Raw genomic sequence first — 56712 nt, 5'->3', positions numbered from 1 at the left:
CCTCCGGCTGGCGGTCGAGCAGGCTCAGCAGGTCGAAACGCGGCTGGGTGGTGCTGAACTCGTCGCGCAAACGGCTGCGCAGCCGGGCGCCGATCAGAACGGCGCACGCCGAAAGACGCAACCAGAGGCGCATCTCCGGGGAGGCGGCAAGGTCAGCCGCAGCCTCCACATCGACCGACACGTCCCCCTGCGCCTCGGCCGATGTCTCGGCCGCTGCGGTGGCGGGTCCCTTCACGGTCTGTCTCCACTCCCGGTGGGAGGCATCCGCCGCAGCGCCGCCTCTTCTTCGTTCGAAGGCTTACTGTAGTTGGACGCTCGGCCTTTGAGCCATGCAAGGAAAGAATGCTTGGTGCACAAGCAATGATCATCTGCGCAGAGATCGGGCGTTTTTGCCCGACGCGGTCGACCGCTCAGTCGGCGCTCAGATACAGGTCGATTTCGCCCTGCTCCATGACGTGGGCGGTCCCGTGGATGATGCCGTTGGCGACCTGGATGATTCGGTGGATCATAGCGACCGAAGTCTGGCAGTCCACCCGCAGCTTCTCGCCCGCCCCATCCTTGATGTCGACGGACACGCGCTCCAGCGTGTGGCGGACCACCTGATGCGCCTGGGCGATGGTGTCCTCGAACGGCCGCTTGAACTTGGCCGGGACGTGGCCGTACGCCTCGATGGCCAGATCCTTGTCCGAGAAGCCGCTGTCGCGGAAATGTTCCTGGTAGCTCTTGGGTTGCCAGATCAGGCATTCCTCCAGCATGTCCGGCATGTCCGGAATCATCTCGATCAGCATCACGATTTCGTTGAAGTGATTGAGATAATCGGTCGCCAGCAGGGTCTTGTCGGAAATGTTGGTGCCGACCACGCGCTGCCGCCAGGCATGGAAGTCCGCCAGTTCGTCCGGCGCCATGCCATCGGTCACCGGCGGATCGGAAGCGGGCCGATCAGAGTCTGCCGGGTCGAAATCTGGTTCGGTCATACGCGACTCTGGCATGCGCGGCCCTGGCATACGCGGCCCTGGCATACGCGGTTCGACAGGCACGGGTCTGGCGTGACGGTGCCGGGCGGCTTTGACGCCGTTCCACCACCGGTGCGCGACGCCGGGGACAGTCAGTAATATCGCACTCATCCCGGCGCAAGCCCACCGGCGCGGTTTTTTTCGACGCCGTGCAAAAAAAACGCCGCCGGCGCGTCCCCGCTGGGACAGGCGCTGCGGCGGCAGTTCATGGCGGTTCAGGGAGGAATCACACCATTGGCTCACCCAACAACCGCCCCCGGCCGATTGTTCCGCCGCCCTCGCAACTGCAGCGCATCGAACGGCTGAGCGCCATCCCGAGGGGCGTCGCGCCCAAGCGAAGGGGCTAGGACGCATCCCGTACGGCGAGTGGACTTAATCCGATCAAGCTATCCCGAATAACCCTTTCGTCGTCACTCCCGATACGGCGCGAACTGCGCCATATGAACTTAACTTTGTAAGCGTTCGGACGGGAACATTCGGGAAAGTCCGGGAAACGCGGCAGGCAAGCCAGCGCCACTCGGCGGTCCGCACTGGCTGGAGGTACGGGGAAAACGTCATGGATCAGAACACCCGCCACCTGATGGAACATCTGCCTTATCTGCGACGCTACGCGCGGGCCTTGACCGGCACGTCGACGCAGGGGGATGCCCTGGTGACGCGCACGCTGGAATGGTGCCTGGACGGGCCGGGAGGGTCGGCGGCATCGGACCTGTCGCGCGGCTCGCTCTACCGGTACCTGAACCAGTTGCAGGACAGCTCGGGCGCCCGGGCCGGCTCGCCCGGTGGCCATCCGGTCGAAGCGGCGCTGCACAGCCTGGACGAGATGGACCGGCGGCTCTACCTGCTGGTCAACCTGGAGGACCTGCCGGTCGCCGATGCCGCCACCGTTCTGGGCATCGCCCCGGAAGACGCTGTGGAACGGTTGAACTTCGCGCGCGAGCGGGTGCGGTCGAAGCTGACGGCGACGATCCTGATCGTCGAGGACGACGCCATCATCGCCTTCGATCTGGCGGAGACGGTGCGCGGCATGGGCCACACCGTCTGCGGCAACGCCGCCACCATGGACGAGGCGCTGACTTTGGCGTCCCGCCACTCCCCGACGCTGGCGCTGATGGACATCCGTCTGGCCGAGGGCGACAACGGGATCGAGGTGGCGCGGGAACTCCGCCGCAAGCGCTTCCTGCCGGTGATCTTCGTCACCGCCTTCCCCAACGAACTGGCCAAGCAGGGGCTGGAGCATCTCGGCCCGGTGATCCCCAAGCCTTTCACCCGCGAGCAGATCGAACAGGCGATCACCCGCGCGGTCTTCACCCCCCACCCCGAGGAAGCCTCGCTCGCCATGAAGCACTGAGCTTCCACGGAGGGATGGGCAGGGCCAGCCGGCCCTGCTCGACGACCGTCTTACTTGAAGACGACCGTGCGCCCGCCGTTCAGCAGGACGCGGTGTTCGACGTGGTAGCGGACCGCCCGAGCCAGCACGATGTTCTCGATGTCGCGCCCGATGGCCACCAGGTCGTCGGGCGTCATCGTGTGGTCGACGCGCTCCGCCTCCTGCTCGATGATCGGCCCCTCGTCCAGGTTCGAGGTGACGTAGTGGGCGGTGGCGCCGATCAGCTTCACGCCGCGGGCGTGCGCCTGGTGGTACGGCTTGGCGCCCTTGAAGCTGGGCAGGAAGGAATGGTGGATGTTGATGACCCGCCCGGCCATCCGCTCGCACAGGGCCGGCGACAGCACCTGCATGTAGCGGGCGAGCACGACCAGATCGACCTTCTCCTGCTCCGCGATCTCCAGCAGCCTGGCCTCCTGCTGGGCCTTGGTGTCGCTGGTCAGCGGCAGGTAATGGAAGGGAATGTTGTGCCACGCCGCGAGCTGGTAGAAGTCGCGGTGGTTGGAGACGATGGCCGGAATCTCGATCGGCAGATAGCCGGTGCGGTAGCGGTAGAGCAGGTCGTTCAGGCAATGCCCGAACTTCGAGACCATGATCAGCACCCGCTGGCGCCGCCCGGCGTCGTGCAGCTTCCAGGTCATGCCGAAGCGTTCGGCCACCTGCTCGGCGAAGGCCGCCTGAAGCTCCGCCTGCGACGGCCCCGACGGCTCGGCGGAGAAATGGATGCGCAGGAAGAACAGATTGGTCCCGCGGTCGCCGAACTGCGCGCTGTCGATGATGTTGCACGACCGCTCGGCCAGGAAGCCCGACACGGCGTAGACGATGCCCACGGCGTCGGGGCACGAGACGGTGAGGATGTATTCAGAAGCGGTGCCGGACATGCGCGCCTACCGTTGCGACCTGGAATCGAGGGCGGATTCCCTAGCACGATCGTCGGCGGGATGCATCGTGCAATGTGGGAATACCGGAACGCCCTTCCGGCAGCATTTGGTAAGGATTCCCATGCGATGATGCACCGTTTCGGCATCGGGCCGACCGCGGAGGCGAGCTAGCGGAGGCGAACCATGGGCATGGGCGGCAAGATCATCGGCGAATACGCCAAGGGCAAGGTTGACAAGCTGCTGACGCCGGAAGCGGCGGAAAGCACCTCGCGGCACCGGATCATGCACTTCCTGGAAAACATGGAAGCGGCGGTTCTGGAGGCGAACTGCGAGGTGATGGGGCGCGAGCTGCCCAACCTCGACCAAACCTCCTTCCTGCGCATGGCCGTGCGGGTGGCGGAGCTGCGGGCGGACTACCTGCGCGCCGGGCTGAAGGTGGCGGATCACCGGCACCCCAACGCCGCCGCCATCGAGGAGCTGGCCCGCGTCCGCCGCGCCTACGAGGAGATGCAGGCGGTCTTCGAGGCGGCGGAACGGGTGATCGAGCGGGGGTACGTGAAGCTGGGATAAGCGCGCCTCACCCAGCGTCACGGTCTGGTCGAATCCGCGGCGTCAGGCGTCCATGCCGGGGTGACGGTAGACCATCGGTCCCGGCCCGCCCTCCTCGCCGTTCTTCTCCGGAAGCTGCGGCTGCGGCAGGGCGTAGAATTTCGGCTTGTTGGGATCCAGCGTCTTCTCGAAGGGCAAGGTCATCGCCATGCCGGACCGGTTCCTCTCCGCCTCGCGCATCGCCTGCTGGAGCTGTTCGGCCAGCTTCTGGTCCCAGGCCAGCTTGTAATAGCGCGGCTCGGCCCCGCCCTCCAGCTGGAGCCACAGGTAGATCCCCTGCCCCTCCTTGATCTGCGCGCCCAGGATGGTGGCCTGGGCGGTGGCGCTCTGCGCCCATTCCATGCGGACCGGCTTCGGCTTGCTCAGCAGGTCGGCCATGCCGGCGTAGGCGACGGGCATGAAGCCGATGGAAACGGCGACCGCCGACACCTTCACCCACAGCCGGCGCGGCGCCCAGATGGCGATGGTGGCGAGCGTGGCGGCCAGGGCGACCGCGGCAACCTGGAAGTCGAGCAGTTGGGTCATGATTTCCTCCCGCTGCGCAGGGGCTTGTAGAGGCTGTGCACGCTGTCGCCGACCAGTTCGCCGGACTCCGTCAGCTTGAAGCGGAAGACGGTCAGTTCCTGCCCTTCCCGGTCGAGCTGGACGGTGGTGGCGAGGAGCTGGCGGGCGTTGTCGCCGTCCGGCCGCTTGGCGCTGACCACCACGGTGACCGGGACCGGGAAGACCACCGCCTTGTTGCGGTAGAGGTGCAGGTTCACCGCGTATTCGCCGGGCGGAATGCCGCGGCTGTAGCTGGCCTCGTAGTTCAGCTTCGTCGGGTCGGCGTTGCGGCCGAGATCGTCGCGCAGCAGGTTGAAGATCACGCCGGACTTGTTGGAGTAGCCGACCGGCACGTCGCCCGGCGCCTCCACCCACAGGTCCACGTCGGCGTCCAGCTCGTCGGGCCAGCGGGCCTCGACCATGACGTTGCCGGGTGCCGCGACGCCCGCCGTGTCGGCCTGCTTGGCCTCGGGCCGGATGTGGGGAAGCAGCAGGATGACCACCGCCACGAAGCCGCAGAGCGCCAGCGTGATGACGTCGCGGAAGACGGTGCCGGCGTCGTCCTCCTCGAACTGGTCAAGGGCCTGCATGGCGTTCCCCCACGGCGACGATCTCGGTGATCAGGTTCACCGTGGCGCCCGACAGCAGGCCGATGTTGATGTTCAGCCAGATGTTCAGGACGCCGCCGACCAGCGTGGTGTAGAGCGCGACGGCCATCCCCTCGATCAGCTTCGACACCATCGGGCCGATGGCGGCGATGTCGCCGGCCTTCTCCGGGTCGACGCCCGACAGGGCCATGATGAAGCCGATGACGGTACCGATCAGCCCGAGGATCACCAGGGTCGAGGAGATCTGCCGCACCGTGCCGATGCGCGCCGACAGCTTGAATTTCAGGGACGACGCGGCGATCGACCGCGCACCGGAATCCCGCCCGCGGACCTCCGCCAGATAGCGCGCGGCGCGCGACGGGACGGAGGGATCGAATTCCTTGGCGCGGTTCAGTTCGCGGCTGGTGCGCAGGATGCGCTGCGCCGACAGCCCCAGCCCGGCCAGGAAGACCAGGAAGATCAGCAGGCAGAGATGCGTGCTGTCGGTGGCGACGATGGGGTCGATCAGCCCTTCCGCCCAGGCGGCGGCGAGAAGGGCGAAACCGGCGGCGTTGACCACCGCGAAGCGCAGAAGCAGCAGGTAGCGTTGCGACACCAGCGACAGGCCGGCGGTCAGTTGGCCGCCGCGGCGGCGGCGCACGGTGGGCACGTGGGAATGAACGGGGACGTTCTGGGCGTCATCGGCCATGGCGTCCGAAACAGCGTCCGACATCGGGCAGCCCTCCATCCAGGGAGCAGGGAGCGTTCGGACTGGCACTCCGCAACCGGCGTGCCAGCGGTTCGTCATCGGTCTCGCCCAATCCCGCAGCCCGCCGCCCCGGTCCGTTCATGTGCTTGGCCGGATGGGATAAATCGCCCCTGTGACAAACAGGCTACCTCGGAAGTCTGCACGGCGCCATCGCAGCCCCCATTGCTTTGGATCAACGGTTTCCACGATTTCGCGTCACACCATGATTAAATTCTGGTCAAAGCCCAGGACGGCACCCGATCGCTGCTCATGAAATAAGCATGTTTATGCTGCAACGCAGCATGACAGTGGTGCGTCGCCACAGGCACCGAAAAACCGTCGCGAATACAGAAAACCCCTTCCCCGCCATTGCGGGAAAGGGGCTTGCGGACTGATTCGTTCGTATTCGTTGAATCAAACGTCGCGATAATGTTCCAGTTCGCGCCGCAGGTCGGTGACCTCGCGCTGCAGCGCAACCACCCGGCCGACGTCGGGAGCCGTGCGGCGCTCTTCCTTTTCGAGTTCGTCTTCGACCTCGCGCTGCTCCTGCCGGATGATGTTGAACAAGGCTTTCCTCAACATCGCCACCTCCCGAGCTTATTTCTAAAATTTTAGCGCTTTCAGCCATCATCATCAAGGAATTCTTGGAAAGAGTCGAATCTTCATAGGGTGGCGGCGCCCTCCATGACGGCTTGGCCGCGACAATTGGCGGAGCTAACCCGGCCGGCCTTGACAACCCTTTTGCGCGTCCCCATTGGTTAACGCTCACACCTTGGGCTCAACCTCAGGCCTGTTCGGGCCGGACGCCGCCTTTCCGATCGCGCTCAGGACTTTTGGTTTCGGCGGCCCCAACTCCTTGCGGAATCAGGGGCGAATGGAACGCAGACGTCTTCTCCAGCTGGCGCTGACCGTCCCCCTCGCCGGGGCCGGCGCCTTGCTGTTCCCGCACGCCGCGGGCGCCCAGGCCAAGCCCCGCCCGGCGGCGCGGCCGCGCATGGTGGTGCTCGACCCCGGCCACGGCGGCATCGACCCGGGCGCCATCGGTGCCCGGGGCACCCAGGAAAAGGAAATCACCCTGCACATCGCGCAGGAGGTCGGGCGCCTCCTGTCACGGCAGCACAAGCTGGGCGTGACGCTGACCCGCGACGGCGACCGCTTCCTGGCGCTGGGCGAGCGGGTGGACGCCGCGCGCGCGGCGCGGGCCGACCTGTTCGTGTCCATCCACGCCGACAGCGCGCCCAACCGCGAGGCCCGCGGCCTGTCGGCCTACACCCTGTCCGAAAAAAGCTCCGACTCCTTCGCCGCGGCGCTGGCGCGCAAGGAGAACGCCGTGGACCGGCTGGGCGGCGTCGACGTCAAGGACGCCAAGAAGGCCGTCAAGGAGATCCTGCTCGACCTGACGGCGCGCCACACCAAGCACGCGGCGCTGGTGGCCCGGCACGCCATCGTGAAGGGGGCCGGCAAGGACATGCCGCTGCTCGACAACCCGATGCGCTCGGCCAACTTCGCGGTGCTCAAGGCGCCGGACGTCCCGTCCGTCCTGCTGGAAACCGGCTTCCTGTCGAATCCGAAGGACGAGGCGATCCTGCGCGACCCCAAGGCGCGGCAGAGGATCGCCCGCGTTCTCGCGCGCGAAATCGCCGGGCTGGTGACGCGCGCTCCCTTCGCCTAGCCCGGATCCCTTCGCGCTCGCAGCGAGTGAAACATTCGTGCATCACCCCGGGACAAAACCACGATGAAGCCGAACACCGCCAAGATTACCCATTGCCAACGCACCTGCGGCATGACTTTTTCCGCCCGCCCGCTCTTTCGGCGGGCCGGGGATCGGAGGCAGAGCGTGTCGGGGTTTGGCCGCCTTTGGGCGCTGGTCGGGATGGCCGCTGTGGCGGGCCTTGCGTCTGGCTGCGCGCCCGTCGTGCTGGGCGCCGCCGGGGGCACCGCCGTCGTCGCGGCCAGCGAGCACCGGGGCCTGTCCGGCTTCGCCTCGGACACCGAGATCAAGGCGCGCATCAATCACCTGTGGTTCCAGCACTCGCTGGAGATGCACAGCCGGATCGGCCTGACGGTCGACCAGGGCCGCGTGCTGCTGACCGGCCGCGCCACCGACGCCCAGATGCGCCTCGACGCCGTGCGCCTGTGCTGGCAGGTGGAGGGCGTCAAGGAAGTCATCAACGAGATCCAGGTGGACACCGACTCGGGCATCATGGACAGCGCCCGCGACACCTGGATCACCACGCAGCTGCGCACCAAGCTGACGTTCGATTCACAAATTCATAGCCAGAATTTCAGCATCGATACCGTCAACGGCGTCGTCTATCTCATGGGTCTGGCCACCCACCAGGGCGAGCTCGACCGCGTGATCGAGCACGCCCGCACGCTGCCGAACGTCCAGCGTGTCGTCAACTACGCCCGCGTCCTCTAGCGCACCAGGGTCTCCGCACCGCCATGGCCATCCTGCCCGCCCCCGCCCGCCGTCTTGCCGCCTCCGCCGCCATGAGCCTGTTCATGGCGCTGGCGGCGTTCACCGTGGCGGCGGGGGGCGCCGGCACCCCGGCGATGGCGCAGCAGCAGCAGCCGCAACCCGACCAGGGGCCGGCCAACCGCCTGTTCGTCCAGGCGATGCAGATGATCCGGCAGGCGGACAACACCTACGACATCGCCGAGGAAAGCCGCTTCCTGAAGGAGGCGGACCGGCTGCTGAACGAGATTGTCGTCAAGTATCCGGACAGCGCGCTGGCCGTCCAGCTCGTCACCAACCAATTCGTCGGCGACTTCGACTTCTTCGAATTCCGCTCGCGCATCCGTTCGCTGGTCTGCAACGAGCCGATGACCTCGCTGTGCTTCCTGCACCGGGTGGCCGAGATGCTGCCCCCGGTGGAGACGCCGATCACCGCCGCCCGCTGGGACTGGCTGTCGCTGGCCGTCGCCTACAACACCATCGGCGACACCGCGCGGGCCAAGGAGATCATCGCCCCCTTCGTCAGCGCGGTGCGCCGCGGGGCGGCGTCCGACGGGGCCGGCCAGGACCTGTTCGTCGCCCGCGCGCTCGCCCTGATGGGGCAGAACCAGCTCGCGCTCGACATCACCCGGCAGATCCCGGAATGCTCGACGCGCATCTACAACCTCGCCGACATCGCCAAGGCGGCGGCGTGGCGCGGCGACATGGCGCTGGCCGGCCAGCTCGCCGAGGAGGCCAAGGCCTACGCCACCGCCCGCAACTGCAGCTGGGAGCTGGGTCTGGTCGCCCAGACTCTGCTGCGCGCCGGCAAGGAGGGCGCGGCCCGCACCCTGTTCCTGAACACGGTGGAGACGCAGTTCTCCAAGTTCCGCGAGACCAAGACCGACTGCTGCCCGCCGGAGCTGGCCGTCGCCGCGTCCGAGCTGGGCGACACCAATCTGGCGCTGGGCCTGCTGCGCACCGTGCAGGACGAGAATCCCTGGACGATCCCGGCGGTGCTGGGCCGCATCGCCCGCCGTTCCGACGCCTCGGTCGCGCTGTCCTACGCCGAGCAGGTGCAGGACCTCGACATCCGCGGCGAGGCCCTGGCCGAGCTGATCGAGGCGGCGCTGAAGCGCGGCGACCCGACCAGCGCCAACGAGCTGATGAAGCGGCTGACCCGTCTGGTGGACGACTCCGCCGGGCGCCGCCCCGGCCTGCTCGCCCAGAAGGCCAAGGCGGAGAAGGTGATGTACGGCGACGACCGCTGGCGCAAGAGCTTCCAGGGCTCGCTCAACGCCGCGGACCGGGCGAGCAACTTCGTCCGCCGCGACATCGGCGCCCCGCTGCTCGCCGCGCTGGTGCGGATCGAGACCGGCCTGCCGATGCTCGACTGAGGCCGGCTTGCGGGCCCCGTCAGGGCCGCGCGGCCAGCACCACCAGCCCCGCCACCGGCGCGCCACTCTCATGGCGCAGAGTGTCCGGAGCGAGGCGCAGGACGGTCAGCCCCGCGGCGCTCAGAGCGTCCCGCACATGACCCTCCGTATGGGCGTAGCGGCCGTGCGGGCTGACCCGCCAGGGCGCCCCGCCCTCCTCCAGCCGCTCCACCGTGAAGGCCAGCCGCCCACCGGGACGCAGCGCCGCGGCGGCCCGCGCCAGCACCCCGTCCAGCGCGCCGAAGTAGCACAGCACGTCGGCGGCCACGATCAGATCGAAGGCCGCCGGGCGCTCCGCCAGGAAAGCGCCGAGTTCCGCCTCCTCCAATGCGTCGTACAGGCCGCGGGCGGCGGCGCGCTCCAGCATGCCCGGCGACAGGTCCACCCCGACCAGACGGCGGGCCGGGCCGCGCAGGAAGGGGCCGCACAGGCCGGTGCCACAACCGGCGTCCAGCACGTCCAGCGTCCCGTCCGCCGCGATCCCGGCGTCGGCCAGCGCCTCGGCGAGCAGCGTCGGGGCGCGGTAGCCCAGTTCGCCCAGCAGCTTGTCGTCGAACTCCCCGGCGAACAGGTCGAACACCTGCCGGACATAGGCGTCGGACGCCCGTTCGCCGGCGTCCAGGCCGGCGATGGCGGCGCCGATGTGGCGGGCCATCGGATGGTCGGGATGATCGCGCAGCCACAGCCGGGCGAACCACGCCGCCTCCTCGTGCCGTCCCTCCTCGTGAAGCAGGTAGAGGGCGCCGGACAGGTTGTCGTGCGCCTCGTCCCAGTCGGGCCGCAAGGCCAGCGCGCGGCGGTAGGCCATGGCGGACTCGGTCAGCCGGTCGCCCTCGCGCAGCAGGTTGGCCAGGTTGTTGAAGGCTTCCGCGTAGGCCGGCTCCTCGACCAGCGCCCGGCGGAAATGCCGCTCGGCCGGCGCCGCGTCGCCCGCCGCCTTCAGGGCCGAGGCCAGATTGTAATGGACCAGCGGATGGTCGAGACCGCAGGCCAGCGCCTCGCGGTAGGCGGCAACCGCCTCCTCGGCGCGGCCAAGCGCGCGCAGCACGTTGCCCAGGTTGTTGTGCGCCTCCGCGAAGCGCGGGTTCAGCGCCAGCGTCCGGCGATAGGCGGCCTCCGCCTCCGCGGCCAGCCCGTCCGAGGCCAGGGCGTTGGCGTCCGCGTAGAGGCGCATGGCCTGAGCGGCCAGACCGCCCAGCCTCCCCGCGCCCCGGGCGAGCAGGCCCGGACGCGGCGACGGGGAACGGGGCGGATCGCTCGGCTCGGACACGGAACGGCTCCTGTTTGGGGTGAGGGCTAACAGCATCTTTACCGGGAACCGGTGAACATGGCACTCCCTTCCGGCAACAGACCGGCGGCAGCAGGCCGGCGGAAGGCCCCCGCCCCGGGGCCGGATCGGGCAGACGGAAAAGGCGACCCCCATGAACCAGCCCCCCGACCAGGCTTCGCCGACGACGCCCGAAGAGGTCGCCGCCCGGCTCGGCGACGCCGTCGCCCACCATCGGGCGGGGCGGCTGGCCGACGCGGAGCGCGACTACCGCGCCGTCCTGGTGGCCGACCCGCATCACCCCGACGCGCTGCATCTGCTGGGCGTGCTGGCGCTCCAGGCCGGTCATCCCGGCCCCGCCGTCGCGCTGATCGAGGAAGCCATCCGGCAGGCCGGCGGCGTCGCCGACTACCACGACAATCTGGGAAGCGCGCTCGCCGCGCTGAACCGTCACGCCGAGGCGGCGGACGCGCACCGCATGGCCGCCGCCCTGAATCCCCTGTCGGCCCAGCCGCGCCACAATCTGGGCAACGCCTTCCAGGCGCAGGCACTGCCGGGATTGGCGGCGCTGGCCTTCACCGCGGCGGTGGAGATTGAGCCCGGCTACGCCAAAGCCTGGTTCAATCTCGGCAACGCGCTGCGCGCCCAGAACCGCCTGGATGACGCCCTGCACGCCTTCGCCCGCGCCGCGGTGCTGGCCCCCGCGATGGTCGAGGCCCACACCAATCTCAGCGACGCGCTGAGCGCCGCCGGGCGGCTGGACGAGGCGCTGGCCCAGGCCCGCGCCGCGCTGCGGCTGCGGCCCGATGACCCGAAGGCCCATCACACTCTCGGCACAGCCCTGCAGCGCAAGGGCGCCTACGAGGGCGCGGAGATCGCCTACCGCGAGGCGCTGAAGCGCGCGCCGGACAACCCGGTGACGTTGAACGATTTGGGCGGCGTTCTCCTGAAGCTGGGACTCCCCGCCCAGGCCGAGCGGTGCTTCCGCAAGGTGCTCAGCCGGAACCCGCACGCCGTCGAAGCCATCCACAACCTCGGCAACGCGCTTCGGGCGCAGGGGCAGTTCACCAAGGCGGAAGCCTGCTACGAGGAGGCGCTGGCCCACGATCCGAACCTTGCCAGCGCCAGCGACAACCTCGCCGTCATCGCCCTTCTGCACGGACGGCTGGAGCGCGGCTGGGAGGGCTATGAACGGCGCTTCGCCGCCGGCCGGGTTCTGCCCGACCGGCGGATCGATGCGCCGCGCTGGCGGGGCGAGGGGCTGCGCCGGCGCCGTCTGATGATCTGGCGGGAACAGGGAATCGGGGACGAGATCCTGTTCGCCTCCTGCTACGGCGATGTGATCGCCTGGGGCGGTGGGCCGGTGACCATCGAGACCGACCCACGGCTGGTCAGCCTGTTCGCCCGTTCCTTCCCGCGCGCGACGGTGCGGGCGGAAACGCTGGACGCCGAAGGGCGGGAGACGGTGGTTCCCCCGGATGCCGACCTCCAGATACCGGCGGGCAGCCTGCCGGGCCTGTTGCGGGGAGCGCTGGACTCCTTCGACCAGTTCGCTCCCTGGCTGAAACCCGATCCGGCCCGCACCGCCCTGTGGCGGGAGCGGCTGGACGCGCTGGGGCCGGGCCTGAAGGTCGGCATCGCATGGCGCAGCCATCTGGCGACTCCCGAGCACAAGGCCGCCTACACCACGCTCGACCAGTGGGGGCCGCTGTTCGCCGTTCCGGGGGTGGTGTTCGTCAATCTGCAGTATGGGGATTGCGCGGCGGAGATCGCGGCGGCGGAGGCGCGCTTCGGCGTGACCATCCACCGTTGGGACGATCTGGACCTGAGGGACGATTTCGAAGGCGCGGCGGCGCTGACCGCCAATCTGGACCTCGTCATCACCCCGGCGACGGCGGCAGGCGAACTGGCCGGCGCTCTGGGCGTTCCGGTGTGGCGCTTCGGGCACCGCGACTGGACGCAGCTCGGCACCGGTGTCCGCCCCTGGTTCCCGACGATGCGCCTGTTCCAACCGCGCCCCGGCGAATCCTTCGACGACGTGCTGGCGGGCATGGCGCGCCGCCTCGCCGCGATGCGGCCCGCTCCCGAGCTTGCGGCCGCTCCGCCTCCACCGCCGGCGCCTTCCGCCGATCCGGATGCCCTGCTGAACGACGCCATCGCCCTGCACCGCTCCGGGCGGCTGGACGACGCCATGGCGGCCTACCGCGCCATCCTCGATCTGGTGCCACGGCACAGCGACGCGCTTCACCTTCTCGGCCTGACCGAGCATCAGGTCGGCCATCACGCGCAGGCGGAGGCACACATCGCAGCCGCGCTCCGGATCGATCCGGATTTCCCCGCGGCCTGGAACCATCTGGGCCTCGTCCGGCAAGCCCTGGACCGCCCGGGCCAAGCCCTCGCCTGTTTCGGCCGCGCCATCGCGCTGCGCCCGGACTTCCCCGAGGCGATGACCCACATGGGGCTGAGCATGAACGGGCCGGACCGGCTGGCCGAGGCCAAGCGCTGGCACCGCCGGTCCATCCGTCTCGCTCCGGCCAACCCGGCGGCCCACACCAACCTGGGTTTCGCCTGCGAGGTCGAGGGACGCTTCGAAGACGCCGCGCGCCATTACCGGCGCGCGCTGACCCTGCGGCCGGACTCCGCCGACACCCTGAACAACCTGGGCACCCTCGCCAAGATGGCGGATCGGCCCGCCCTCTGCCGGCACTTCCTCGATCGCGCCCTGCGGGTGGCCCCCGGGCTGGCGCTCGCCGCCTGGAACGTCGGGCTGCTGGCCCTGGCGGACGGCGACCTCGTCACCGGCTGGGCCGGCTACGGGCGGCGTTTCTCCGCCCGCCAGCTTCAGCGGGCGCGCCGCATCGCGCTGCCCGTCTGGAATGGGGAGCCTCTGCGCGGGCGCCGCCTGCTGGTCTGGCCTGAACAGGGATTGGGCGACGAAATCCTCTTCGCCTCCGTTTTTGGTGACCTGAAGGACAGCGGCGGCACCGTGGTTCTGGAATGCGACCCGCGCCTGGTGTCCATCTACGCCCGCGCCTTCCCTTGGGCCGTTGTCCGGGCGGAGTCCGTCACCGCCGATGGACGGGAGCGGTTCGACCCGCCGGACTGCGATCTGCAGATCGCCGCCGGCTCCCTTCCCGCTCTGCGGCGAGACCGGATTGAGCGTTTCCCAGCCCGCCCGTTCTTCCTGTCCCCCGATGCGGAGCGGGCCGTTTTCTGGCGGCAGCGGGTGGACGCGCTCGGCCCCGGCCTGAAGGTGGGCATCAGTTGGCGCAGCCAGATCGTCACGGCGCACCGCGAAGGCGCCTACACCCGGATCACCGACTGGCTGCCGATTTTGGAGGTGCCGGGCGTTCGCGTCGTCAACCTGCAATACGGGGACTGCTCCGCCGAACTGGCTTCCATTGAGCCGGATGGCGTGCGGCGTGTCCATCGCTGGGACGATCTGGACCTGAAGAACGATTTGGAGGGGGTGGCGGCCCTGATGGCGGCGCTCGACCTCGTCATCCTGCCCGCCACCGCCGCCGGTGAGTTGGCGGGCGCCCTGGGGGTTCCGGTCTGGCGGTTGGGGGGCCGCGATTGGACCTGGATGGGCACCGGGGTACGGCCCTGGTTCCCCACCCAAAGGCTGATCGCCCCACACACCGACGAGACCTCCGCCGACGTGGTCCGCCGGATCGCCCGGATGCTGGCCCGGATGGCGCCAAAACCTATCTCCGACGGGGTATGACCACGAAAGAAAGGACAAACTTTCGGTATAATCCCGCAACGAACCGCACAAGGTGGGCCTATGCGGCGAATTGTCCTACTCCACATCGTAAGGGGCGGTCACCCCCCGTCTTTGGAGTACTAGGACAAAAGTTTGGGGTTGTTTGGCGGCACGGATGGGTGAACACTATGGTTTCCGGCCTGCCGGACTTGGCAGGAGCCGGTTCGATCTGACGGAGAGCAGCCCATGCACACTGATGCTCGCCTATCTTCCCTGCAGGAAAAGCACCTGCGTCTCGACCGCGCCATCCTCGACGAGGAAAAGCGTTCGTGGCCTGACGAAAGTGCCATCAAGCGGATGAAGCTTGAGAAGCTCCACCTCAAGGAAGAAATTGATCGCTTGGCCAGAACCAGTCACAGGGTGAATTAACACCCTTCCGGATCGATCCGATTCGCAAAGTCGGGGGCGGCGGACGGTTCGCTCCCGGCTTTCTTTATGAGCCCGGCTCTTTTACGGCGGGATTCGCGACGACCGGCGCGGCGGCGGGACGAAGCCCGGCCAGACGGCGCGCGATCATCGGCAAGGCGCCCGAGGCCGGCTCCCCCGGCGGCGCCGGGATCAGCGCCATGGTCGGGAACCAGGGCCGGACACCGGTGCCGAGCGCCGTCCAATCCCCCCGCGGGCCGAACCGCCAGACCGGGACGCCCAGCGCCCCCGCCAGCTCCCCCACCGAACTCGCCGGCGTGATGACGAGGTCGAGCGCGGTCATCAGCGCCGCCACGCCGTCCAGGTCGTCCTTGAGGTCGAGATCGCCCCAGCGGTGGATGGTCACGCCAAACCGGCGCTCCGCCTCGGCGATCTCGCTGGCGCAGTCGCCGTATTGCAGGGTGACGAAGACCACGCCGGGCAGCGCGAAGACCGGCCCCCAGGCGTCGAGCGGGGCGTAGGCCCCGCGGCGCTCCGCGGTCATCAGCCCGCTGCGCCACGCGATCCCCACCTTCAGCCCGGGGCCGAGAGCGTCCACCCGCTGCCGCCAGCGGGCGGCCCGCTCCGGGTCGGCGGTCAGAAAGGACGGGCGCGAGGGAAAGCGGTCGAAGCGAGGCCGCAACCAGCGCGGCAACGATCCCATGGCGACGTGACGGTCGATTCCGGCGCAGGGCGCTTCCGGGTCCGCCGGGGCCGGACGCCACTCCGCACGGGGAAAGGACCGCGCGAACAGCGGCACCAGCCGCCGGTCGCACTCCACCACCACGGCGGCGGCCCGCGCGATCAGCTCGTCCAGGCAACCGGCGAACAGGATCTCGTCGCCGATCCCCTGCTCCGCCCAGACCAGCAGGCGCAGGCCGGCGGGGTCTTCCCCCGACCAGACCGGCACGGGGAGGGCACGGGCGGCGCCCGACAGCTCACGGGCACGGAAGCGGGCGTCATAGCCGGCCCAGCCCACCTCCAGCCGGCCGCGGGCGAGATCCAACAGACCGAGGTTGAAGGCCGCCGCCGGGTGCCCCGGCTCCACCGCCAGGGCGCGGAGGCACCAGCGCTCCGCCGCCGCGGTCTCGCCCCGGTCGCGCAGCAGCCGTCCCAGATTGGCCAGCGCATCCACCGTCATCGGCTCCAGGGCCAACGCGCGGGCCAGCGCCCGCCGCGCCTCGTCCAGCCGTCCCGCCCGGCGCAGCACCACCCCCAGATTCAGCCAGCCGTCCGCGCGGTCCGGGGCCAGGCGCAGGGCGTGGCGGTGGCGCTCCTCGGCCGCCCCCAACGCGCCGAGCCGGGTCAGCACGGTGCCCCAGTTGTCGTGCGCCTCCGCCAGCGCCGGGTCGGCCAGGGTCGCCCGGCGGTGGGCCTCGGCGGCGGCGGGCCGATCGTGCGCCGCCTCCAACGCGTTGCCGAGATTGGTCAGGGCCGCGGCGGCGGCGGGTTGCAGGGCGAGCGCCAGACGGAAGCGGCGCACCGCCTCCGGCGCACGGCCGAGCGCCAGCAGCACGCTTCCCAAACTCGACTGGGCGGCGCCGTAAGCGGGCAGAACGTCCAGCGCACGGGCGATGCGCGCCGCCCCCGCGGCGGAATCGCCGGACTGGTGCGCCAGCAAACCCGACAGGTGGAGCGCGACCGGGTGGTCCGCCCGCACCGCCAGCACACGCTCGTACAGGGGGGCCGCCTCGGCCAGCCGCCCGTCCCGGTGATGGGCGGCGGCGGTTTCCAGCAGCGCGTCCGGATCGTCCGGAGCACCTTGCTGCGAGGCGCCGGGCGGCGGTCCGTCGTCCGCGGGCATGAGCCGGCGCAGCGTGGTCGCCATCCGGCTCATGACGGCGTCCAGCCCCTCGCCGGGGCGCGGCTGGAACAGGCGCATCGTCGGGAACCAGGGGCGGACACCGGTGCCGAGCTGCGTCCAGTCGCGGTGCCCGAAGCGCCACACCGGCACGCCCAGGGCGCCGGCCAACTCGCCGGAGGAGACGGCGGGCGTGAGGACGAGGTCCAGATTGGCGGTCAGCGCCGCCGCGCTTTCGAAATCGTCCCTCAGGTCCAGATCGTCCCAGCGGTGGATGGTCACGCCGAAGCGCGCCTCCGCCGCCGCGATCTCCGCCGCGCAGTCGCCATACTGCAGATTGACGAACACCACCCCCGGAACGGCGAACAGCGGCGCGAAGGCGTCCAGCGTGACGTAGGCGAACCGGCGCTCCCCATCCATGACCTGGCTGCGCCACGCGATGCCGACCTTCAAGCCCGTCCCCAGAGCGGCCAGCCGGTCCCGCCAGCGGGCCAGCCGTCCGGGATCGGGGACCAGCCAGGGCTGGGCGGGGAACCGCTTCCGGTCGGCCCGCAGCAGCCGCGGCAACGACGCCGCGGCGATCTGAACATCCACATCCCGCGGCTCGACGGTCGGCGGACGGACCGTCGCGCCGGGGAAGGAGCGCGCGAAGAGCGACACCAGGCGGCGGTCGCATTCGACCACGACATGACCGGCGCGGCGCAGCAGATCGGGATAGCAGGATGCGAAGAGGATCTCGTCGCCCACCCCCTGTTCCCGCCAGACCAGCAGACGGGCGGACGCGATGTTCTCGCCGCGCCAGGGTCTTGCCGCGAAGCGCCGTTTCTGGTTGCGGAACTGGGGGGTCCCGAACCGCCACTCGTGGTCTGCCCATCCCGAGCGGAGTTCCCCCTGCTCAAGGAGAAGGAGCGAGAGGTTGTAATGGGCGGTCGCCAGCGCCGGATCGAACCGGATGGCTTCGCGGTAGGCGGCGATGGCCTCGGCCGGGCGCTGCCGCCGCGCCCAATGCATGGCGAGGTTCGCCTGCGCCTCCGCCATCTCCGGCGCGCGGTCGACGGCCCGGCGGTGGCAGGCGAGCGCCTCCTCGACGCGGCCGAGCCGGTCGAGCGCGCTGCCCCGGTGGCTCCAGGCGGCGGCGGCGTCCGGTGCGGTCGCGGTGGCGCGGCGCAGCAGCCGTTCCGCCTCCGCGGGCTGATCGGTGCGCAGATGGAAGGCGCCGAGATTCACCAGCGCCTCCACCTCCGACGGCGCCAGCGCGAGCGCCCGCCGGTGGCTCCGCTCCGCTCCCTCGCGGTCCTCCCGCTCGGCGAGCAGGTGTCCCAGATGAGCGTGCGCCAGGCCGAGCTGGGGACGGACGCGAAGGGCGCGCCGTGCGCAGGCCTCCGCCTCGCCCCCCTCGCCCCTCCCACGCAGCAGGGCGGTGCGGTTGAGCCAATGCTCCGCCGCGTCCGGACGAAGCAGAACGGCGTTGCATTGGGCCGCGAGAGCGGAATCGTGCCGTCCCAGCGCTTGGCAGGCGTCGGCCAAGGCGGCGTGCGCGGCGGCGTTGCCGGGATCGGCCTTCACCGCAAGGGCCAGCACCGCCGCCGCGCCGTCGGCATCGCCCTGGCGAAACCGCAGAATCCCCAGAAGGTGAAGAGCGGTGGGATGGTCCCGCACGGTGTCCAGCGCCGCCCGGCACCGGTCTTCCGCCTCCGTCAACGCCCCGGAGCGGTAGCGGGCGATGGCCTCGCTGATCAGCGGCGCGACATCCGCCGGCGCTACGGGAGCCGCAGGGGCCACGGATGGACGGCTCGCCCCGGCCTCGACCGGTGGTGCCAGATCGCGCAGGGTCCGGGCAATGCGCGTCATCACGGTTTCCAGCGTCTCGCCGGGGCGGGGCTGGAACAGCCGCATCGTCGAATACCAGGGGCGGATTCCGGTGCCCAGTTGGGTCCAGTCGCGGGCGCCGATGCGCCAAGCGGGCACACCCAGGGCTCCAGCCAGTTCGCCGGTGGATACGGCGGGCGCGATCACCAGATCGAGCGAGGCGGTCAGTGCCGCCGCGCCCTCGAAGTCATCCTTGAGATTCAGATCGTCCCAGCGGTGGATGGGCACGCCGAAACGCGCCTCCGCCGCGGCGATCTCCGCCGCGCAGTCGCCGTATTGAAGATTGACGAAGACCACGCCGGGAGTCGCGAACAGGGGCGCGAACGCCTCCAGAGTGATGTAGGCGGACTTTCGCTCGGTCGTCATCAGTTGGCTGCGCCAAGCGATACCGATCTTCAGGGCAGGCCCCAGGGCGGCCAGCCGCTCCCGCCACACCGCGAGGCGTTCCGGGTCGGGGATCAGCCAGGGACCGCCCGGAAAGCCCGCCACGTCCCGACGCAGAAAGCGCGGCAGAGCGCCCGCGGCGATGTGGGCGTCGCAATCCGCCGGGACCAGCGTCTCCGTTCCGTCGGCGGCGGTGGTTTCCCCCCGGACGGTGGCCCAGGGAAAGGAACGGCGGAACAGGCTGACCAGCCGACGGTCGCACTCCAGGATGACTTGGCCGATCCGGCCCGCCGCCACGCGATCCGCCAGGGCGGGATAGCAGGAGGCGAACATGATCTCGTCCCCCACCCCCTGCTCGCGCCAGACCAGAAGGCGAGCGACGGCCGCACCGTCATCCCGCCAGAGCGGCGCCGCGATCGCGCGCTCCGGATGCTCCTTGGCTTTGAACCGGTCCTGGTAGGCCTCCCAGCCTTCCCGCAAATTGCCCGTCGCGAGGCAGACCAGAGCGAAATTCAGCCGTGCCGCGGGCAGCGCCGGGGCGATGCGCAGGGCGCGGCGCAGGGCTTGCTCCGCTTCCGCCACGCGCATCGATTGCCATTGCAGCATGCCGAGGTTGGCATAGGCCTCCGCGTGCGCGGCGTCGATGGACAGGGCGCGCCGATGCGCGGCCTCCGCCTCCTGATTCCGTCCCAGCACATTCAGGGCAAGCCCCATCGTGGTCAGCGCGACGGCGCTCCGCGGCGCCAGACGCACCGCGCGCTGGTGCAGGCGCAGCGCGCCCTGCCAGTCGTCCCAATCCTTGATGACGTTGCCGAGGTTCGTGTAGCTGTCCGGATAGTCCGGCTGAACGACCAGCGCCCGGCGGTACAGCATCGCGGCCTCTCCCCCCCGGCGCGCGGCGCGGCGGGAATTGCCGAGGTTGTTCAGCGCCTTTCCGTAGTCCGGCTGAATGGTCAGCGCACGCTGGAAGACTCGTGCGGCCTCCTCGGGCCGGTCGATACCGTCGAGGCCGGTGCCGAGGTTGTTGAAGGCCACCGCATCGGTGGGGCGCAACGCGATGCATGTCCGCAGCGCCGCCACCGCGGCGGCATGATCGCCCAGGTCGAGCAGCGCCACGCCCAGATTGTTCCACGCCCCCATGAGCAGAGGGTCACCGGACAGCGCGCCCCGGTAGCGGGCGATCGCCTCCGCCAAGCGCCCGTCCCCCTGAAGCGCGCTGCCCAAATGGAAGAGCAGCCGAGCGTCCCGGCCGTTGTCGGCATCCACCGCCGGGGCCAGAACCGCCGCCGCTTCGGCGAAGTCGCCGCGTTCGTTCAGAAGGGTCCCCAGGTCCCGCGCCACCTCGGGGTCGGTCGGATCGTCGGACAGGGCGCGGCGCAGGCACAATTCGGCGTCGGCATGGTTTAGGACGCGCAGCACGAGCGCCAGGCTGCGCCACGCGCCGGCGTGATCCGGCTGCGCCTGGACGACCCGGTAGAAGGCCAGGGCGGCCTCGTCGAGACGGCCGAGGCGCCGATAAAGAATCGCCAGATCGAAGCGGGTCGCCGTGCGTCCGGGATCGGCGCGCAACGCCTCCTCGTAGGCCGCGATGGCGTCGCCGATCCGTTCTTGCCCCTGCAGAAGAAGACCGAGATTGCCGAGGGCCTCGGCATAGCCGTCCTGAAGCGCGATGGCGCGGCGGTAGGCGCGGGCCGCGGCGTCCGGCTGGTCGCGGTCGGCAAGAACATTGCCCAGACTGTTGTAGGCCGGAGCGAAGGACGGATCGGTCTCCAGGGTCGCCCGGAAGCACGCCGCCGCCCGCTCGGGGTGGCCGGCCTGATAGGCGGCGATGCCCAACAAATGACGGGCATCGGCATGGACCGGATCGTCGGACAGGATGCGGCGGTAGAGTTGCGACGCCCCATCCAGGTTTCCCGCCCGGTGCCGGTCGATGGCGTCGGCCAGAAACGCGTCCGCGGATCGGCCGTCCCAACCCTCAACCATTGTGCCGTTCAGCCATTGTGTCGATCAATTATGGTGTCGATCACGGCGCCGGATCGGCCGCCGGGCTTTCCGGCGCCCCTTCGGAGGCGTTGGACGAGGCATCTCCACCCTTGAACATCTTTCGGCAGATTTTCAGCGCGCGATAATAATTGCGGGCCTCCACCAGCCGCTCGATCTCATCGATGTCGTCGCGGCAATCAGGGCGGGCATCGCGCGTCTCGCCCAGTATCGCGGCGAAGCGCTGCAGGTTGAGCACCGCATCCTCTGGGAAAATGTAGATAAGCTGGATGACGAAGTAGAGCTTCTTCTCGATGCAATCAATCTGCTCCTCCTTCAACACCTCGCGTCCGCGAAGGAAATTGGCGGTGTTGTAAAGGAAGAACGAGCCGGGACGGTCACCGGCCCCGATGACCGCACCGTTGATGATGACCTTCTCATTGGGGCGGAGAACGAACTTCAGAGGCATGAAACGGACCCGGTCCTTGTCTCGGCGGCGCGCGGAAGCGGAAAGCGCATGCCGGAAAACGCCGCACCAAATGAAACGGGCGGCGGCTTGCGCCGCCGCCCGCCGGGCGTAATCCTACCCGAACTCCCAGGCTTAGAACAGACGCAGGATCGACTGCTGCGACTGGTTGGCCAGCGAGAGGGCGATGGTGCCGAGCTGCTGACGGGTCTGCAGCATCAGCAGGTTCGCGCCTTCCTCGTTCTGGTCGGCCAGCGTCAGCTTGCTCGCGCCTTCGGTCAGCACGTCGCTGAACTCCTTGGTGAAGTTCTCACGGGTCGTGATGACGTTCAGGTTGGTCGACAGCGTCTGCGAAGACGACCGCAGGGTCTGCTTCGCGTAGTCGATGCTGGCGACCGCCTTGTCGATGTCGGCGCGGTCGGTCCAGTCGTTCTGCGCGTAGTCCAGACGCAGGCCCTGGCCGCTGGTGGTCAGGTTCTGGGCCTTCACCGTGATCGCGTTGGTGTTGCGCTCGTTGAGCTGCACCGTCAGATCGTTCGAGGTGTTGGCGTCGGTCACCTGCACCGAGACCAGGTTGGCCGCCGAGTTGGCTTCCGCCGCCTGCTTGATGCTCTTCTGATCGACGTTGAAGCGCACCGTGCCGGTGTCGAACGCGTAGGCGTTCTCGCCTTCCGCCAGCTTGCCCTCGCCGCGGTTGGCCATGCCGTCGCGGGTCACCGTGGCGCCGCTCAGGTTGCTGACCTGGATCTGGATGTCGACCTTCTTCTCGATGGTCGAGATGCCATTGCCGTTGTTGGCGGCCTGCTCCAGCAGATTGCGGTCCACCGTGAAGGACACGATGGTGCCCGACGCGAAGCTCTCGGAGATGCGCTTGGTGAGGGCGTTGTCGGCGGTGGCCTTGACGGTCATCTCACGGGCGGAGTTGCTCGTCGTCGCGCCTTCCAGCGTGATCGTGCCGGTCGTGCTGACCGTGACGGTCTGGACGTCCTTGCCGCTGAGGCGGCCGTTGGCGCCCAGCGCGCTGTTGATCGACGCCTTCAGCTGGTTGGCGATGTTGACGCGGGCGGTCTGGCCCGTCGCCACGTCGCCGGCGGTGGCGGTGTAGGTGAAGGTCTGGTCTTCGACGGTGATCGTGAAGCTGTCGCCGGCCTCGATCGTGCCGCCCATCGACACCTGGGTGAGCTGCGCGGTGCCCGACTTGGCCGCCTGCGTCGTGTTGGCGGCGATGGTCTGGCTGTTGTCGAAGTAGGTGATCGTGCGCGACTCGTTGCCGTCGGTCACGATGAAGGAGCGCTCACGGCCCTTCGCGCCGCGGACCTCGATCTGCACGTCGGAGAAGCTGCCCGCCGACGTCGACATCGTGCCGGACAGCTTCAGGCCGACCAGGCCGTGGGCCATCTCGGCGCTGTTGATCTCGCCGGCCGCGCCCTCGATGGAGCCGTCGCCCTTGACGCGCACCGTGTAGGTGTCGGTCGACACCACGTTGGTGACGCGGGCGTTCTCGATGCCCTGGATGGTGTTGACGGCGCGGCGCGAATCGCTGGTGGAGTCCAGGCGCAGGCCGTTGCCGGCCAGCAGGTTCTTGCCGCCGTACGCGGAGTCGCCGGCCAGCTTGTCGATCTGTTCCTTCAGCGAGTTGAACTGCGAAGCCAGCGACTTGCGGGTGGCGACGGAGCCGGCGTCGGTGCCCAGAGCGGAGTAGGCGGCGGTGGTCAGGCCGCGCGCCTGCTCGATCATGTCGTCGATCGAGGTCAGGCCCTTGTCGGCGGCCTTGATGGTGCTGATGGCCTGGCCCATCGTGTCCTTCAGCGCGGTCAGGTCGCCGGCGCGCTGGGTCAGGTTCTTCGCGGCGAAGAACGACGTCGGGCCATCGAGCGCCGAGTTGATCTTGTTGCCGGTGGCGAGGATGTTCTGCTTCTTCGCGATCGAGTCTTGGACGCCCTGCAGCTGCAGCAGGTTCGTGCGCATCGACGACGAGAGGGAGATGTCGTTGGTAGCCATGGAGTCACTCCTTTTGGAGATTGTCGATCCGCACGACGGTGCGCGCACGGAGAGGGACTAATTCCCTCGGGCTACCGGTAGGCAAAAAATAGGCCAGATCGAATTTGCCGGGCCGGCGCGGAAAATCCTGCCTCTGGGCAAATCAGGGGTCGGCACTTTTTGCCGGGCTCTCGGCAAAAATTGCCTCCCGCCCGGCACGCTTTGCCGGTTGCGCATCCGGCCCGGCAGAATCTGCCGGGCTTGCAGGGAGCGTGATCACCTCGCAGACGGCGAGCGGTCCGGCGGTCAGCGCGGCACTTCCCCACGACCAGCCGACACCGAACCCCGAGAGCAGAAGGCGCAGCGATCCGCCGCTCAGCGCCTCGTTCAGCTCCGAGGCCAGCGCCAGGGGAATGGACGCCGAACTGGTGTTGCCGAACCCGGCGAGCCCGACCACCGTCTGATCGGGCGTTGCGCCGAGCTTCTGCGCAAGGTGGCGGATCATCTGGGCGTTGGCCTGATGCAGGACCAGACGGTCCACCGTCTCCATCGTCCAGCCGGCCCGTTCCAGCGCGGCGCGGATGTTGCCCGGCACCTCCCGCAGGGTGAAGGCGAAGACCTGGGTGCCGTCCATGAACAGGTGAGCGGGCGCGCCGGGCCGCCGCAGCCCGCCGCCGGGAACGGCGAGATAGGGCGCGCCGGCGCCGTCGCTGCCCAGCGCGAAGACCATGGGCGCCGCCCCCTCCTCCGCCACCAGCGCCGTCGCCGTCGCGGCGTCGCCGAACAGCGGCGCCACGGCGCGGTCGTCGGGGTCGAGCACGCGCGACGTCGTGTCGCCCGCGATCAGGAGCGCGCGCCGCCCACCCGCCGCCTTCAGCATCGCCGACGCCGTCCACAGGCCGTGGACATAGCCCGAGCAGCCGAGCGTCAGGTCGAGCACCGCCGCCCCCTTGCCCAGCCCCAGCCGATGGTGGAGGAGATAGCCCGAGGCTGGCAGGATGTGGTCGTGGGTCTGGGTCACCATGACCAGGAGATCGACGCTGTCCGCCGCCCAGCCCAGCCGGTCGAGCAGGCGCCGCGCCGCCGCCTCGCCCAGGTCGGAGGTGCATTGATGAGGGGGCACGAGGTGGCGGGCCTCGATGCCGGTCGCCTTGGCGATCCGGCGGGCGGCGTCCTCGCCGAACCGCAAGGCCAGATCCTCCACCGTCTCGCGCCGCTCCGGGACGCAGGCGACGATCCCGCTCAGGCCGACGCCCTCGATCACGCTGGCCACCATGGGGCGTCTCCCTCCGTCAGCCGGTGATGCCGCCGTCGACGACGATGGTCTGGCCGGTCACGAAGCCCGCCCCGTCGCCCAGCAGGAAACGGACCACCGGCACCACATCGGCCACCTCGCCGAGCCGGCCCAGCGGCGTGCGCCGGACGATCTGGTCGCGCTGCCCCTCGGCCAGCGTGCCGGACATCTCGGTGGCGAGATAGCCGGGCGCGACCGAATTGACGGTGACCTGGAGCCGCCCGACCTCGCGCGCCAACGCGCGGGTCAGCCCGTCCAGCCCCGCCTTCGACGCCGAATAGGCGGACAGGCCGGTGTAGCCACGCTGCCCGATGATCGAGGAGATGTTGACGATCCGCCCCGGCCCCCGCTTCACCAGCTTGGCGCGCAGGAAGGCGCGGGCGACCTGGATGGCGCCGGTCAGGTTGACCTGGACGACCTCCTCGACGTCGATCTCGGGAAAAGTCGCCAGCACGCCCTCGCGCGCGATGCCGGCGTTGTTCACCAGCCCCCAGAGCGGCGACGCGCCGCCCCACTCCAGGGCGGCGTCCATGAAGGCCCGCACCGCCTCCCCGTCGCCGATGCGGCAGGCTTGCCAGAACAGGTCCGGCCCGGCCAGCCGCTCCAGCGCCTCGCCCGGCGCGCGGCTGCAGGTGGAGACGCGGTAGCCCTCGGCCAGCAGCGCCTCGACGATGCCCAGCCCCAGCCCGCGGCTGCCGCCGGTGACGATGACGTGCCGCTTGCCGCTCATGCCGTTCCCTTCCGCGTCTTCTTGCCCGCCGCCCCCAGCGCGATGCTGCCCGTCATGGTCACCAGACGGGGGCGCGCGGCGGGCGGCAGATCGGCCACGGCGGTGCGGATCGCGGCGCGCAGGGCCGCTTCCTCCACCCCCGGCGCCGGGACCACCAGGGCGGTCAGGATGTGGCCGGTCACCGGGTTGGCCGCGGGCTGGACCAGGGCATCGCGCACGCCCGGCACGTCCAGCAGCACCTGCTCGACCACCTCCGGGGAGACCTTGACCCCGCCGACATTGACCCGCCCGTCGAGCCGCCCGGCGAACAAGGCACGGTCGCCGCGCAGTTCCACGACGTCGCCGGTGGACAGCCAGCCTCCCCCGTGACCGAGCATCGCGCGGGGGCTCTCCACCTCCAGCACGCCGTCGCGCAGGCGCAGGCCCACCCCGTCGATGGCGCCGTCCAGCCAGGCGGCGGGAAAGCCGGCCCTGCCGTCCCCCACCGCGAAGAGGGCCCCGGCCTCGGTCGAGGCGTAGATGTGCCGGATCTTCGCGGCCGGGAAACGCTCCGCCAGCCGGTCGAGCAACGGCTGGTCGGCCACCTCCCCGCCCAGCGTGACGGCCGCCAGCGGCGGCGCCTCGCCGTCGAGCGCCAGCAGGAAGGCGCGCCAGAAGCTGGGAGTCGCGCTGATGTGGGTCACCGCGTGGCGCACGGCGAGGCGCGCCAGCTCCGCCGCTCCGGCGCCGGGCGCCGTCACCAGCGTCGCCCCCGCGGCCAGGGCCGTCAAGATCACCTGGAGCCCGGCGAAGGCCGCCGGCTCGTAGGCCAGCAGCCAGCGCGCGTCCGGATCGGCGGCGCCACGCAGCCGTCCGCGCAGGCGCTGGAAGTCGTGCCGGATCAGCTTCGGCGCGCCGGTGGTGCCGGAGGTCTCCAGCAGCACCGCGAAGCCCGGCCCGTCGGGTGCACGCCCCGTCTCGGCGGGGGCGTCGCGACGCGGCAGATGCAATTCCACACCGGCCCGCTCGGCGGCGACCAGAGCGGCGACCAGAGCGCCGACTGGGGCGCCGACTGGGGCAGCCCTCCCTTGCGGCGGCAGGACCACCCGCCCGCCCGAGGCGCGAAACGCCGTCTCGAAAGCGTCGGCCTGCGCGGATATCTCCGCCCAACCGACGCCGCGCTCCGCCTCGATCAGGCGAAAGCCGGGATGCAGCCAGGAGGGCGGCGGCAGGCTCATGGGGACCCGGCGGGCAGGCCTGAATGGCGATGGGCCGGACGGTAGAGGGCGGCCAGTTCCCCGACCGTGTTGAACTGGACGAAGCCGGCGCGGAAGGGGTCCTGGCCGGTGCGCTGCTCCAGCACCACCAGCAGCGTGGCGAGGTCGAGGGAGTCGATCGGCAAATCCCCGCCGAGGAAGCGCGTGTCCGGGTTGAGCGCCGGCAGGGTCTCCCCCTTGTCGGCGGCGATGCGGGCAAGCTCTTCGGCGATCAGCGCGAACATGGAGTCGGTCATTGGGGGGAATCGGTCATTGGGGATCGCAGGCGGAAAGGAAGTCGCGGAGGGTGGCCGTGACGGGAGTCGCCGCCTCACTATGCGGCAAGTGCCCGGCCTTGTCGAAGAGATGAAGCGGCGCACCGGGAGGCAGCCGCTCGGCCGCCGGCACCGGGATGATGCGGTCCTCGCGCCCCCACAGGAGCTGGATCGGCATCGGGATGGCGGTCCAGTCCACCGGGCCGCGCGACCGGTGCGCCTCCGCGAAGGAGCCGGCGATGATCCGCTCCAGGGCGGCGCGGCGGCGGGGGTCGGCGGCCTGGGCGTGCATCACCTCGCCGACGCGTCCCGCCAGCAGCCAGGGCCGGGCGAACAGGCGCGCGGCACAGTCCCGCCCCTCCTCCACCGTCTCCAGCGCGGCGACCCGCCGCAGGAACTCCAGGTCGAAGTCGGGGCCGAGGCCGGCGCTGGCGACCAGGGACAGGCTCGCCACCCGCTCCGGAGCCAGCCGCGCCAGCTCCAACGCGACGTAACCGCCCATCGAATGGCCGACCGCATGGACCCGCGGAATCTCCAACGCGTTCAGCAGGCGCAGCAGCCAGGGCGCGAAGGCGCCGACCCGCCCGTCCCCGACCTCCAGGGTCGAGGCGCCGTGCCCCGGCAGATCCACCGCCAGCACCCGGCGGTCGGCGGCCAGCGCCGCGGCGTTGAACTGCCAGGTCAGCGAATCCCCGGCGAAGCCGTGCAGCAGAAGGGCCGGAACGCCGCCCCGCCCCATCGACAGATAGGAGGCGGGACCACCCTCGATGTCGGCCCGTCCGCGCCGCGGGGAACGCTCAACCGTCGACGTCACCGGAGCGTCAGGCCGTGACAGCGATGCCGGCCAGACCCAGCAGGTCCTCCACCGTCTTCGCCTTGACGAGCTTCTCGCCCTCCACGACGTGGCCGAGCTTCTCGTCGACCAGCGCGATGAAGCTGATGACGGCCAGCGAGTCCCAGGCGTCGATCGAGTCGAGGTCTTCCGTGCCCGTCAGGGTGCCGGCGTCCAGTTCCAGCATCTCGTCGAGCGCGAGCAGGAAATCCTTGCGGTCCATGGTGGTGTCTCCGTTTCAGTGGAGCGTGTTCTGACGCACGCTGCCGTTCAGGTTGGCCCATTCAGGGTGCTGGCGCAGAACTTTGCAACAATCCTGCCAGCCGAAGTCCGGCTTTTCGGGAAGCAGCGCCCCCAGCAGGCGGCGCACCAGCTCCAGGTCGGCGGCCTCGTCGACGCACCAGCGCTGCTCCAGGACGCTGCCGTCCTCCGGCGCCAGGGGGGCGCCGATGCGGAAACGCTCCGGACGGCGGTAGAGGTGGGCGGTGACGTGCTCGCGCTCCGCCGGCTCGGCGGCCACGGCGGCGGCCGTGTCCAGGGCGGCGCGGGTGAAGACCTCCGCATCCAGGCCGCGCGGGAAGCGGGTGACGTCGAGGCTGAGATAATCCAGCGGCGGCCCGGCTTCCAGGAAGGCGGTCACCACGCGGTCCACCAGCGCCGGGTCGATCAGCGGGCAATCGGCGGTGACCCGCACCACCACGTCGGCGCCGGCCATGGCCGCAGCCCCGGCGAAGCGTCCGAGCACGTCCTGCTCATCACCGCGGAAGACCGGGACGCCGAGTGATCCCGCCAATTCCGCCACCGGGTCGTCGGTGCCGTTCACCGTGGTCGCCAGCACCAGCGCGTCGAGCGTCCGGCAGCGCGCCAGACGGCCCAGATGGTGGACCAGCAACGGTTGCCCCGCCGCCTCCATCAGCACCTTGCCGGGCAGGCGGGTCGAGGTCATGCGGGCCTGCGAGATGCAGACGACGCGCGGCTTGGCCGTGGCAAGGCTCATTTCTCCTCCGGGGCCAGCATGTCCCAGCGCAGCGGTTCGCCGCGCTTCAGGGCGCGGGCGGCGCGGCGGCCGAGCACGGCGGGGAGATGCTTCGGCTCCAGGCCGAAGCCGGGGCGGATGGAGCGGACGCTGGCGCTGCTCAGCGCCTCGCCCGCCCCCACGTCCGCGGTGACGTAGAGGGAGCGGCGGTAGTCGCGGCCGCCCACCTCGCTCGGCTTCACCCCGTAATGGACGCGGCCCAAGGCCGCCCAGGTGGTGCGGACGGACTCGGCCATCGCCTTGAACTCCGCCGGTTCCAGGGAGAAGGCGCTGTCCACCCCGCCGTCGGCGCGGGACAGGGTGAAATGCTTCTCGATGACCACCGCCCCCAGCGCCGCCGCGGCCACCGGCACCGCCGCGCCATGGGTGTGGTCGGACAGGCCGGCGGCGACGCCGAAGGCCTGCGCCAAATGCGGGATGGTGCGCAGGTTGCAGTCCTCGGGCGGGGTCGGATAGCCGCTGACGCAATGGAGCAGCACGAGCGGCGCGGCGCCGACGGCCTCCACCGCCTCGGCAATCTCCCCCAGCGTGGCGAGCCCGGTGGACAGGATCAGCGGCTTGCCCGAGCGGGCGGCGCGGCGGATCAGCGGCAGGTCGTTCAGCTCGAAGGAGGCGATCTTGAAGGCCGGGGCGTCCAGCCGCTCCAGCAGCTCGACCGCCGTGTCGTCGAAGGGGGAGCTGAAGATGGTCAGGCCGATGGCGCGGGCGCGCTCGAACAGCGGGCCGTGCCACTCCCAGGGGGTGTGGGCCTCGCGGTAAAGGTCGTGCAAGGTGCGGCCTTTCCACAGCCCACCCTCTAGCAGGAAGCCCGGCCCGTCATGGTCGATGGTCAGGGTGTCGGCGGTGTAGGTCTGCAGCTTCACGGCGTCGGCGCCGGCCTCCTTGGCGGCGTCGACCAGGGCGAGCGCCCGGTTCAGGTCACCCTTATGGTTGCCCGACATCTCGGCGATCAGATAGGGCGGGTGGCCGGGGCCGATGGGGCGCCCGTTGATGACGACGTCGCGCGGCACGGGATGGGTCTCTCGGTGATGGTCGAGGGTCACTTTGCCACGGAAGCGGCTGGCCGGGCTTCCTTTTGTAACGCAGCCCGCAGAAGATCCCGCGCCTCCTCGCCATAGGCCAGCAGCCGTTCGGCGCAGCGGTGGCGGTCGCCGACGGTCTGGAAGCGGACGCGCGACAGCTCCGCCTGCCGCTCGCGCAGCGCGGGGTCGGCGACCAGGGCGGCGGCGCGCTCCACATAGGCGGCGGCGTCCGGCACGGGGATGCCCGCCCCCGCCACGCTCGCCACGTCGCCCCAGGCCAGCGTGACCACCGGCAGCCCTTCGGCGATGGCGTAGGCGGCGCTGCCGCCGCCGCCCTGGCGGGAGGGGTTGAGGTAGGCGTGGCAGCGCCGGTAGAAGGCGCGGATGTCCTTGAGATGGCCCAGGCTGCGCATCCGCGCCCCGTTGCGCGCCGCCGCCAGCCGGGCCGGCAACTGCTCCACCTCCCCGGCGAAGACGATCGCAGCACCGGGGCAGCGGTCGAGGATGGAATCGGCCAGCGCGAGGAACTCCGCCGTCACCTCCAGATCCAGGCGGGTGCCGACCACCGCGAAGACGAAGGCCGCATCGCCGAGGTCGAGAGCGCCGCCGACCCCCGCCGTGGGGGGCGGGGAGAAGCCCAGCGTGAAGGGCCGGAAGCGCTGCGCGAAGGGGCCGCGGTAGAGCGCCGGCATGGCGTCGGTGTGGTTCCCCTCCTCGTAGCCCAGCACCAGATGGGCCAGCGAGATGGTCATGCCCGACGTGGTGGGCAGGCAGACCACCGGCCGCGCGCCACTCACCGCGAACAGGTCGCCCACCACGTTGGCCCCGCCGAAGGTGACCAGCAGGTCGGGATCGTAGCCGTCGATCGCCCCGACGATGGTGGACAGCTTGTCCTTGGAGAAGGCGCGGTCGGTGAAGGACGCCATTTTCACCTGCCGCCCGAACATCTTCAGCGCGTAGACGCCCTCATAGTCGGCGACCAGTTCCGCGACCATCGGCGGCACGAACAGGCTCTCGGCCCGCAGCGGCATGGTGTTGCAGTTGATGATGGCGACGTCGAGCCCGAAATCGTCCTGGAGCCGGCTGGCGTAGTCGAAGCAGTCGCGCGAGGGCTGGTGCTGGTCGTTGGTGAACTGGTTGGTCAGCACGGCCACGCGGCGGATCGGCCCGTCGCGCGGCACATGGCGCGGCGGAACGACGCCCCAGCGCCGCGCCACCGCCCAGACCAGCTCCTCGTAGAAGCGGAAGAGGTCGCAGGGCCCGAAGGAGGCCAGCTTCTCCGGCGCCGAGGCCGCCAGGAACAGCTGCCGCGCCATGCACCAGTAGGTGTAGTGCATCAACTGCGGCCCGACCCGCTCCCCGCCCAGCAGCAGGTAATGGAGAATCCGCTCGTAGTGGTAGAGGTCGCCGGTGAGCTGGAACAGGACGGAGTGGAGCAGCACCGTCTCTCCGGTCGGCGGGTCGCGGCGCAAGTCCTCGGCGATGGACAGGCGGGCGTCCCGATCCAGCTCGCGGCGCATGCGTTCGCACTGGGCCGTCAGGGCGTTGAGGCGGTCGGCGTTGAACTGGCGCTCGGCCAGCAGGGCCTTCAGCGTGGCGGCCTGGTCCCCGGCGATGTCGGACATGCTGTTCCCCCAACCGGCGCGTGTCGCGCTTCGCCTCCTGATAGCCCCGGTGTGGTTAAGGTTTCAAGAACGCGCGGCAACCCGCTCCGCCAGCGCCGCCGCGGCATCCCCCGCCACCGCGGCCCAATCACCGGGGCGGGGCTGGCGGAACAGGCGGGCGGTCGGGTACCAGGGGCTGTCGGCGCGGTCGAGCAGCCAGCGCCAGTCCGGCGCGTGGGACAGCAGCACCCACAGCGGCACGCCCAGCGCCCCGGCCAGATGAGCGGGCGCGGTGCAGGAGGACACCACGAGGTCCAGCGACGCCATGATCGCCGCGGTGTCGGCAAAGTCGCGGATCCCCGGCGCCAGATCGGTGAAGGACGGCGGCATCGCCCGTCCCGCCAGTTCATCATGGCCGGGGCCGAGTTGCAGGCCGAAAAAGCGGCAGCCCGGCACCGCCAGCAGCGGCGCCAGCGCCGCCAGCCCCGGCGACCGTTCCCGATCCCCGGCGAACTGCGGGTTTCCGGCCCAGACCAGCCCGACCGCGAGGCCGTCACCCGCCAGCCGCTGCCGCCACGCCGCGGCGCGCGCCGGGTCGGCGGTCAGGTAGGGAACGGTGGCGGGAATGGTCTCCAGCCGGGTGGTGAAGGCCCGCGGCAGGCTGAGCAGCGGGCACTGCCAATCGAATTCCGGCAAGGGCTCGCCGCGCGCGACGACCCGCTCCACCCCCGGCAGGCCGCTGAACAGCGGCACCAGATCGGCCCCGACCTCCAGCAGCACGCGGGCGCCGCGGGCCGCCACCAGGGGGGCGTAGCGGACGAACTGGATGGCGTCGCCGCGGCCCTGCTCCTCGTGCAGCAGGATGGTTCGCCCGGCGATGCCCTCGCCGCTCCACAGCGGCTGCGGCAGGCCGCGCGGCTTGGTGGGGAAATCGGCGACGCCCCAGCGCGCCTCGTAATCCTCCCAACCGCCCGCCAGGTCACCGGCGAGCAACCGGGCCAGGGACCGGTTCCAGCGCGCCTCCGCGCTGACCGGCTGGAGGCGGACGGCGCGGTCGTGCAGACGCAGCGACGCCGCGATCTCCCGCCGGTCCCGCAGGCGGTTCGCCAGCCCGCCGAGCGCGTTGCGGTGATCCGGCTGGAGGGCCAGCGCGCGGCGGAGCGCCCCCCGGGCGTCGGGTTCGGCGAAGGACAGCGCGTACCAGCCGTCTGCGGCGTCCGGGCGCAGCCGCAGCAGACGGCGCAGCGCCGCCACGGCCTCTCCCTCCCCGCCCGCCACCTTGCGCCGGGCGGCGGCGAGAAGCTCCCACACGTCATCCTTCGCCGGGTCGAGCGCCAGCGCGCCGCGCAGGGCCGCAGCGGCGGCGTCCCAACGCCCTGCGTCATAGTGGGCGCGGCCGAGATTGAGCCGAACGGCCGGGTCCTCCGGCAGAAGGGCAGCGGCCTGCGACAGCGCCGCCGCCGCCTCCCGGTCCCGGACGCGCTGAAGCGCGACGCCGAGATGGTGCCAAGCCTCCCCATGGTCGGGGCGCAGCCGGACGGCGCGGCGCAGGGCCGTCACCGCCTCCCCCGTCCGTCCCGCGTAGCGCAGCAGGATTCCGGACTGGACCAAAGGCTCGGCAAGATCGGGCTGGATGACGGTTGTGCGGCGATAGGCCGCCAGGGCGAGCCCGCTGTCCCCCGCCTGCCGCGCCGCTCCCGCCAATGGGAAGGCGAGCGCCGCCGAATCGGGGCAAAGCCGCAGGGCGGCCCGGTATTCCGCCGCCGCCGCCGCGGGATTGCCGCGGGCCTGATGGAGCGTCGCGAGGTTGGCGCGGTAGTCGGGCAGGCCGGGGCGCAGCGCCACCGCCCTTTCCAGAAGCCCGGCCGCCTGCTCCAGCCGCCCGCCCTGGGCGCAGAGGAGACCGTAGAGATGAAGGGCGTTCGGCTCGTCCGGAACGGCGTCGAGGATTCGCCCGTAGAGGGTTTCCGCCTCCTCCGTCCGCCCGGCGGTGTGAAGGTCGAGCGCGATGGCCAGCGCCTCGTCCAGCGTCGCCACGGCGCCCGCTCCGCTCAGGTCTCGCGGCCGCCGATCACGCTGGCGGCGACCGCCAGACTCTCCGGCGTGCCCATGTCGATGAAGCGGGCCTTGGCGATGTGGCCGTGCAGGGTGCCCGGCGGCATCTTGTGCAGCACGTCGCGGGTCAGCGAGCTGGCTCCGGAGGCCGCGAGGCGGTCGAGGAAGGCCGCGGAGAAGAGATAGACACCGGCGTTGATGACCCCGCGTCCCGGCGCCTTGTCGAGGAATTGGCGGACCCGGCTGTCCGGCCCGACCTCCACCCGGCCGAAGCGGGCGGCGTCCTCGACCTCAACGCACAGGACCGACGCCTCGGCCCCCGACAGGCGGTGCGAGGCGACGAAGGCGCGCAGGTCGGCGTCGAGGAAGGTGTCGCCACTCATCACCAGGACGGTGCCGGCCTTCAGGTCCTTGCGGATGTAGGCGAGCGCCGCGGCGGAGCCCATCTGGCTCGGCTCGATCTGGCAGACGACGTCCAGCGACCGGTTGGTGTCGCCCTGGGCCAGCCACGCCGTCACCCGGTCGGCCAGATGGCCCAGGCACAGCACCACCCGGCGCGCGCCGTAGGCCGCCAGATGGTCCAGCAGATGCCCCAGAAAGGCGCGGCCCGCGATGGGCGCCAGCACCTTGGGCGTGTCGCCCGAGACGCCCCGCATGCGCGAGCCGAGACCGCCGGCGAGCAGCGTGACGTCGATGTCCGTCAAGGCTTCCTCAGGCCGCACCGTGCTTCCCCTCATGCTCCCGGCGCCGCGGCGCCGCCCCCACCCCCGCCGCATACCGCGTCGGCGGTGGATTGGTCAAACATTCGGTGGGGGTGACGGCGAACTTTCCCGGCCGACCGCCCAACGTAAGCCCCCCGCCGCATGGCCTAATCCGCGAAGGCGGCCAGCGTGGTTTCGCGCGGGAAGAGTCGTATATGCCCCTCCCACTCGCTGCGCAGCGTTTCAAAGACATAGACGTCGTGAAAGCGACCGTATTTGTGGACATGTTGCCGCAGCACGCCAACCTCACGTATTTTCAGCACGCGTTGGATGCGGATGACCGTGTCGTTCCCTTCCATGAAGTAATTGACGATCTTGTTCATCCCCATGCCGTAATAGCAATAATCCATGATGAAATTATGCAAAAACCCAGCGAGCTTCCGGCGGTCCCTCTCCTCCACGATGTAGGAACCGGAGGAGCAGCGCAGGTGCACCCAGTCGATGTCCGAGTAGGAGAGATAGCCGATAGGGCGTTCCTCATGCTCGATGATGAAATGGCGGAAGTCCCGGCGCGCCTCGATCGCGGCCAACCACGCGCGCTGCCGGTCCACGTCCGGGTTCTCCAGATCGGTGAACATGAAGCGGGTGATCGACGGCTCGGTGCGCCAGCGCAGAAGCATCTCGGCGTCGGCGGCAGTCGGACGGCGGAATCGAAACATGAAGACCTCTACCCCTTGCACTCGCGCGGCGTCACTTCGCCAGATAGCCGCCGTCCACCGGCAGCGTCACCCCGTTGATCCAGCGGGCGGCGTCCGACAGCAGGAAGGCGATGGCCGACGCCACGTCCTCCGGTTTGCCGAAGCCCATGGGGTGGGCGGCGCGGATGGCCTCGAACTGCTCCGCCGTCGTGGTCTGGCGGAAGCGCTCCATCATCTCCGTCTCGACCATCGCCGGGGCGACGCAGTTGACTCGGATGCCGTCGCGCAGGAACTCCATGGCGAGCCCGCGGGTGGCCGAGACCAGCCCGCCCTTGGCCGCCGAATAGACCACGTTGCCGGGCTGCCCGATCTCCGCGGCGACGGAGGACACGAGCACCAGCGCCGCCGGTTCGGCGTGACAGCCCTTTTGACGCAGGCCGCGGGCCAAGGCCAGGGCGCTCAGAAGGTTGGCGTGCAGGATCGTATCGAAGAAGGCCTGATCGACGCTGCGCACCGGCTTGCCGATCTGAACGCCTGCGCAATGCGCCAACCCGTCGATGGGACCGGCCTCCGCCGCCTGAAGCTTCACCCATGCCGGAATGGAATCGACGTCCGACAGGTCGAAGGCCGCGATCCGATGTCCGTCGCCATCCAGCCGCGCCAGCGTTTCGGAAAGCCGCCCCTCGTCCCGCCCGCTGAGGGTGACCCGCGCGCCGAGGCTCGCGGCCGTGGCCGCCGTGGCCCGCCCGATCCCCGAGGACGCTCCGGTCACCAGCACATGGCGTCCGGAAAGATCGCCCAGCGGCGTCATTCGTCGGCCATGCGTGCGAACCACGCCCGGTGGAAGGCGGCGATGCGCTCTTCGCAGGCGCCGAGGGCCGCGGGAACACGCACCTGCTTCAGCCCGCGATGAGCGGATTCGGCAACGATCCGGTCCTCATCGAGAACGGTGCGGTTGAACCCGCAGACGTTGGCTTCCACCGCCTTGCGCGTCGGGCCGCCGATGCTCTTCGGCTTCGACGTTTGCCCCAGGAACAGCCGGAAATGCAGGTTGCTGCGCTCCGGTCCGACGGGGTCGTAGGTCTGCACGCTCATCAACGCGCCGTGAGTGACGCCGATGGCGAGGTTGGGGAAAATCATGAAATGATCGTAGTTCCGCAGCGTCTCGCTGCGCGGCAGCCCCAACCGCTCGATCACGCCGTCCCACCAGCGCGCGGAGGTGTCCGAGAGATGGGTCGTGCCGCGCGAATGCTCCCCTTCATAGGAGCAGATCCAGACCTTCTTGGCGAATTTCTTGAAGGTTTCCGGGTGGGTCGCATCGACGTGATAGACCTCCAGCGCGCTTTCCAGCGCCGCCTTCCAGTTCGCCTGCCAGGGAAGCACGTCCTCGTCGATGCGGTCGGTGAACATCTCCGACAGATGGTCGAGAATCGCTCCATAGGCGCCAAGTTGCTCGTCCAGTCCGGGCCCGCCCGGCTCCAGCCGGACGAAGACGAAACGGCCCCGCACCCCCACCTCGAAGCGCGGCAGGGCGAGACGCTTCTTGTCCGCGTCGTCGAATCCGAAATGCTCGCGGTTGCCGGGAATGCCGACCGGCACGCCATCGCGGTTGAAGATCCAGCCGTGATACGGGCAGACCGGCTTGCCGTTGCCGCAGGGCCGCAGGTGGATCTGCGCGTAGCGGTGGGTGCAGACGTTATGGAAGGCCCGCAGCTCGCCGTCGAAGTTCTGGACCAGCACCGACGTTCCGGCGATCTCCGCCGTGATGAAATCGTTGTCGTTCGTCAGATCATTGGCAAACCCAACGAACATCCATGACCGCCGGAAGATTTTAGCGACTTCTTCGGCAAAAGTTGCGTCACCGGAATATCGCTGAGGCGGGATAACGGAGTCCGAAGGGTACGCGAGCTGTTTCACCTGCACCCGGTCATCCATGGCTGATCCCATTTATCGGTTCGTTAATCACTCGACCCTAGCGTTCTTTCGGTTAATAGTCTCCGAATTCGCTCAAGTCCAGGACGGACGGAAGGGCGGCGGAGGGAGGGAGCATCCGGTGAAGGCCATCATCGAGGGCGTGCGCATCGCGGGTTTCCGGGCCGCCGTGCCGCCGCACCGCCATTCCTTCCTGGAGGATCATTCCCTCTTCACGGCGGAGGAGGCGGAGAAGCTGTTCGCCACCACCGGCGTGTACGAGCGGCGCATCGCCCCGCCGCACATTTGCGCGTCGGACATGTGCGTCGCGGCGGCGGAAGGGCTGCTTGCCCAGCTCGGCTGGGACCCGGCCAGCGTCGACGTTCTGGTCTTCGTGTCGCAGGACCCCGACTACAACGTCCCCGCGACCTCCTGCGTCATGCAGAAGCGGCTGGGGCTGGCGACGGGGGCGGCCTGCTTCGACGTCAATCTGGGCTGCTCCGGCTTCGTCTATGGCTTGTGGATGGCCGGGCGGCTGCTCGGCGGATCGACGGGGCGGCGGGCGATCGTCCTGTGCGGCGACACCAGCTCACGCCACCTCGTGCCGGGCGACCGCTCCACCCTGCCGCTGTTCGGCGACGCGGGCGGCGCCGTGGCGCTGGAGGTCAGCCAGGGGGCCGCGCCGATCCACGTCGTCGTCGGCACCGACGGCGGCGGCGCCAAGAACATCTGGGTCAAGGCCGGCGGGCGCCGCAACTCGCTGGTGCCCGGACGCGAGCCCTGGCCGGCGGACAAGCAGGAACAGATGTTCACCGACTCCCGCCTGTCGCTGAACGGGGCGGAGGTCTTCGCCTTCACGCTGCGCGCCGTTCCGCCGCTGATCCGCGAGACGCTGGAGTTCGCCGGCGTTGGGGTGGAGGACATCGACCTCTGCGTGATGCACCAGGCCAACGCCTTCATGCTGGAGCATCTGCGCAAGAAGACCAAGTTCCCGCCGGAGAAATTCCTCGTGGACATGCACGACTTCGGCAACACCAGCTCCGCCTCCATCCCGCTGGCGGTCAGCCACCGGCTGGGCGAGGCGCTGTCCACCGGCACGCGCAAGATGCTGCTGGCCGGCTTCGGCGTCGGCTGGTCCTGGGGCGCCGTGGTCGCCGACGTCGGGCCGATCCCCGCCCCGGCGGTGCAGGAGATCCCCGACGACTTCCCCCTGCTGACTCCCTGAGCCGCCGGACCATGCGCAACCCGCTCGACCTCACGGGACGGCGCCTGCTGGTGACCGGGGCCTCCGCCGACAGCGACATCGGCCGCGAAATCTGCCGGACGCTGGCCGGGCTGGGCGCCACGCTCACGCTGGTCGGCCGCCGCGCCGACGCGCTGGAGGCCACGCGCGCGCTTCTGGACGAACCGGAGCGGCACAGCGCCGCACCCTTCGACCTGACCGACCTCGACGCCGTCCCCGGCTGGATGAAGGCTCTGGCGGAGGCGGGCGGCCCTTTCGCCGGGCTGGTCCATTCCGCGTCGGAGCAGGGCTACTCCGTGCTGCGGCAGGTCAACCGGGCGCAGTTCGACCGCTACTTCACGCTGAACGTCGGGGCGTCGCTGATGCTCGCGCGCGGCTTCCACCAGAAGGGCGTCTTCGCACCGGGCGGCGGGTCGATCGTCTATGTCGGCTCGGTCGCCGGGCTGAAGGGCCAGAAGGGCCGCTCGCTCTACGCCGCCAGCAAGGCGGCGCTGGTCTCGGTGGCCCAATCGCTGGCGCTGGAACTGGCCGACAAGCGCATCCGCGTCAATGTGGTCGCCCCGGCGGTGGTGCTGGGCGCCAAGGCGGAGAAGCAATTCGCCATGCTGCCGGCGGAGCAGAACGCCGCCCTGGCCGCCGCCCACCCGCTGGGCTACGGCGCGCCGCAGGACGTGGCCGACGCCGTGGCCTATCTGCTGGCCGACAGCGGGCGCTGGGTGACCGGGGCCGTGCTTCCGGTGGACGGCGGCTTCACCGCGGGGTGACGGCCTCCGCCAGCGCCCGCGCGATGCGCAGGGCGCCCTGCCCATCGACGATTCCCGCCAGCTTGCCCGCCATGGTCCGTCGCCGCGACGGATCGGCCCACAGCTCCAGCGCCACGTCGGCGATCCGCTCCGGAGCGCCTGCGGCCTGTCCGGGCACCAGGGCGCACCATCCCAGAGCCTCCGACTGGCGGGCGGCCTCCAGTTGGTTGTCGGCGATGGTGACGAGGACGGCGGGCGTGCCGATGGCAGCCAGCTCGCCGGTCGTGGTGCCCGCCGCCGAGACGGCCAGCCCGGCCTGCGCCATCAGGTGCCCCATGCGAGGCGTGTCGCGGTGCAGCCGCACGCTGTCTTTGCAACGCGCCGCCACGGCCTCCACCGCCGCCGCGTCGCGCACCGCACCGCCGACCGCCACATCCAGCCAAACACCGGGCGGCAGGCGGGGCGCGAGGCGTTCGATCACCGGAGCGGTCAGCCCCAGCGGGTCGGAGCCGCCGAAGGTCACCAGAAGGTTGCGGCGTTCCTCCAACGGCGGCTTGGCCGCCGCCACGGCCTCCCGCACCTCCCGCCGCAGCGGCGCGAAGGCCGGGCCGAGCAGCAGCCGGGCGTCCGGGTTGCCCTTGCGGTAGGGCAGCGACGCGGCGTCCGGCGCGGCGTTGACGATCAGCCCGGCGTGGATCGGCTCCCCCGTTCCGGCGTCGTCGAAGGCCAGGGTGGGCAGCCCCGTCCCGGCCAGTCCGGCCCGCCAGTCTTCCGGGAAGCCGTAGCCGTCCAGCACGATGGCGTCGGCACCGGCTTCCGCCGCGATGGCGCAGGTCGCCGCGAGGTCGGCAACACTGCCCGGGGCGGCGTCGATCCGGTAAACCGCCATGCCGGACGAGCGCAGACGTTCCTCCAAAGCTGGCGGCAGGCTCGCCGCGGCGAACAGGGCGTCTCCGCCCAGCTCCTGCACGGCCTCCGCCACCGCCAAGCAGCGCATGACGTGCCCGGCCCCGATCGAGGCTCCGGCGTCGGCGCGGAACAGCACCCTCATGGGCCGCTCTCTCCGGCGCTCAATGCAGGGTGGGCGCGCCCGGCCCGGTCGGGCGCAGCCGGGTGCGGGCGGAGGACAGGCAGAAGGCGTGCCAGTAGAGCGCGACCAGGGCGCCCGGCAGGCTGTCCAGCTCGTGCCCCGGCAGGGCGGTGATCCCCGCCGCGTGGGCCATGGCGGCGTTGGCGGCGTTGACGCTGTGCTGCGCCGCCGGACCGATCAGCGCCAGCGTCTCCGCCAACGCGCGGGCGTCGAGGCGCAGGGTCGCCGGGGCGACGGTCACCTGGGCGGTGCCGTCGCGCAGGCGTCCGATGGCGATGTAGGCCTCCAGAAGGTCCGGCCGGTCCTCCGGGCGGATCACCGCGGCGACCACGCGGTTGCCGGTCAACGGGCCGGTGCCGTCGAACTCGAACACCACGGCGCGCTCGGCCTGCCGGGCCTCGGCCAGGGCGGCGGCGCGCTCCCCCGGGGAAACCCCGGAGAGCCGCATCGCCTCCTCGAACATCTCCGGCCGCCCGCCGCCCTCGGCGTGCACGACCAGCGGCGCGTCCATCGTCGCGGCGATGGCGAGACGGCGCGCCATGATGTTCACGGCCTCCTCCGCCGCGTTCTCCGGAAGCGTGTCCTGCAACAGTTCCGCGCCCTTGCGCAGCATCACCTCGGCGAAGCTGATGTCCGGGGCGGTGTCTGGGGTCATGGCGCGGTCTCCGTCGAATGGGGTCGGCTGTTGTACGCCAGCGTCACGCGGGTTCTCAATGGTTGCCGCCATCAATGATAACCGATCGCGCCCGTCACCTTGCCGCGGAAAACCCAGTAGCTGTAGGCGGTGTAGATCAGGATGGTCGGAATCAGGAAGGCCATGCCGATCAGCAGGAAGACCTGCGTCTCCGGCGGGGCCGCCGCCTGCCAGATGGTGATGCCCGGCGGAATCAGCACCGGCCACAGGCTGATCGCCAGCCCCAGGTAGGACAGGGCGAACAGCCCCATGGCGAAGGCGAAGGGCAGCACCTCCCGCCCCTCGTCCAGCGCCCGCCACAGGCCGAAGGCGAGGAAGCCGACCATCAGCGGCACCGGCGACAGCAGCAGGATGTTGGGAACCGAGAACCAGCGCCCGGCGATGGAGGCGTCCAGGAAGGGCGTCCACAGGCTGACCGCCGCGACCAGAACCAACACCACGATCAGCAGCCGCCGCGCCACGCGGAAACACCAGTCCTGCAAAATCCCGATGGTCCGCCAGATCAGCCACGTGCTCCCCAGCAGCGCGTAGCCGGCGATCAGCGCCACGCCGCAGAACAGGCTGAAGGGAGTCAGCCAGTCCAGCATGGTCCCGGCGAAGTTCCTCCCCTCGACCTCGATCCCCTGGATGAAGGAGCCGAGAACCACCCCCTGCGCGAAGGTGGCGAGCAGCGAGCCCAGGAAGAAGGCCTTGTTCCACAGATGCCGGCTGCTCCGCGCCTTGAAGCGGAATTCGAAGGCGACACCGCGGAAGATCAGCGCGATCAGCATCAGCAGCAGCGGCAGATACATGGCCGGCAGGACGACGGCGTAGGCGATGGGAAAGGCCGCGAACAGCCCCGCCCCGCCGAGGATCAGCCACGTCTCGTTGAAGTCCCAGACCGGCGCCACCGAGTTCATCATGACGTCCCGCGCCTCCTCGCTGGGGGCGAAGGGGTAGAGGATGCCGATGCCGAGGTCGAAGCCGTCCATCAGCACATACATGAAGACGGCGAAACCGACGATGGCGACCCAGGCGAGGGTCAGCAGGCTGCCTTCCATGGACGTCACTCCGCGGGTTCGATGGATTCGCCGGGCACCGACAGGGGCCGCTTCGGCTGATGGCCCTGCGCCACCGCCGGGACCTCCAGATCCTCGTCGTTCAGCCGCGCCGGGCCGATGGTCAGCAGCCGGAACAGGTAGTAAGTGCCGGCCCCGTAGATGATCGTGTAGACCACCATGAACACGATCAGCGAGGTCAGCACCGCCCCGCCGGTCAGGGCCGGGGTGACCGCGTCCGCCGTGCGGATCATTCCATAGACCACCCAGGGTTGGCGCCCGATCTCGGTGGTGAACCAGCCGGCGAGGATGGCGATGAAGCCCAGCGGCATGCAGCCGACCAGAAGCTTGTGGAACCAGTTCGGGCTGTAGAGCCTCCCGCGCACCCGCTGCACCAGATGGATCAGCGCCACCGTCAGCATGATCATGCCGATCCCGACCATGATGCGGAAGGTCCAGAACAGGATTTCCGGGTTGGGCCGGTCCGTCACCGGGAAGTTCTTCAGGCCGGGAACCACCCCGTCCCACTCGTGGGTCAGGATCAGGCTCGACAGGGCGGGAATGGCGATTTCCGCGTGGTTGGTCTCCGCCTCGTTGTCGGGGATGGCGAACAGGATCAGCGGCGCCCGCGCCCCGCCCTCCCAATGGCCCTCCATCGCGGCGATCTTGGCCGGCTGATGCTCCAGCGTGTTCAGCCCGTGCAGGTCGCCGAGGAAGATCTGCAAGGGCGCCAGGACGGTGATGAGCGCCAGCGACATGCTGAGCCCGACCCGCGCGTGGTCCAGGAAGCGGTTGCGCAGCAGGTAGAAGGCGCTGATGCCGGCCACCACGAATCCGGTGGTCAGGAACATCGCGGTCAGCATATGGGCCAGCCGGTAGGGGAAGGAGGGGTTGAACACCACCGCCCACCAGTCGGTGACGAAGAACCGCCCGTCGCGCAGCTCCGCCCCCGCCGGGGTGTGCATCCAGCTGTTCGCCGAGAGAATCCAGAAGGAGGACAGCACCGTCCCGGTGGCCACCAGCACCGCCGCCAGGAAATGGATGCCCCGCGGCACGCGGTCCCGCCCGAACAGCAGGATGCCGAGGAAGGCGGCCTCCAGGAAGAAGGCGGTCACCACCTCGTACTGGATCAGCGGCCCCAGAACGTTGCCGACGATGTCGGACCAGCGGCTCCAGTTCGTGCCGAACTGGTAGGTCATCACGATTCCCGAGACCACGCCCATGCCGAAGGAGATGGCGAAGATCCGCGTCCAGAATTCCGACAGGCTGCGGTACAGCGCCTTGCCGGTTATCAGCCACCGCGCTTCCAGAACCGCGATCCAGCAGGCCAAACCCACGGTAAAAGATGGGAAAAGAATGTGAAAAGAAATCACGAAAGCGAACTGGATTCGTGACAGAAGCAGCGGATCGAGGTCCATGGCCGCGGCCCTCCGTTGACGGTCACAGGGGCCGGTTCCAGCCGGCCCGACCGACCCCCAACGCGGTCGGTTCCGGGGAGTTCCCGTTTTCCGGCTGCGGATACTTTCTTTCCCCACGCCCCTTGAACCGCGGCGGCGACCTCTTATTTCTAAGCTCTTGCCGACATCCACACATTCACGGCCGGCCCTGGGCCACAGCCGATCCCACCCCGCTCCGATGGCCCCGCCGGCCAGCCGGGCCGGGGGCCATCGGTTCATTGCAGGGTGTTTCCCGAGGATGCCGGAATCAGGAGAAGCTCTTTGACGGAACTGGCAGTTTCTGGCGAACCCCTCACCCTCTTTCTAAAAGAAACCCGCAAGTACGACTACCTCACCCCCGAGCAGGAACGCGACCTCGCCATCCGCTGGCGGGAGCGGCAGGACCGCCGCGCCCTCGACAAGCTGATCGGCAGCCACCTCCGGCTCGTTTTCAAAATGGCCCGCGGCTATCAGGGCTACGGGTTGCCGCTGTCCGACCTCATCGCCGAGGGCAACGTCGGCGTCATGCAGGCGGCGCAGAAGTTCGACCCGGACAAGGGATTCCGCTTCGCCACCTACGCGTCCTGGTGGATCCGGGCGGCGATCCAGGAATATGTGCTGCACAACTGGTCGCTGGTGAAGATCGGCACCACGGCGGCCCAGAAGAAGCTGTTCTTCAGCCTGCGCCGGCTGAAGGCGCAGTTGCAGGACGCCGAGAACGGCACCTTCGGCGGCGACCTGTCGCCGGAGGCGGTGGAGAGCATCGCGACGGAACTGGACGTCTCCAAGGCCGACGTGATCGAAATGAACCGCCGGCTGGGCACCGACCGCTCGCTCAACGCCACGCTCGCCGAGGACGGCGACAGCGAATGGCTGGACCTTTTGGCCGACGAGGGTCCCGACCAGGAGGCGATCCTGGCCGGTGCGCAGGAGCGCAAGCGCCGGCAGCAGTTCCTCAAGCTGGGGCTGGGCGTTCTGGACGACCGCGAGCGGCAGATCCTGGTGGCCCGCCGCCTGCGCGACGAGCCGCTGACCCTGGAGGAGCTGAGCCAGCACTTCCACGTCTCGCGCGAACGCGTGCGCCAGCTCGAGGTGCGCGCCTTCGAGAAGGTCCAGAAGGCGGTGATGGCCCAGGCCCGGCAGGTTCCGGGCACCACGGGCAAGGCGCTGCTGCCGGTGTGACCGGCGGCAGCCTTCGCACGGTGCGTTACGGCGTGACGAAGCGCGGCGGTTCCGGCAGCACCGGGGACCGCCGCCGCACGCCGCGCAGCGCGTGATCCACCGCGGCCATCTGCTCCTCCACCGAAATCAGAATCTGCGACGTGACCTCCAGCGACCGGTCCTCGTAGACCCAGCTGTCGGGATGGCGGTCGCTCCAGGAGGCGACCGTCCGGTCGCGCTCGTTCAGCAGGCTGAGGATCTGCGGCCGGAACAGCCGCATCATCGCGGTGATCCAGCGGTTCGCCGGCCAGGACGGCCGGGCGTGATCCACGGTGAAGCTGTCGAGCATGCGGATCACGTCGTCGGCCGCGTACCACGTCTCCCCGGTCACCCAGCGGTTCGTCGTGAACAGGCGCACCGGCTGCCCCGCCACGTCCATGGCGATCCCCACCAGATGGGACAGGGCGTCGTTGGGATTGTCCGGCTCCTCGTAATCCTTCAGCGGCACCGGCTCCATGCCCGGCGGCATGCCCAGCGGGCGCAGGAAGGTGTGGAAGTGCCCGTGCTCGCCGTCGGGCCGCTCGTCCTCGGGATGGCAGTGGTAATAATACTGGGCGTGGTATTCGGCGTCGTAGACGTCGCCCGGCGGGTAGTGCCGCCATTCGTAGAGCGTGCCATGCCCGCGCAGCAGTTCCCCCACCACCGTGTCGCCGGTCTTGGCGAGCACCCGCTGGCACAGCCGGACCTCCCGCGCGGCCTCCGACATCGCCTGCAACTCGTCGCGCGAAAGCTCCGAAAGCTCCATCATCGGATGCTCTGCCCCGTCAGCCCCTGCCCTTCCCACATCCCTATTACGTATGAGGCTTTGTACGCATAGCAAGCGCTTTCCTCAACGAAGGCCCGCCGAACCCGGACGGCTGGCTTCGGCGCGGAACACCGCCTCGCCCCGCCGCAGGGTCCAATCCACCAGCGCGCCCTCCACCTGCCCCAGGGCTGTGTTGAAGGCGGCGATCACGTCGCTGAAGTCCGACCCGCGCACCGGCACCACGGCGTCGAAGGTCTCGCCCGCCTCAATGGTCCGGTTGGGCATGGCGACCAGCTTGGCCGACAGCCGCACCCGCACCCGGTCTGGCACCGCGGCGTTGGGATCGGTGAATTCCGCCTGGAAATCGCGCAGTTCGGTCTTCAACAGGAAGTCGGAGCGCAGCCCCGCCGAATCCCGCCCGACCGAAACGATCCTCCGGCTGTCCTCGAAGGACTGGACGATCAGCCCCTGCACCATGTTCGGCGCCCGGTCGGCCCAGGACACCCCGGCGAAGTAGTCGAGCGCGGTGGCCGAGCGGGTGACCGCGATGCGCGGCGTGTCGATGCCGGCGCTGGCCGCAGGCGGCTCCACCAGCAACTGCCAGCGCACCGGTGGCGAACCGGTTTCGGCCACCGTCCCCGGGGTCAGCGTGTAGAGGCTGGGCGCGGTGGGGTTCAGCGCCGCGCAACCGGTCATCAGGCCGACCGCCAGAAGCCCCGCCGCCATCGCCTTCATCAAACGGCTCGTCATCGTCCACGCACCTCCACGCCCTGGCGGGTTCCGCCGAACAGGAAGTTCGACGGGTCGTTCTCGATCCGCGTCACGACGCGGGACAATTGCCCCGACAGGTCGCGCAACTGCGAGATCAGCAAGGTCAGTTCATACAGCCCGCCGCCGGTGAAGTCGCGGATCGCCCCGCGGTTCTCGCCGATCATGGCGTTGAGCTGGTTGGCGGTCTTGTTCAGCGATCCGGCCAGCGTGTTCAGGTCGCCGGTCAGCGTCTTGGTGCCGCTCTCCACCGCGGCCAGGGTGCGCTGCGCCTGCTCCATCGTCTGGCCGAGCTGCGGCCCGACCGTCTCGAAGCCCTGAAGCGTCCGGTTGGCCTGGGCGAGCGTCGTGTCCAGCCCCTGGCTGGCGCGGGCCAGCTCGCCGGTCAGGTCGCGGGTGTTGGCCAGGATCTCGGCGATGGCCGCCTGGTTCTGCGGGGTCAGCAGGTCGGCGACCCGGTTGGTCAGGTCGAGCGCGCGGTTCAGAAGCTGCGGGGCGGCGTCGACGAAGACCGTCAGCGACGACGGGCGTGACGGGATCACCGGGATGCCGCCGTCATGCGCGGTGCGCAGAAGCTCGCTCATCTCCGTGCCGCCGGAAATCTGGACATAGGCGCCGCCGGTGATCCCCTGGACCTCCAGCGAGGCGATGGAGTCGGTCTTGATCGGCGTGCCTTCCTGCACCTCGATCCGCACGCGCACACGGCTGACGTCGTTGGGGTCCAGACGGATGTCGGTCGCGGTGCCCACGGGGATGCCGCGGTAGCGCACCGGGCTGCCTTCCTGCAGGCCGGTCACCGAACCGGTGAAGTAGATGTAATAGGGCTGGCGCGTCTCCTCCAGCTGGATCTTGGCGACCCAGACGGTGAAGACGAAGAGGCCGGCGAGCAAGGCCAACACGAAGCTGCCCACGAGGATGTAGCTGGTGCGGGTTTCCATGGCGTCCGGTCAGCTTTCTGCATGGCGCGCGGCGCGGCCGCGCGGTCCGTGGAAATAGTCGTGAATCCAGGGGTGCGGGTCCCGGAGATGCTCCTCCAGCGTGCCCACGCGGATTTTCTTGTCCACCAGCACGGCGATGCGGTCGCAGATGGAGGTCAGACTGTCCAGGTCGTGGGTGACCATGAAGACGGTCAGCCCCAGGCTGCGCTGGAGGTTGCGGATCAGCTGGTCGAAGGCGGCGGCGCCGATGGGGTCCAGCCCCGCGGTCGGCTCATCCAGGAACAGGATGTCGGGGTCGAGCGCCAGCGCGCGGGCCAGCCCGGCGCGCTTGATCATGCCGCCCGACAGCTCCGACGGGAACTTCGCCCCGGCGTTGGGCGGCAGGCCGGACATGGCGATCTTGACCCGCGCGATCTCCGCCGCCAGCGCCGCCGAAAGGTCGGTGTGCTCGCGCAGCGGCACCATGACGTTCTGCGCCACGGTCATGGAGCTGAACAGGGCGCCGTTCTGGAACAGCACGCCGGTGCGCGCCTGGAGCGCCACCCGCTCCGATTCCGGCAAGTCGGCGGTGTCGCGGCCCAGCAGCTCGATCCGGCCGTCGGCCGGGCGGATCAGGCCGAGGATTTCCTTGAGCAGGACCGACTTGCCGGTGCCCGACCCGCCGACCACGCCCAGCACCTCGCCCCGCCGCACGTCGAGGTCGAGCCCGTCATGGACCACCTGCGGGCCGAAGCGCGTGACCAGCCCGCGCACGCGGATCACCGCGTCCTGCGCATCCGGTTGTTTGTCGTCAAACGGCGCCACGGCCCCTCACAGCCTGAGGAAGGAGAAGAGGACGGAGAAGACCGCGTCCAGGACGATCACCAGGAAGATGGACTCGACCACCGACTTGGTGGTCAGCGTGCCCACGCTCTCGGCGCTGCCCGAGACCTTCAGCCCCTCGTAGCAGCCGACCATGGCGATCACCAGCGCGAAGACCGGCGCCTTCACCAGTCCAACCAGGAAATGCGGCAGGGTGACGGCGCCGTGAAGCTGGCGGATGAACTGCCCGAAGGTGATGTCCAGCGTCGCGTAGCTCATCACAGCACCGCCGAACAGCCCCATGATGTCGGCGTAGAAGGCCAGCAGCGGCAGGGTGATCATCAGGGCCAGCGCGCGCGGCACCACCAGAAGCTCCACCACGTCCAGCCCCAGCGTGCTGATGGCGTCCACCTCCTGGTTCACCTTCATGGTGCCGATCTGCGCGGTGAAGGCGGAGCCGGAGCGCCCCGCCACGATGATGGCGGTCATCAGGATGCCGATCTCGCGCAGGATCGACACGCCCAGCAGATTGACCACGAACAGCTCGGCCCCGAAGCGGCGGAGCTGGTCCGCCCCCTGGAAGGCCAGCACCACGCCGATCAGGAAGGACAGCAGCCCGAGGATCGGCAGGGCGTTCAGCCCGGTCTGCTCGATGTGGAACATCACCGAGCGGAAGCGCAGCCGCCGCGGGTTGACGATCAGCCGCCCGAAGGTGATGGCGATGAGGCCGAGGAAGGACAACAGGTCCCGCCCCTCGCGCAGCCCGTCCACGGCGGTGCGCCCGGTGCGCTCCAGCATGTCGAGGATGGGGCGGTGCGTCTGCGCCCGCTCGACCGGCGGGGGGCCGACCTCGCGCACGGCGTCGAACAGGGCCGCGTGCTCCGGGCGGATGGCCGCCAGATCGACGCCATGGCCCGCCGCCTTCAGCCGGTCGGACAGGGCGGTCAGCAGATAGGCCCCCACCGTGTCCATGGCGTCCAGCCGCGACAGGTCGAGGCTGACCGCCCCGCCGCCATCCAGCGCGAAGCCGTCGAGTCTGCCCGACAGGGACCCGGCGGCCTGCAAATCCCAACGACCGAGGGCCGTCAGCCGCCATTCACCGTCGCCGGCGCGCGACGATTCCAACCACGCCCTTTCGCGCGCCATGCCCCGTCCTGCCCTTTCCTTCCGGTGCCGTCCTGCGGCGATGCTCATGCTTGTGGAGAGGAACTTGGCGGCAAGCCCCCCCGATGGTCAACCTCAAGCCGGGGAAAAACAGCCGCACAGCGGTGGTTTGCACGCGGACCGCCGCCCCGATAGTATGGCGCCGCCGTTGCACAGGAACCTTTTCACCATGCCGAACCCCATCGATCTGAAGAACCACATCCGCGGCATCGCCGACTTCCCCAAGCCCGGCATCCTCTTCTACGACATCTCCCCGCTGCTGGCTCACGCCGAGGCGTGGAAGGAGGCGGTGGACCAGCTCGCCGAGGCGCTGCGCCCGCACAAGCCGGAGCTGCTGGTGGGCATCGAGTCCCGCGGCTTCCTGATCGCCGCCCCGCTGGCCCTGGCGCTCGGCACCGGCTTCATCATGGTGCGCAAGCACGGTAAGCTGCCCGGCGACAAGGTCGCCCATTCCTACGACCTGGAATACGGCACCGACACCATCGAGGTTCAGGCCGACGCCGTGAAGCCCGGCCAGCGCGTGGTCGTGCTGGACGACCTGCTGGCGACCGGCGGCACCATGGCCGCGGCGATCAGCCTGCTGCGCCGCGTCGGCGCCGACGTCCGCGCCGCCGCCTTCCTGGTCGAGCTGACCTTCCTCAACGGCCGCGACAAGCTGGACGTGCCCAGCGTCTCGCTGATGAGCTACGATTCGTAAAAAGCGCCTTTCCGAGAGGCGTCTGCCCATGATTTGTGCGGAAGCGGTGCGACACAGTTCCTTCTCCCCTCTGGGGAGAAGGTCAGGATGAGGGGGCGCCGAAGGCGGCCTCCGTCGCGAGACGAGGGCTTTTCTCCGCCCTGCCGGGCGTAATTCCCCCTCACCCAGCCCTCTCCCCGGGGGAGAGAGGGTTTGGACCGTTCATGGCACAGCGCTTGCGAGAGTTGCCGGTCACAGTTGCTCGGCAGGGCGCCCCATGACCCATATGGCCCCGGTGATTCTCGAACAGCCGCCCCTCCTGGCCGTCCGGCCGCCCGAAACCATTTCCATGCGGACGCGCGACGGTGTGCGGCTGGACGCCGACCTCTACCGCCCCGACGGGGTCGGCCCCTGGCCGGTCCTGCTGCTGCGTCTGGCCTGCGGGCGGCGCACGGCGATGACCAGCCATTACGCGCACCCGCGCTGGTACGCCGCCCGCGGCTATGTGGTGGTGGTGCAGGATGTGCGCGGGCGCGGCACGTCGGAGGGGCGTTTCCGCCCCTTCGAGGCGGAGCGCGAGGACGGCGCCGACGCGGTGGCCTGGGCGGCGTCCCTGCCCGGCTCCAACGGCACGGTCGGCATGTACGGCAGCGGCTACGCCGGGATGGCGCAGCTTCTGGCCCTGGCCGAGCGCCCCCCGGCTCTGCGTGCGGTGGTTCCGGCGCTGGCCGGCTGGGACGTCTTCACCGACTGGGCGACGGAGGGCGGCGCCTTCCGGCTGGCCGACGCGATGGGCTGGGCGTTGCACTGCGCGGCGGAGTCCGCCCGCCGGCTGGAGGATGGCGCGGCCTACCGCGCGCTTCTGGAGGCGATCCGCGGCCTGCCGCTGGACGACGAGATCCCGTCCCGCCCACGGGTGCTGCGGGACTACGCCCGCCATTGCCATTACGACGACTGGCTGACCACGCCCGGCCCGGGCGGAAGCTGGGACGAGCTGTCCCCCCGCCACGCCCTGTCCGGCGGCGTCGGCGAGGTCTCCGTTCTCCAGATCGGCGGCTGGTACGACCCGCGCCTGACCGGCACCCTGGCGGCGCACGAGGCCCTGTCCGCCGGCAGCGACGGCACCGTCCGCCTGCTGGTCGGCCCATGGGACCGCCATGGGGTGACCGCTCATCCCGGAATGGACGGCCGGGCGCCGTCCGACCTGCCGTCCTTCGACGCCCTGCAACTCGGCTGGTTCGAGCGGTTCCTGAAGGGGGAGATGAACGGCGCGGAGCGCGGCGGCCCGATCCGCCTGTTCGACGTTCTGGAGGGCCGCTGGCGCGACCTGCCGGCCCTGCCGCCCGCCGAGCGGCCGCTGCACCTGTCCAGCGACGGACTCGCCACGCGGCGCGGCGGCGCCCTGCGCGACGATGCCCCGGACGACGCCTTCCTCGACGTGCTGGTTCACGATCCGCGCGATCCGGTGCCCACCGTGGGCGGCCACGCCGTGCCGGACGCCGGTCCGCGCGACCGCGCCGCCGCCGACGCCCGCCCCGACGTTGCGGTCTACGACACCGCACCGCTCACGGCGCCGCTGACGCTGTCCGGTCAAGCCGCCCTGGAGATCTGGGTGGAGGCCGACGCGCCGTCCTTCGACGTCAGCGCTGTCCTGTCCGCCGTGTTGCCCGACGGGCGTGTCCTGCCGCTCAGCCAGGGCCACGCGCGGGTGGAGCCGGGCGGCGAGCAGCGCCCCATGCCGGTGGCCTTGCGCGCGCTCTGCGCCACCCTGCCCACCGGCAGCGCGCTGCGCCTCAGCCTCGCCGGGTCCTGCTTCCCGGCCTACCCCGTCAACCCGGGGACAGGGGCGGAGCCGGGCGAAACCCGGCTGGTGGACGCGCAGCCGATCACCCTGCTCATCCACGGCGGCGGCGCCCGGCCATCGCGCCTGCTGCTGCCGGCGCGGGACTGACCGCCAGTCCCGTCAGGGACGCCGGCCGTAGCCCTCCTCATGCGCGGCGCCGAGGCCGTCCTCGTCCTCCTCGGCCGGCTCGAAGTCGCGGAGGGCGCGGGCGGCGCTGCGCAGGCACAGGTTCAGGCTGCGGTCGAGAAGGCGCATCATCAGGTCGCGGAACGGCGTCTTGTCGCCGAGCGACCAGGCGCGCTCCACCATCGCGCCATACATCTCGCGATCCTCGTCGGTCACCACCACCGGCGGGAAGCCCGCGCGGTTCAGGATCAGGTTGCAGAGCAGAAGCGCGGTCGCGGCGTTGCCCTGGAAGAAGGGGCGGACGCTCATCAAACGGTGGTGCGCCTCGAAGGCGGCCTCCGGCCCCGCTTCCGTCCGGCGCAGCCAGCCCGACAGCGCCGACATCGACACCCGCACCTTGGCCGGATCGGGGGAGGCGCCGGCGTCGTCCTTCAACGGGCCGTCGCGGTAACGCCCGGCGTTGGTGTCGATTCCCTGGTACAGCACGCCGTGGAAAGCCGCGATGGTGCGCTCCGTCACCACCCCGCCGCCCTGGAAGGACAGGCGGGCCATCAGCTCCAGCGCGGCGCGGTGGTTGAGCACGAGGCGCTGCGGGTCCGCCGGGCGGCTGCGCAGCACCGCGCCGCGATCCAGCACCATGCGGATGTCGTCCGGGGACAGGTCCACCCCCTCGACCAGGAGGCAGGCGGTGGTCAGGCCGCGCTCGAAGCGGTCGGCCAGATCGCGGACCACCGTCAGCGGCATCGGCCGGGCGTCGTCCAGAACCCGCTTCTTCTCCAGAATATCGTCCAGCAGCGCCATTGTCCCGAACTCCGCAGATCCCGTGCATTTTCATAATGCCTGGACGGCGCGCGGGGAAGCACATCCTTTGCCGCCCCACAAGGTCTACAGGGTGGGGCGCAACCTCCGGCCTGCGGTTTTTTGCCGCTTGTGCCGCCGCGGTTGCCGGTTTTAACATCGCATTACAAGATTTACGCGCTCCCTATACTCGCCTGACCCGGCCCTCTGAAAGGATTGATCCGATGCAACATGTTGCCTGGGATAAATCGATGAGCGTCGGCGTCGAAATTCTCGACGACGACCACAGAAAATTGCTCGACATGTTCAACCATCTTCTGAAGGCCGGCATCGCGGAGAAGGATCGCGCCAGCCTGTCCGGGCTGCTGAGGGGCTTGCAGGAATACACGACCGTGCATTTCTCGCGGGAGGAAGCGCTGATGGAGCGGCAGGGCTATCCCGGCCTCGACGCCCACCGGGCCGCGCACCGCTATTTCATCGACGAGGTGCATAAGCTGACCCTGGACGATGACGACAGCAACGAGATGATGCTGCGCATCGACCTGATCCTGTTGTTGAAGGAATGGTTCATCGAGCACATCCAGTCGGTGGACAAGCAATACAGCCCCTTCATGGCCGAAGACGCCGGCAGCAGCACCGCCCATTGAGCGAGCGCGCGAACGCCCCCGCACCGGTCGGCACGAGGGCGTTTCGTCAGGGCCTCGGAACCCGGCACTCGATCAGAATGCCATATCAAAAGGCCATGGTGCCGCCCGGCTCGCGAAGGCGCAGATTGTTCTGGACGTGACGGACGCCGGAGATGGCGTCGGCCAAATCCTCGGCGCGGCGCTTCGCCATGCGGTCGTCCACCGTGCCGTCCAGCGTGACCTCGCCGCCCGACACGGACACCGCAATGTCGGTCGCGTCGAGATAGGGATCCTCGGTCAGCCGGTCGTTCAGGTCATCGCGGATCCGCTCGTCCGAGCGGGTGTAGCCCCGTGGACCGCGACCGCGGAACTGGGCGCGGCGCTCATCCTCCTGGCGACGGCGCTCGGCGTCATCGTTGCCGAACCAGGACGCCACCTCGTCGCCCGCCTGCTCCCAGAAATTGCGCTCCCGCGCCATGCCGATGGGTTCGTCGCGGTTGCGCTGATCCCGGATACGGTCGTCGCGATGCCAGCCGCGTTCGGCGTGGCCCCAGTCGCTGCTCCAGCGGCGACCGGGATCGCGCCCGCCGGAACCGCCGCTTTCATAGTCACTCCGGGAATATCCGCCTGCGCCGTAGGCGCCACGCCCAAATTCGTTGCGCTCGCGGACGTCGCGACGGTCGTCCTCGTCCACGTTGCGGGCCTCGTCCTTCCACCGGTTCTCGTCCTGAGTCATCGTGCCAGACTCCCGTTCGCCGTTGCCCGCCGCCCCTCCGGACGGCTCTTTTGCAACAGGACGGCGCCGGGCTGCGTTCCCCTTTCGGCGCATCGCCGGAGTTTCCGCACAGTCTGGCACGCGGATTGCTGCGTTGCACACAGTCATCCACGCAGCCTTGGCCCTGGTCCCCCCTTCGGACCGGGGCTTCTTTTTTCCAGGAGACGGGTTACGCCGCGCTGACCCAGTGGCGGATCGGGCTGCGCGACAGGGCGGAATTGCTGTAGGCCGCCCGGTGCGTGACCTCCGCCCCCACCCAATCGGGAAGCGGAACGACTTGGTCGGCGTGGGACAACTCGACCTCGGCGATCACCAGACCGGCGTTCTCGCCGCCGAACACGTCGATTTCCCAGCCGAGACCATGGTGGTGGACGAGGTAGCGGGTTTTCTCGATCAGGCCGCCACGGCAGCTGTGGCGCAACAGACCCAGGGCGAGATCGAGGGGAAGCGGATGTTCGACCTCCTCGCGGCACAGGCCGTTGCGGGGGCCTTTGACGGTCAGCGTCGCGTCCGGGCCGGCCACCCGGACCCGCACCGTCCGGCCGTCGTCGGAGGGCAGATACCCCTGGACGATGGAAAGGCCGTTTCGACACAGGGAACGGATGTCTCTCCGCACCAGAAACCGCCGTTCGATCTCAACCGCCATGATATCCGCCTTTCGGCTTATCGGACGCCGCTGAGGATAATCGCCCACCAGAACGCGGCGCAACCATGCCTCATACGCATGAAGTCCATTCCTGCGTTGCGGTATTACCATTTGGACACAGTGCCGAACAAGCGCCCATGACGCCGTTCCCGTTGCTCCGTGGTGGGAGCGGCCACCCGTTCTGGGGTAGCATGCCGCCATGGCACAAGACCTCGCACCCTGGCTCATCCTGTTCGCCCTCTATGGCGCGCCTCTCCTTCATGTGATGCTGTCACGGCGCGGCGGCCCGTGGCGTCCCCCGCCCGGCACGCGCTGTCCCTTCGGCCCGCGGGCCGGCTGGGTGGTGATGGTGCTGATCCTGGGGCCGATCGGCTGGCTGATGTTCGTGATGCGCAACGGGCGCCGTTCCCGTCCCGGCCGCAGCCCCGGAGCGTGACGCCCAGGGGCCGGTGGCGGAACGGGAACGGCGCCCGCGCGTCGGAGAGCCGTTGTGGCTTGCCCGTCAGATCCGGCCCATCAGCAGAAGCACGATCAGGACGAGCAGCAGCACGCCGAGAATGCCGCTGGGGCCATAGCCCCAGCCGCGGCTGTGCGGCCAGGCCGGAACCGCGCCGATTAGAACGAGAATCAAAATGATGAGCAGAATGGTGCCGATGCTCATGGCGTCCTCCCAAATGTGGAGCTTTCGCTGACAAGAACGCGAGCTTGGCCGGCTGGTTCCGGCTTCATGCCTGTTCTTTGGCGCCCGCCCCCTCCATTCGTGGCAAACCCGCCCTATCCTTCCGGTCTTCCTGCAAATCCGGTTTCCAACGGCTCACAAAGGTGGCCCGGCGCGGCGACTCGGGCGCTCCCACACCTTCGTCAGGAGCGCCAGCTTGCTCCGACCCGGCAGCCGTTCGTCCGACAGCGCCTCCAGGAAATCGGCCAGACGCTTGGACCGCATCACGCTGAAGGCGATCAGCCCGACCGTCGCCAGCAGGACGAAGAGAAAGAACAGAATCCGCATGGGCAGCGGGTCGTCGGCCATGGCGAGCAGGTTCATGCCGAGGAAGCCGGTGACCAGCGTTCCGATGGTGCTGACCACCGTCACCACGGTCAGCCGCAGCACCGTGTTGGCCTGCCGCCGCAGCCCATCGCTGTCCAGATAGTCGCTCATGTCCTGAACCTCGTCCCGCACATCGGCGTAGAGGCGGTCGGTGCCGAGATGCCCGGCCCACAGGCGGAACAGGTCGCGCAGCGGCCCCTGGATTGACAGCTCATGAAACCAATAACGGTGGGTGAAGCGCAGGAAGATCTCGAACACCTGCCGGATGTCGCGCTTGAACCGCTTCACCGACTCCACGGTTCCGATGTCGAGCTGGCTGACCGCCAGCACCAGCCGGTCGGACAGCATCACCAGCGCCGCCCGGTGGAAATGCACGACCAGCCCGAGCAGGAAATACTGGTGCCGGAACTGGCCGAGCAGCCCGGTTTCCGCGTCGGTGAAGAAGGCGTCGCCCTCCGGCCCCACCATCACCAGCGAATGGCCGCAGCACAGGATGCGGCTGCGCGTCCAGGCGCCGGGCGCCCGCGGGTCCCAGTAGCGGTCGTAGCAGTAGCGCTGCTCGAACCCCTCCAGGAAAGCGGGGGCGAAGGGCATCACCTCGCTGGGTCCCACCCCCGGCGACGTGGCGAATCCCAGCCGCACCCAGTCCGCCCGCTCCAGCCGCTCCGGCTCGTCCAGCGACAGATAGGCCATGGCCGGCATCCGCTGGTATTCGAGCTGGCGGTAGCGCAGCAGCCCGGTCTCCTCCGAATGGTGGTGGACCAGGGGGCGCAGAAGGAACGACCAGTGGGCGGCGATGCGCGGCGCCCGGTGGCGGCACACGAAGGACAGGTATTCGGCCTTCCGCTCATAGTCCGAGACGGCGAGCACGGCGCCGTCGGCGCCGAGCCATTCGACGCGGTGCGGGCACTGCGCGGCGCTGCCGTCCGGCTCCCAGGCCGGCGGATAGGTGCGGCCCAGCCGGAACAGCGTGTCCTGCACGCGGTCCAGCGGCAGGTCCTCGCCGAACAGCTCGACAACGATAATCGCCACATCGACGTCGTGGAAGAAATGCAGATCGACATGGGCAATGGCGAAGCGCAGGGGCGCCTGCCCCCGCCGCAGGGTGACCGTCAGCGCCGCCACGTCGCGCCGCCGAAACACGCGGATCGGGGAGCCGCCATAGCCGGGCCGGTGGTCGCGCGATTCCCCCTCGCCATAGAGGAAGCGCTGCACGTAGGGCAGGAAGGACACGAACTCGCTGTAATGACGCTCGCTGAATTCGCCGGGGTCTTGGGTGAACTCGTCCGCCACCTCCTGCCAGGGACAGTCCGGCCCGCCCAGCCACTCCCAATGGTTCTGGATC

53 protein-coding genes (2 of these 53 running past the window's edge) are annotated in these 56712 nt (G+C 69.8%); 14 read left to right on the top strand and 39 right to left on the bottom strand.

Annotation, left to right across the window (positions count from 1 at the left end; all coding sequences use genetic code 11):
• Together D3869_RS15330 and D3869_RS15325 are read right to left on the bottom strand one after the other, a co-directional pair.
• Positions 1–235, bottom strand: partial view of a MarR family winged helix-turn-helix transcriptional regulator gene (locus D3869_RS15330; RefSeq protein ID WP_137140866.1) — the beginning only. The gene continues 299 nt to the left of window position 1, outside the view; the window shows 235 of its 534 coding nt (coding positions 1–235); its start codon is at positions 233–235; its stop codon lies beyond the left edge, outside the window.
• Positions 236–410: 175 nt separating this feature from the next.
• A complete protein-coding gene (locus tag D3869_RS15325; RefSeq protein ID WP_137140865.1) occupies positions 411–974 on the bottom strand; it encodes a hypothetical protein in 564 nt (187 codons plus the stop codon).
• Positions 975–1569: 595 nt separating this feature from the next.
• On the opposite strand from D3869_RS15325, the gene D3869_RS15320 reads away from it, so the two are divergent.
• Positions 1570–2364 (top strand): response regulator, encoded by a 795-nt coding sequence (locus D3869_RS15320; RefSeq protein WP_137140864.1) that lies wholly within the window; start codon positions 1570–1572, stop codon positions 2362–2364.
• Positions 2365–2414: 50 nt separating this feature from the next.
• On the opposite strand, the gene purU is transcribed toward D3869_RS15320, so the two are convergent.
• Positions 2415–3281: a formyltetrahydrofolate deformylase gene (gene purU, locus D3869_RS15315; RefSeq protein ID WP_137140863.1), complete on the bottom strand. Its 867-nt coding sequence runs from the start codon at positions 3279–3281 to the stop codon at positions 2415–2417.
• Positions 3282–3464: 183 nt separating this feature from the next.
• Here purU and D3869_RS15310 point away from each other — a divergent pair, with 183 nt between their 5' ends.
• Positions 3465–3851, top strand: a complete 387-nt coding sequence (locus tag D3869_RS15310; protein WP_051658221.1) for a hypothetical protein — start codon at positions 3465–3467, stop codon at positions 3849–3851.
• Positions 3852–3893: 42 nt separating this feature from the next.
• Here D3869_RS15310 and D3869_RS15305 read toward each other — a convergent pair whose 3' ends face one another.
• The 4 genes from D3869_RS15305 to D3869_RS33095 form a co-directional block, all read right to left on the bottom strand.
• Positions 3894–4415, bottom strand: a complete 522-nt coding sequence (locus tag D3869_RS15305) for a hypothetical protein (protein ID WP_137140862.1) — start codon at positions 4413–4415, stop codon at positions 3894–3896.
• A complete protein-coding gene (locus tag D3869_RS15300; RefSeq protein ID WP_137140861.1) occupies positions 4412–5023 on the bottom strand; it encodes a hypothetical protein in 612 nt (203 codons plus the stop codon). The genes D3869_RS15305 and D3869_RS15300 overlap by 4 nt, the downstream gene beginning before the upstream one ends.
• A complete protein-coding gene (locus D3869_RS33795; protein ID WP_247895864.1) occupies positions 5010–5753 on the bottom strand; it encodes a MotA/TolQ/ExbB proton channel family protein in 744 nt (247 codons plus the stop codon). Before D3869_RS33795 ends, D3869_RS15300 begins: the two co-directional genes overlap by 14 nt.
• A gap of 429 nt (positions 5754–6182) precedes the next feature.
• On the bottom strand, positions 6183–6335 hold the full coding sequence (locus D3869_RS33095) for a hypothetical protein (RefSeq protein WP_158282581.1): 153 nt from the start codon (positions 6333–6335) through the stop codon (positions 6183–6185).
• Between the two features lie 307 nt (positions 6336–6642).
• Between D3869_RS33095 and D3869_RS15290 the strand changes: the two genes are divergently transcribed.
• The 3 genes from D3869_RS15290 (at position 6643) to D3869_RS15280 (ending at position 9602) form a co-directional block, all read left to right on the top strand.
• Positions 6643–7440 carry an N-acetylmuramoyl-L-alanine amidase family protein gene (locus D3869_RS15290; RefSeq protein ID WP_137140860.1) on the top strand — a complete coding sequence of 266 codons (798 nt, stop codon included), beginning with the start codon at positions 6643–6645 and terminating at the stop codon, positions 7438–7440.
• A gap of 165 nt (positions 7441–7605) precedes the next feature.
• The gene (locus D3869_RS15285) at positions 7606–8190 is read left to right on the top strand and encodes a BON domain-containing protein (RefSeq protein WP_035679005.1); all 585 of its coding nucleotides are present in this window, start codon (positions 7606–7608) and stop codon (positions 8188–8190) included.
• A gap of 23 nt (positions 8191–8213) precedes the next feature.
• The gene (locus D3869_RS15280) at positions 8214–9602 is read left to right on the top strand and encodes a hypothetical protein (RefSeq protein ID WP_137140859.1); all 1389 of its coding nucleotides are present in this window, start codon (positions 8214–8216) and stop codon (positions 9600–9602) included.
• A gap of 19 nt (positions 9603–9621) precedes the next feature.
• On the opposite strand, the gene D3869_RS15275 is transcribed toward D3869_RS15280, so the two are convergent.
• Positions 9622–10911 carry a tetratricopeptide repeat protein gene (locus D3869_RS15275; protein ID WP_137140858.1) on the bottom strand — a complete coding sequence of 430 codons (1290 nt, stop codon included), beginning with the start codon at positions 10909–10911 and terminating at the stop codon, positions 9622–9624.
• A 151-nt stretch (positions 10912–11062) separates the two neighbouring features.
• On the opposite strand from D3869_RS15275, the gene D3869_RS15270 reads away from it, so the two are divergent.
• On the top strand, positions 11063–14635 hold the full coding sequence (locus D3869_RS15270) for a tetratricopeptide repeat protein (RefSeq protein WP_137140857.1): 3573 nt from the start codon (positions 11063–11065) through the stop codon (positions 14633–14635).
• A gap of 225 nt (positions 14636–14860) precedes the next feature.
• Complete coding sequence (locus D3869_RS15265) at positions 14861–15043, top strand: YdcH family protein (protein WP_014198642.1); 183 nt, start codon at positions 14861–14863, stop codon at positions 15041–15043.
• 64 nt (positions 15044–15107) lie between these two features.
• Here the strand turns inward: D3869_RS15265 and D3869_RS15260 are convergent, their stop codons facing one another.
• The 17 genes from D3869_RS15260 to D3869_RS15180 all read right to left on the bottom strand — a co-directional run bounded on the left by D3869_RS15260 (position 15108) and on the right by D3869_RS15180 (position 36976).
• A complete protein-coding gene (locus tag D3869_RS15260; RefSeq protein WP_137140856.1) occupies positions 15108–21116 on the bottom strand; it encodes a tetratricopeptide repeat protein in 6009 nt (2002 codons plus the stop codon).
• A gap of 40 nt (positions 21117–21156) precedes the next feature.
• The gene (locus D3869_RS15255) at positions 21157–21582 is read right to left on the bottom strand and encodes a flagellar biosynthesis repressor FlbT (protein WP_137140855.1); all 426 of its coding nucleotides are present in this window, start codon (positions 21580–21582) and stop codon (positions 21157–21159) included.
• A 132-nt stretch (positions 21583–21714) separates the two neighbouring features.
• Positions 21715–23580 carry a flagellin gene (locus D3869_RS15250; protein ID WP_137140854.1) on the bottom strand — a complete coding sequence of 622 codons (1866 nt, stop codon included), beginning with the start codon at positions 23578–23580 and terminating at the stop codon, positions 21715–21717.
• 142 nt (positions 23581–23722) lie between these two features.
• Positions 23723–24835, bottom strand: coding sequence for a 3-oxoacyl-ACP synthase III family protein (locus D3869_RS15245; RefSeq protein ID WP_137140853.1), 1113 nt, complete (start codon positions 24833–24835; stop codon positions 23723–23725).
• A 16-nt stretch (positions 24836–24851) separates the two neighbouring features.
• Positions 24852–25583, bottom strand: coding sequence for an SDR family NAD(P)-dependent oxidoreductase (locus D3869_RS15240; protein WP_137140852.1), 732 nt, complete (start codon positions 25581–25583; stop codon positions 24852–24854).
• Positions 25580–26800, bottom strand: coding sequence for an ANL family adenylate-forming protein (locus tag D3869_RS15235; protein ID WP_137140851.1), 1221 nt, complete (start codon positions 26798–26800; stop codon positions 25580–25582). The genes D3869_RS15240 and D3869_RS15235 overlap by 4 nt, the downstream gene beginning before the upstream one ends.
• Positions 26797–27075, bottom strand: coding sequence for an acyl carrier protein (locus tag D3869_RS15230; protein ID WP_137140850.1), 279 nt, complete (start codon positions 27073–27075; stop codon positions 26797–26799). The genes D3869_RS15235 and D3869_RS15230 overlap by 4 nt, the downstream gene beginning before the upstream one ends.
• A 13-nt stretch (positions 27076–27088) precedes the next feature.
• Entirely contained in the window at positions 27089–27907 is an 819-nt protein-coding gene (locus tag D3869_RS15225; protein WP_137140849.1) for an alpha/beta fold hydrolase, read from the bottom strand.
• 7 nt (positions 27908–27914) lie between these two features.
• A complete protein-coding gene (locus D3869_RS15220) occupies positions 27915–28148 on the bottom strand; it encodes an acyl carrier protein (protein WP_137140848.1) in 234 nt (77 codons plus the stop codon).
• A 15-nt stretch (positions 28149–28163) separates the two neighbouring features.
• Positions 28164–28922 (bottom strand): cytidylyltransferase domain-containing protein, encoded by a 759-nt coding sequence (locus tag D3869_RS15215; protein ID WP_137140847.1) that lies wholly within the window; start codon positions 28920–28922, stop codon positions 28164–28166.
• Positions 28919–29971, bottom strand: a complete 1053-nt coding sequence (gene pseI, locus D3869_RS15210; protein WP_137140846.1) for a pseudaminic acid synthase — start codon at positions 29969–29971, stop codon at positions 28919–28921. Before pseI ends, D3869_RS15215 begins: the two co-directional genes overlap by 4 nt.
• Positions 29972–30000: 29 nt before the next feature.
• Positions 30001–31608 carry a glycosyltransferase gene (locus D3869_RS15205; RefSeq protein WP_137140845.1) on the bottom strand — a complete coding sequence of 536 codons (1608 nt, stop codon included), beginning with the start codon at positions 31606–31608 and terminating at the stop codon, positions 30001–30003.
• 63 nt (positions 31609–31671) lie between these two features.
• Complete coding sequence (locus tag D3869_RS15200) at positions 31672–33624, bottom strand: tetratricopeptide repeat protein (RefSeq protein ID WP_137140844.1); 1953 nt, start codon at positions 33622–33624, stop codon at positions 31672–31674.
• Between the two features lie 14 nt (positions 33625–33638).
• Complete coding sequence (locus tag D3869_RS15195; RefSeq protein ID WP_247874697.1) at positions 33639–34346, bottom strand: sugar phosphate nucleotidyltransferase; 708 nt, start codon at positions 34344–34346, stop codon at positions 33639–33641.
• A 164-nt stretch (positions 34347–34510) separates the two neighbouring features.
• Positions 34511–35062: a GNAT family N-acetyltransferase gene (locus tag D3869_RS15190; RefSeq protein WP_137140843.1), complete on the bottom strand. Its 552-nt coding sequence runs from the start codon at positions 35060–35062 to the stop codon at positions 34511–34513.
• Between the two features lie 31 nt (positions 35063–35093).
• The gene (locus tag D3869_RS15185) at positions 35094–35852 is read right to left on the bottom strand and encodes an SDR family NAD(P)-dependent oxidoreductase (protein WP_094306386.1); all 759 of its coding nucleotides are present in this window, start codon (positions 35850–35852) and stop codon (positions 35094–35096) included.
• On the bottom strand, positions 35849–36976 hold the full coding sequence (locus D3869_RS15180) for an aromatic ring-hydroxylating oxygenase subunit alpha (protein ID WP_137140842.1): 1128 nt from the start codon (positions 36974–36976) through the stop codon (positions 35849–35851). The genes D3869_RS15185 and D3869_RS15180 overlap by 4 nt, the downstream gene beginning before the upstream one ends.
• Before the next feature lie 118 nt (positions 36977–37094).
• Here D3869_RS15180 and D3869_RS15175 point away from each other — a divergent pair, with 118 nt between their 5' ends.
• Entirely contained in the window at positions 37095–38177 is a 1083-nt protein-coding gene (locus D3869_RS15175) for a 3-oxoacyl-ACP synthase III family protein (RefSeq protein ID WP_137140841.1), read from the top strand.
• Between the two features lie 11 nt (positions 38178–38188).
• Positions 38189–38959, top strand: coding sequence for an SDR family NAD(P)-dependent oxidoreductase (locus tag D3869_RS15170; protein ID WP_137140840.1), 771 nt, complete (start codon positions 38189–38191; stop codon positions 38957–38959).
• On the opposite strand, the gene pseG is transcribed toward D3869_RS15170, so the two are convergent.
• From pseG to D3869_RS15150, 4 genes are all read right to left on the bottom strand, one after another.
• Positions 38946–39989, bottom strand: coding sequence for a UDP-2,4-diacetamido-2,4,6-trideoxy-beta-L-altropyranose hydrolase (gene pseG / locus D3869_RS15165; protein ID WP_137140839.1), 1044 nt, complete (start codon positions 39987–39989; stop codon positions 38946–38948). The two genes, D3869_RS15170 and pseG, sit on opposite strands and share 14 nt — an antisense overlap.
• Positions 39990–40008: 19 nt before the next feature.
• A complete protein-coding gene (locus tag D3869_RS15160) occupies positions 40009–40683 on the bottom strand; it encodes a hypothetical protein (RefSeq protein ID WP_137140838.1) in 675 nt (224 codons plus the stop codon).
• A 71-nt stretch (positions 40684–40754) separates the two neighbouring features.
• Positions 40755–41762, bottom strand: a complete 1008-nt coding sequence (gene cydB, locus D3869_RS15155; RefSeq protein WP_137140837.1) for a cytochrome d ubiquinol oxidase subunit II — start codon at positions 41760–41762, stop codon at positions 40755–40757.
• 5 nt (positions 41763–41767) lie between these two features.
• Positions 41768–43177 carry a cytochrome ubiquinol oxidase subunit I gene (locus D3869_RS15150; protein WP_137140836.1) on the bottom strand — a complete coding sequence of 470 codons (1410 nt, stop codon included), beginning with the start codon at positions 43175–43177 and terminating at the stop codon, positions 41768–41770.
• A 300-nt stretch (positions 43178–43477) separates the two neighbouring features.
• On the opposite strand from D3869_RS15150, the gene rpoH reads away from it, so the two are divergent.
• A complete protein-coding gene (rpoH, locus tag D3869_RS15145; RefSeq protein WP_137105302.1) occupies positions 43478–44377 on the top strand; it encodes an RNA polymerase sigma factor RpoH in 900 nt (299 codons plus the stop codon).
• Positions 44378–44402: 25 nt separating this feature from the next.
• On the opposite strand, the gene D3869_RS15140 is transcribed toward rpoH, so the two are convergent.
• From D3869_RS15140 to D3869_RS15120, 5 genes are all read right to left on the bottom strand, one after another.
• A complete protein-coding gene (locus tag D3869_RS15140) occupies positions 44403–45164 on the bottom strand; it encodes a DUF6969 family protein (RefSeq protein ID WP_137140835.1) in 762 nt (253 codons plus the stop codon).
• A gap of 81 nt (positions 45165–45245) precedes the next feature.
• Positions 45246–45911, bottom strand: a complete 666-nt coding sequence (locus D3869_RS15135; RefSeq protein WP_137140834.1) for an ABC-type transport auxiliary lipoprotein family protein — start codon at positions 45909–45911, stop codon at positions 45246–45248.
• A complete protein-coding gene (locus D3869_RS15130) occupies positions 45908–46867 on the bottom strand; it encodes an MlaD family protein (RefSeq protein ID WP_137140833.1) in 960 nt (319 codons plus the stop codon). The genes D3869_RS15135 and D3869_RS15130 overlap by 4 nt, the downstream gene beginning before the upstream one ends.
• A gap of 9 nt (positions 46868–46876) precedes the next feature.
• Positions 46877–47671, bottom strand: a complete 795-nt coding sequence (locus tag D3869_RS15125; protein ID WP_137140832.1) for an ABC transporter ATP-binding protein — start codon at positions 47669–47671, stop codon at positions 46877–46879.
• A 6-nt stretch (positions 47672–47677) separates the two neighbouring features.
• Positions 47678–48814 (bottom strand): MlaE family lipid ABC transporter permease subunit, encoded by a 1137-nt coding sequence (locus D3869_RS15120; RefSeq protein WP_137140831.1) that lies wholly within the window; start codon positions 48812–48814, stop codon positions 47678–47680.
• Between the two features lie 199 nt (positions 48815–49013).
• On the opposite strand from D3869_RS15120, the gene D3869_RS15115 reads away from it, so the two are divergent.
• Both D3869_RS15115 and D3869_RS15110 read left to right on the top strand, forming a co-directional pair.
• On the top strand, positions 49014–49529 hold the full coding sequence (locus D3869_RS15115) for an adenine phosphoribosyltransferase (protein WP_035678983.1): 516 nt from the start codon (positions 49014–49016) through the stop codon (positions 49527–49529).
• A 256-nt stretch (positions 49530–49785) separates the two neighbouring features.
• Complete coding sequence (locus D3869_RS15110; protein ID WP_137140830.1) at positions 49786–51459, top strand: CocE/NonD family hydrolase; 1674 nt, start codon at positions 49786–49788, stop codon at positions 51457–51459.
• Between the two features lie 12 nt (positions 51460–51471).
• Here D3869_RS15110 and D3869_RS15105 read toward each other — a convergent pair whose 3' ends face one another.
• A complete protein-coding gene (locus tag D3869_RS15105) occupies positions 51472–52278 on the bottom strand; it encodes a Fic family protein (RefSeq protein ID WP_137140829.1) in 807 nt (268 codons plus the stop codon).
• Between the two features lie 221 nt (positions 52279–52499).
• Between D3869_RS15105 and D3869_RS15100 the strand changes: the two genes are divergently transcribed.
• Positions 52500–52922 carry a bacteriohemerythrin gene (locus tag D3869_RS15100; protein ID WP_137140828.1) on the top strand — a complete coding sequence of 141 codons (423 nt, stop codon included), beginning with the start codon at positions 52500–52502 and terminating at the stop codon, positions 52920–52922.
• Between the two features lie 85 nt (positions 52923–53007).
• Here D3869_RS15100 and D3869_RS15095 read toward each other — a convergent pair whose 3' ends face one another.
• Together D3869_RS15095 and D3869_RS15090 are read right to left on the bottom strand one after the other, a co-directional pair.
• Positions 53008–53637 (bottom strand): BON domain-containing protein, encoded by a 630-nt coding sequence (locus D3869_RS15095; protein ID WP_137140827.1) that lies wholly within the window; start codon positions 53635–53637, stop codon positions 53008–53010.
• Between the two features lie 208 nt (positions 53638–53845).
• On the bottom strand, positions 53846–54322 hold the full coding sequence (locus tag D3869_RS15090; protein WP_137140826.1) for a CYTH domain-containing protein: 477 nt from the start codon (positions 54320–54322) through the stop codon (positions 53846–53848).
• Positions 54323–54521: 199 nt separating this feature from the next.
• Here D3869_RS15090 and D3869_RS15085 point away from each other — a divergent pair, with 199 nt between their 5' ends.
• Complete coding sequence (locus D3869_RS15085) at positions 54522–54758, top strand: hypothetical protein (RefSeq protein WP_109071676.1); 237 nt, start codon at positions 54522–54524, stop codon at positions 54756–54758.
• A 66-nt stretch (positions 54759–54824) separates the two neighbouring features.
• Here the strand turns inward: D3869_RS15085 and D3869_RS15080 are convergent, their stop codons facing one another.
• Both D3869_RS15080 and D3869_RS15075 read right to left on the bottom strand, forming a co-directional pair.
• On the bottom strand, positions 54825–54983 hold the full coding sequence (locus D3869_RS15080; RefSeq protein ID WP_014198602.1) for a DUF3309 family protein: 159 nt from the start codon (positions 54981–54983) through the stop codon (positions 54825–54827).
• A gap of 153 nt (positions 54984–55136) precedes the next feature.
• Positions 55137–56712, bottom strand: partial view of a CorA family divalent cation transporter gene (locus tag D3869_RS15075; protein ID WP_137140825.1) — the 3' portion only. Its footprint extends 86 nt past the window's final position; only the last 1576 of its 1662 coding nucleotides appear in the window; the start codon falls outside the window, past its right edge; its stop codon occupies positions 55137–55139.

The sequence above is a fragment of the Azospirillum brasilense genome (assembly GCF_005222205.1).
GTDB classification, from domain to species: domain Bacteria; phylum Pseudomonadota; class Alphaproteobacteria; order Azospirillales; family Azospirillaceae; genus Azospirillum; species Azospirillum brasilense_G.
This window is presented reverse-complemented; position numbering and strand designations above follow the sequence as displayed.

Coding starts and splice junctions, on each gene's coding strand:
- D3869_RS15190 (WP_137140843.1), bottom strand. CDS start 35,062: ATGTTTCGATTCCGCCGTCCGACTGCCGCCGACGCCGAGATGCTTCTG.
- D3869_RS15150 (WP_137140836.1), bottom strand. CDS start 43,177: ATGGACCTCGATCCGCTGCTTCTGTCACGAATCCAGTTCGCTTTCGTG.
- D3869_RS15130 (WP_137140833.1), bottom strand. CDS start 46,867: ATGGAAACCCGCACCAGCTACATCCTCGTGGGCAGCTTCGTGTTGGCC.
- D3869_RS15250 (WP_137140854.1), bottom strand. CDS start 23,580: ATGGCTACCAACGACATCTCCCTCTCGTCGTCGATGCGCACGAACCTG.
- D3869_RS15325 (WP_137140865.1), bottom strand. CDS start 974: ATGACCGAACCAGATTTCGACCCGGCAGACTCTGATCGGCCCGCTTCC.
- D3869_RS15305 (WP_137140862.1), bottom strand. CDS start 4,415: ATGACCCAACTGCTCGACTTCCAGGTTGCCGCGGTCGCCCTGGCCGCC.
- D3869_RS15170 (WP_137140840.1), top strand. CDS start 38,189: ATGCGCAACCCGCTCGACCTCACGGGACGGCGCCTGCTGGTGACCGGG.
- D3869_RS15265 (WP_014198642.1), top strand. CDS start 14,861: ATGCACACTGATGCTCGCCTATCTTCCCTGCAGGAAAAGCACCTGCGT.
- D3869_RS15120 (WP_137140831.1), bottom strand. CDS start 48,814: ATGGCGCGCGAAAGGGCGTGGTTGGAATCGTCGCGCGCCGGCGACGGT.
- D3869_RS15105 (WP_137140829.1), bottom strand. CDS start 52,278: ATGGCGCTGCTGGACGATATTCTGGAGAAGAAGCGGGTTCTGGACGAC.
- D3869_RS15280 (WP_137140859.1), top strand. CDS start 8,214: ATGGCCATCCTGCCCGCCCCCGCCCGCCGTCTTGCCGCCTCCGCCGCC.
- D3869_RS15085 (WP_109071676.1), top strand. CDS start 54,522: ATGGCACAAGACCTCGCACCCTGGCTCATCCTGTTCGCCCTCTATGGC.
- D3869_RS15235 (WP_137140851.1), bottom strand. CDS start 26,800: ATGAGCCTGCCGCCGCCCTCCTGGCTGCATCCCGGCTTTCGCCTGATC.
- D3869_RS15140 (WP_137140835.1), bottom strand. CDS start 45,164: ATGATGGAGCTTTCGGAGCTTTCGCGCGACGAGTTGCAGGCGATGTCG.
- D3869_RS15100 (WP_137140828.1), top strand. CDS start 52,500: ATGCAACATGTTGCCTGGGATAAATCGATGAGCGTCGGCGTCGAAATT.
- D3869_RS15270 (WP_137140857.1), top strand. CDS start 11,063: ATGAACCAGCCCCCCGACCAGGCTTCGCCGACGACGCCCGAAGAGGTC.
- D3869_RS15230 (WP_137140850.1), bottom strand. CDS start 27,075: ATGACCGACTCCATGTTCGCGCTGATCGCCGAAGAGCTTGCCCGCATC.
- D3869_RS15090 (WP_137140826.1), bottom strand. CDS start 54,322: ATGGCGGTTGAGATCGAACGGCGGTTTCTGGTGCGGAGAGACATCCGT.
- D3869_RS15205 (WP_137140845.1), bottom strand. CDS start 31,608: ATGTCCGACATCGCCGGGGACCAGGCCGCCACGCTGAAGGCCCTGCTG.
- D3869_RS33795 (WP_247895864.1), bottom strand. CDS start 5,753: ATGTCGGACGCTGTTTCGGACGCCATGGCCGATGACGCCCAGAACGTC.
- D3869_RS15300 (WP_137140861.1), bottom strand. CDS start 5,023: ATGCAGGCCCTTGACCAGTTCGAGGAGGACGACGCCGGCACCGTCTTC.
- D3869_RS15110 (WP_137140830.1), top strand. CDS start 49,786: ATGACCCATATGGCCCCGGTGATTCTCGAACAGCCGCCCCTCCTGGCC.
- D3869_RS15215 (WP_137140847.1), bottom strand. CDS start 28,922: ATGAGCCTTGCCACGGCCAAGCCGCGCGTCGTCTGCATCTCGCAGGCC.
- pseG (WP_137140839.1), bottom strand. CDS start 39,989: ATGAGGGTGCTGTTCCGCGCCGACGCCGGAGCCTCGATCGGGGCCGGG.
- D3869_RS15185 (WP_094306386.1), bottom strand. CDS start 35,852: ATGACGCCGCTGGGCGATCTTTCCGGACGCCATGTGCTGGTGACCGGA.
- cydB (WP_137140837.1), bottom strand. CDS start 41,762: ATGGAAGGCAGCCTGCTGACCCTCGCCTGGGTCGCCATCGTCGGTTTC.
- D3869_RS15080 (WP_014198602.1), bottom strand. CDS start 54,983: ATGAGCATCGGCACCATTCTGCTCATCATTTTGATTCTCGTTCTAATC.
- D3869_RS15095 (WP_137140827.1), bottom strand. CDS start 53,637: ATGACTCAGGACGAGAACCGGTGGAAGGACGAGGCCCGCAACGTGGAC.
- D3869_RS15320 (WP_137140864.1), top strand. CDS start 1,570: ATGGATCAGAACACCCGCCACCTGATGGAACATCTGCCTTATCTGCGA.
- purU (WP_137140863.1), bottom strand. CDS start 3,281: ATGTCCGGCACCGCTTCTGAATACATCCTCACCGTCTCGTGCCCCGAC.
- D3869_RS15260 (WP_137140856.1), bottom strand. CDS start 21,116: ATGGTTGAGGGTTGGGACGGCCGATCCGCGGACGCGTTTCTGGCCGAC.
- D3869_RS15310 (WP_051658221.1), top strand. CDS start 3,465: ATGGGCATGGGCGGCAAGATCATCGGCGAATACGCCAAGGGCAAGGTT.
- D3869_RS15160 (WP_137140838.1), bottom strand. CDS start 40,683: ATGACCCCAGACACCGCCCCGGACATCAGCTTCGCCGAGGTGATGCTG.
- D3869_RS15220 (WP_137140848.1), bottom strand. CDS start 28,148: ATGGACCGCAAGGATTTCCTGCTCGCGCTCGACGAGATGCTGGAACTG.
- D3869_RS15245 (WP_137140853.1), bottom strand. CDS start 24,835: ATGGTGGCCAGCGTGATCGAGGGCGTCGGCCTGAGCGGGATCGTCGCC.
- D3869_RS15240 (WP_137140852.1), bottom strand. CDS start 25,583: ATGAGCGGCAAGCGGCACGTCATCGTCACCGGCGGCAGCCGCGGGCTG.
- D3869_RS15135 (WP_137140834.1), bottom strand. CDS start 45,911: ATGACGAGCCGTTTGATGAAGGCGATGGCGGCGGGGCTTCTGGCGGTC.
- D3869_RS15180 (WP_137140842.1), bottom strand. CDS start 36,976: ATGGATGACCGGGTGCAGGTGAAACAGCTCGCGTACCCTTCGGACTCC.
- D3869_RS15290 (WP_137140860.1), top strand. CDS start 6,643: ATGGAACGCAGACGTCTTCTCCAGCTGGCGCTGACCGTCCCCCTCGCC.
- D3869_RS15255 (WP_137140855.1), bottom strand. CDS start 21,582: ATGCCTCTGAAGTTCGTTCTCCGCCCCAATGAGAAGGTCATCATCAAC.